This is a genomic window from Nonomuraea sp. NPDC051298, from assembly GCF_055586305.1.
Window position 1 is genome coordinate 113541 of sequence record NZ_JBVJIM010000007.1, and the last position, 57023, is coordinate 170563.

The 57023-nt window shown below is 71.9% G+C and carries 50 protein-coding genes (2 of these 50 cut by a window edge); 24 read left to right on the forward strand and 26 right to left on the reverse strand.

Annotation, left to right across the window (positions count from 1 at the left end):
* Positions 1 to 76, reverse strand: partial view of a CBS domain-containing protein gene (locus tag ACZ6S0_RS22045; protein WP_344895210.1) — the 5' portion only. The gene continues 359 nt to the left of window position 1, outside the view; the window shows 76 of its 435 coding nt (coding positions 1-76); it begins with the start codon at positions 74 to 76; its stop codon lies beyond the left edge, outside the window.
* Positions 77 to 473: 397 nt separating this feature from the next.
* Here ACZ6S0_RS22045 and ACZ6S0_RS22050 point away from each other — a divergent pair, with 397 nt between their 5' ends.
* The 8 genes from ACZ6S0_RS22050 (at position 474) to ACZ6S0_RS22085 (ending at position 8391) form a co-directional block, all read left to right on the forward strand.
* Positions 474 to 1478 carry a serine hydrolase domain-containing protein gene (locus ACZ6S0_RS22050; protein ID WP_465920597.1) on the forward strand — a complete coding sequence of 335 codons (1005 nt, stop codon included), beginning with the start codon at positions 474 to 476 and terminating at the stop codon, positions 1476 to 1478.
* A 167-nt stretch (positions 1479 to 1645) separates the two neighbouring features.
* Positions 1646 to 3775, forward strand: a complete 2130-nt coding sequence (locus ACZ6S0_RS22055; RefSeq protein ID WP_465920599.1) for a SpoIIE family protein phosphatase — start codon at positions 1646 to 1648, stop codon at positions 3773 to 3775.
* Positions 3776 to 3794: 19 nt separating this feature from the next.
* Entirely contained in the window at positions 3795 to 4157 is a 363-nt protein-coding gene (locus ACZ6S0_RS22060) for a DUF488 domain-containing protein (protein WP_465920602.1), read from the forward strand.
* A 211-nt stretch (positions 4158 to 4368) separates the two neighbouring features.
* Positions 4369 to 5172 (forward strand): putative protein N(5)-glutamine methyltransferase, encoded by an 804-nt coding sequence (locus ACZ6S0_RS22065; protein WP_465920604.1) that lies wholly within the window; start codon positions 4369 to 4371, stop codon positions 5170 to 5172.
* Positions 5173 to 5359: 187 nt separating this feature from the next.
* Positions 5360 to 5926 (forward strand): RNA polymerase sigma factor, encoded by a 567-nt coding sequence (locus tag ACZ6S0_RS22070; RefSeq protein WP_465920608.1) that lies wholly within the window; start codon positions 5360 to 5362, stop codon positions 5924 to 5926.
* A gap of 2 nt (positions 5927 to 5928) precedes the next feature.
* Positions 5929 to 6972, forward strand: coding sequence for a CU044_5270 family protein (locus ACZ6S0_RS22075; RefSeq protein WP_465920610.1), 1044 nt, complete (start codon positions 5929 to 5931; stop codon positions 6970 to 6972).
* A 56-nt stretch (positions 6973 to 7028) separates the two neighbouring features.
* Positions 7029 to 7340 (forward strand): hypothetical protein, encoded by a 312-nt coding sequence (locus ACZ6S0_RS22080; protein ID WP_465920611.1) that lies wholly within the window; start codon positions 7029 to 7031, stop codon positions 7338 to 7340.
* Between the two features lie 172 nt (positions 7341 to 7512).
* Positions 7513 to 8391 carry a glycosyltransferase family 2 protein gene (locus ACZ6S0_RS22085; protein ID WP_465920612.1) on the forward strand — a complete coding sequence of 293 codons (879 nt, stop codon included), beginning with the start codon at positions 7513 to 7515 and terminating at the stop codon, positions 8389 to 8391.
* Between the two features lie 29 nt (positions 8392 to 8420).
* On the opposite strand, the gene ACZ6S0_RS22090 is transcribed toward ACZ6S0_RS22085, so the two are convergent.
* Positions 8421 to 9632, reverse strand: coding sequence for an acyltransferase family protein (locus ACZ6S0_RS22090; RefSeq protein WP_465920615.1), 1212 nt, complete (start codon positions 9630 to 9632; stop codon positions 8421 to 8423).
* 220 nt (positions 9633 to 9852) lie between these two features.
* Here ACZ6S0_RS22090 and ACZ6S0_RS22095 point away from each other — a divergent pair, with 220 nt between their 5' ends.
* The 3 genes from ACZ6S0_RS22095 to ACZ6S0_RS22105 all read left to right on the forward strand — a co-directional run bounded on the left by ACZ6S0_RS22095 (position 9853) and on the right by ACZ6S0_RS22105 (position 11514).
* The gene (locus ACZ6S0_RS22095; protein WP_465920617.1) at positions 9853 to 10269 is read left to right on the forward strand and encodes a hypothetical protein; all 417 of its coding nucleotides are present in this window, start codon (positions 9853 to 9855) and stop codon (positions 10267 to 10269) included.
* 166 nt (positions 10270 to 10435) lie between these two features.
* Entirely contained in the window at positions 10436 to 11032 is a 597-nt protein-coding gene (locus tag ACZ6S0_RS22100; protein ID WP_465920620.1) for a TetR/AcrR family transcriptional regulator, read from the forward strand.
* Positions 11029 to 11514 carry a DUF6653 family protein gene (locus ACZ6S0_RS22105; protein WP_465920625.1) on the forward strand — a complete coding sequence of 162 codons (486 nt, stop codon included), beginning with the start codon at positions 11029 to 11031 and terminating at the stop codon, positions 11512 to 11514. Before ACZ6S0_RS22100 ends, ACZ6S0_RS22105 begins: the two co-directional genes overlap by 4 nt.
* Here the strand turns inward: ACZ6S0_RS22105 and ACZ6S0_RS22110 are convergent.
* Together ACZ6S0_RS22110 and ACZ6S0_RS22115 are read right to left on the reverse strand one after the other, a co-directional pair.
* Entirely contained in the window at positions 11511 to 12497 is a 987-nt protein-coding gene (locus ACZ6S0_RS22110; protein ID WP_465920627.1) for a CU044_5270 family protein, read from the reverse strand. The genes ACZ6S0_RS22105 and ACZ6S0_RS22110 overlap by 4 nt on opposite strands.
* Positions 12490 to 13080, reverse strand: coding sequence for an RNA polymerase sigma factor (locus ACZ6S0_RS22115; protein WP_465920629.1), 591 nt, complete (start codon positions 13078 to 13080; stop codon positions 12490 to 12492). Before ACZ6S0_RS22115 ends, ACZ6S0_RS22110 begins: the two co-directional genes overlap by 8 nt.
* A 441-nt stretch (positions 13081 to 13521) precedes the next feature.
* Here ACZ6S0_RS22115 and ACZ6S0_RS22120 point away from each other — a divergent pair, with 441 nt between their 5' ends.
* The gene (locus ACZ6S0_RS22120) at positions 13522 to 19824 is read left to right on the forward strand and encodes an RHS repeat-associated core domain-containing protein (protein WP_465920632.1); all 6303 of its coding nucleotides are present in this window, start codon (positions 13522 to 13524) and stop codon (positions 19822 to 19824) included.
* Between the two features lie 112 nt (positions 19825 to 19936).
* On the opposite strand, the gene cydC is transcribed toward ACZ6S0_RS22120, so the two are convergent.
* The 5 genes from cydC to ACZ6S0_RS22145 all read right to left on the reverse strand — a co-directional run bounded on the left by cydC (position 19937) and on the right by ACZ6S0_RS22145 (position 26339).
* Positions 19937 to 21697 (reverse strand): thiol reductant ABC exporter subunit CydC, encoded by a 1761-nt coding sequence (gene cydC, locus ACZ6S0_RS22125; protein WP_465920634.1) that lies wholly within the window; start codon positions 21695 to 21697, stop codon positions 19937 to 19939.
* A gap of 67 nt (positions 21698 to 21764) precedes the next feature.
* Positions 21765 to 23483: an ABC transporter ATP-binding protein gene (locus tag ACZ6S0_RS22130; protein WP_465920635.1), complete on the reverse strand. Its 1719-nt coding sequence runs from the start codon at positions 23481 to 23483 to the stop codon at positions 21765 to 21767.
* Positions 23480 to 24223, reverse strand: a complete 744-nt coding sequence (locus tag ACZ6S0_RS22135; RefSeq protein ID WP_465920639.1) for an ABC transporter ATP-binding protein — start codon at positions 24221 to 24223, stop codon at positions 23480 to 23482. The genes ACZ6S0_RS22130 and ACZ6S0_RS22135 overlap by 4 nt, the downstream gene beginning before the upstream one ends.
* The gene (locus ACZ6S0_RS22140) at positions 24220 to 25332 is read right to left on the reverse strand and encodes a FecCD family ABC transporter permease (protein ID WP_465920641.1); all 1113 of its coding nucleotides are present in this window, start codon (positions 25330 to 25332) and stop codon (positions 24220 to 24222) included. Before ACZ6S0_RS22140 ends, ACZ6S0_RS22135 begins: the two co-directional genes overlap by 4 nt.
* Positions 25329 to 26339: an ABC transporter substrate-binding protein gene (locus ACZ6S0_RS22145; RefSeq protein ID WP_465920643.1), complete on the reverse strand. Its 1011-nt coding sequence runs from the start codon at positions 26337 to 26339 to the stop codon at positions 25329 to 25331. Before ACZ6S0_RS22145 ends, ACZ6S0_RS22140 begins: the two co-directional genes overlap by 4 nt.
* Before the next feature lie 364 nt (positions 26340 to 26703).
* On the opposite strand from ACZ6S0_RS22145, the gene pstS (ACZ6S0_RS22150) reads away from it, so the two are divergent.
* Positions 26704 to 27804 (forward strand): phosphate ABC transporter substrate-binding protein PstS, encoded by a 1101-nt coding sequence (gene pstS, locus ACZ6S0_RS22150; RefSeq protein WP_465920644.1) that lies wholly within the window; start codon positions 26704 to 26706, stop codon positions 27802 to 27804.
* Between the two features lie 29 nt (positions 27805 to 27833).
* On the opposite strand, the gene ACZ6S0_RS22155 is transcribed toward pstS (ACZ6S0_RS22150), so the two are convergent.
* Together ACZ6S0_RS22155 and ACZ6S0_RS22160 are read right to left on the reverse strand one after the other, a co-directional pair.
* Entirely contained in the window at positions 27834 to 28451 is a 618-nt protein-coding gene (locus ACZ6S0_RS22155; RefSeq protein ID WP_465920647.1) for a LysE family translocator, read from the reverse strand.
* Positions 28451 to 29974 (reverse strand): B12-binding domain-containing radical SAM protein, encoded by a 1524-nt coding sequence (locus ACZ6S0_RS22160; protein ID WP_465920648.1) that lies wholly within the window; start codon positions 29972 to 29974, stop codon positions 28451 to 28453. Before ACZ6S0_RS22160 ends, ACZ6S0_RS22155 begins: the two co-directional genes overlap by 1 nt.
* A 293-nt stretch (positions 29975 to 30267) precedes the next feature.
* Between ACZ6S0_RS22160 and ACZ6S0_RS22165 the strand changes: the two genes are divergently transcribed.
* Positions 30268 to 30888: a TetR/AcrR family transcriptional regulator C-terminal domain-containing protein gene (locus ACZ6S0_RS22165; RefSeq protein WP_465920652.1), complete on the forward strand. Its 621-nt coding sequence runs from the start codon at positions 30268 to 30270 to the stop codon at positions 30886 to 30888.
* A gap of 102 nt (positions 30889 to 30990) precedes the next feature.
* Positions 30991 to 32139 (forward strand): esterase-like activity of phytase family protein, encoded by a 1149-nt coding sequence (locus tag ACZ6S0_RS22170; RefSeq protein ID WP_465920655.1) that lies wholly within the window; start codon positions 30991 to 30993, stop codon positions 32137 to 32139.
* A 40-nt stretch (positions 32140 to 32179) separates the two neighbouring features.
* On the opposite strand, the gene ACZ6S0_RS22175 is transcribed toward ACZ6S0_RS22170, so the two are convergent.
* Positions 32180 to 35137 (reverse strand): pyridoxamine 5'-phosphate oxidase family protein, encoded by a 2958-nt coding sequence (locus ACZ6S0_RS22175; RefSeq protein ID WP_465920658.1) that lies wholly within the window; start codon positions 35135 to 35137, stop codon positions 32180 to 32182.
* Positions 35134 to 35883, reverse strand: coding sequence for an HAD family hydrolase (locus ACZ6S0_RS22180; protein WP_465920660.1), 750 nt, complete (start codon positions 35881 to 35883; stop codon positions 35134 to 35136). The genes ACZ6S0_RS22175 and ACZ6S0_RS22180 overlap by 4 nt, the downstream gene beginning before the upstream one ends.
* A gap of 172 nt (positions 35884 to 36055) precedes the next feature.
* On the opposite strand from ACZ6S0_RS22180, the gene ACZ6S0_RS22185 reads away from it, so the two are divergent.
* From ACZ6S0_RS22185 to ACZ6S0_RS22195, 3 genes are all read left to right on the forward strand, one after another.
* Positions 36056 to 36913 carry a hypothetical protein gene (locus ACZ6S0_RS22185; protein WP_465920663.1) on the forward strand — a complete coding sequence of 286 codons (858 nt, stop codon included), beginning with the start codon at positions 36056 to 36058 and terminating at the stop codon, positions 36911 to 36913.
* Between the two features lie 148 nt (positions 36914 to 37061).
* Complete coding sequence (locus tag ACZ6S0_RS22190; protein ID WP_465920666.1) at positions 37062 to 37949, forward strand: ABC transporter permease; 888 nt, start codon at positions 37062 to 37064, stop codon at positions 37947 to 37949.
* A 123-nt stretch (positions 37950 to 38072) separates the two neighbouring features.
* The gene (locus tag ACZ6S0_RS22195; protein ID WP_465920669.1) at positions 38073 to 38555 is read left to right on the forward strand and encodes a VOC family protein; all 483 of its coding nucleotides are present in this window, start codon (positions 38073 to 38075) and stop codon (positions 38553 to 38555) included.
* Positions 38556 to 38629: 74 nt separating this feature from the next.
* Here ACZ6S0_RS22195 and ACZ6S0_RS22200 read toward each other — a convergent pair whose 3' ends face one another.
* The 4 genes from ACZ6S0_RS22200 to ACZ6S0_RS22215 form a co-directional block, all read right to left on the reverse strand.
* Positions 38630 to 39265 (reverse strand): Dps family protein, encoded by a 636-nt coding sequence (locus tag ACZ6S0_RS22200; protein ID WP_465920671.1) that lies wholly within the window; start codon positions 39263 to 39265, stop codon positions 38630 to 38632.
* Between the two features lie 396 nt (positions 39266 to 39661).
* Positions 39662 to 40522 (reverse strand): geranyl diphosphate 2-C-methyltransferase, encoded by an 861-nt coding sequence (locus ACZ6S0_RS22205; protein WP_465921171.1) that lies wholly within the window; start codon positions 40520 to 40522, stop codon positions 39662 to 39664.
* A gap of 49 nt (positions 40523 to 40571) precedes the next feature.
* A complete protein-coding gene (locus ACZ6S0_RS22210) occupies positions 40572 to 41780 on the reverse strand; it encodes a family 2 encapsulin nanocompartment cargo protein terpene cyclase (protein WP_465920672.1) in 1209 nt (402 codons plus the stop codon).
* A gap of 27 nt (positions 41781 to 41807) precedes the next feature.
* Positions 41808 to 43217, reverse strand: coding sequence for a family 2B encapsulin nanocompartment shell protein (locus tag ACZ6S0_RS22215; protein ID WP_465921173.1), 1410 nt, complete (start codon positions 43215 to 43217; stop codon positions 41808 to 41810).
* Between the two features lie 497 nt (positions 43218 to 43714).
* Here ACZ6S0_RS22215 and ACZ6S0_RS22220 point away from each other — a divergent pair, with 497 nt between their 5' ends.
* From ACZ6S0_RS22220 to ACZ6S0_RS22235, 4 genes are all read left to right on the forward strand, one after another.
* On the forward strand, positions 43715 to 44896 hold the full coding sequence (locus ACZ6S0_RS22220) for a cytochrome P450 family protein (RefSeq protein ID WP_465920673.1): 1182 nt from the start codon (positions 43715 to 43717) through the stop codon (positions 44894 to 44896).
* 93 nt (positions 44897 to 44989) lie between these two features.
* Positions 44990 to 45520, forward strand: coding sequence for a DUF4396 domain-containing protein (locus ACZ6S0_RS22225; protein ID WP_465920675.1), 531 nt, complete (start codon positions 44990 to 44992; stop codon positions 45518 to 45520).
* Between the two features lie 163 nt (positions 45521 to 45683).
* The gene (locus ACZ6S0_RS22230; protein WP_465920679.1) at positions 45684 to 46205 is read left to right on the forward strand and encodes a SigE family RNA polymerase sigma factor; all 522 of its coding nucleotides are present in this window, start codon (positions 45684 to 45686) and stop codon (positions 46203 to 46205) included.
* Positions 46202 to 47092: a hypothetical protein gene (locus tag ACZ6S0_RS22235; protein ID WP_465920681.1), complete on the forward strand. Its 891-nt coding sequence runs from the start codon at positions 46202 to 46204 to the stop codon at positions 47090 to 47092. Before ACZ6S0_RS22230 ends, ACZ6S0_RS22235 begins: the two co-directional genes overlap by 4 nt.
* A 75-nt stretch (positions 47093 to 47167) precedes the next feature.
* Here the strand turns inward: ACZ6S0_RS22235 and pstS (ACZ6S0_RS22240) are convergent, their stop codons facing one another.
* From pstS (ACZ6S0_RS22240) to ACZ6S0_RS22270, 7 genes are all read right to left on the reverse strand, one after another.
* Positions 47168 to 48241: a phosphate ABC transporter substrate-binding protein PstS gene (pstS, locus tag ACZ6S0_RS22240; protein WP_465920684.1), complete on the reverse strand. Its 1074-nt coding sequence runs from the start codon at positions 48239 to 48241 to the stop codon at positions 47168 to 47170.
* A gap of 338 nt (positions 48242 to 48579) precedes the next feature.
* Positions 48580 to 48876 carry a winged helix-turn-helix domain-containing protein gene (locus ACZ6S0_RS22245; RefSeq protein WP_465920687.1) on the reverse strand — a complete coding sequence of 99 codons (297 nt, stop codon included), beginning with the start codon at positions 48874 to 48876 and terminating at the stop codon, positions 48580 to 48582.
* The gene (locus ACZ6S0_RS22250; RefSeq protein ID WP_465920689.1) at positions 48873 to 49232 is read right to left on the reverse strand and encodes a hypothetical protein; all 360 of its coding nucleotides are present in this window, start codon (positions 49230 to 49232) and stop codon (positions 48873 to 48875) included. The genes ACZ6S0_RS22245 and ACZ6S0_RS22250 overlap by 4 nt, the downstream gene beginning before the upstream one ends.
* The gene (locus ACZ6S0_RS22255; RefSeq protein ID WP_465920692.1) at positions 49202 to 49627 is read right to left on the reverse strand and encodes an SMI1/KNR4 family protein; all 426 of its coding nucleotides are present in this window, start codon (positions 49625 to 49627) and stop codon (positions 49202 to 49204) included. Before ACZ6S0_RS22255 ends, ACZ6S0_RS22250 begins: the two co-directional genes overlap by 31 nt.
* A 40-nt stretch (positions 49628 to 49667) precedes the next feature.
* On the reverse strand, positions 49668 to 50159 hold the full coding sequence (locus ACZ6S0_RS22260) for a GerMN domain-containing protein (RefSeq protein ID WP_465920694.1): 492 nt from the start codon (positions 50157 to 50159) through the stop codon (positions 49668 to 49670).
* A complete protein-coding gene (locus ACZ6S0_RS22265) occupies positions 50156 to 51601 on the reverse strand; it encodes an ATP-binding protein (protein WP_465920696.1) in 1446 nt (481 codons plus the stop codon). Before ACZ6S0_RS22265 ends, ACZ6S0_RS22260 begins: the two co-directional genes overlap by 4 nt.
* 7 nt (positions 51602 to 51608) lie before the next feature.
* Positions 51609 to 52283 (reverse strand): response regulator, encoded by a 675-nt coding sequence (locus ACZ6S0_RS22270; RefSeq protein ID WP_465920700.1) that lies wholly within the window; start codon positions 52281 to 52283, stop codon positions 51609 to 51611.
* Positions 52284 to 52485: 202 nt separating this feature from the next.
* Between ACZ6S0_RS22270 and vanY-N the strand changes: the two genes are divergently transcribed.
* On the forward strand, positions 52486 to 53070 hold the full coding sequence (gene vanY-N, locus ACZ6S0_RS22275) for a D,D-peptidase/D,D-carboxypeptidase VanY-N (protein ID WP_465920703.1): 585 nt from the start codon (positions 52486 to 52488) through the stop codon (positions 53068 to 53070).
* Complete coding sequence (locus ACZ6S0_RS22280; RefSeq protein WP_465920706.1) at positions 53054 to 55117, forward strand: AAA family ATPase; 2064 nt, start codon at positions 53054 to 53056, stop codon at positions 55115 to 55117. The genes vanY-N and ACZ6S0_RS22280 overlap by 17 nt, the downstream gene beginning before the upstream one ends.
* Positions 55118 to 55139: 22 nt before the next feature.
* Here the strand turns inward: ACZ6S0_RS22280 and ACZ6S0_RS22285 are convergent, their stop codons facing one another.
* Together ACZ6S0_RS22285 and ACZ6S0_RS22290 are read right to left on the reverse strand one after the other, a co-directional pair.
* Positions 55140 to 55832, reverse strand: coding sequence for an aspartate/glutamate racemase family protein (locus tag ACZ6S0_RS22285; protein ID WP_465920709.1), 693 nt, complete (start codon positions 55830 to 55832; stop codon positions 55140 to 55142).
* A 29-nt stretch (positions 55833 to 55861) separates the two neighbouring features.
* Positions 55862 to 57023: the 3' portion of a UDP-N-acetylmuramoyl-tripeptide--D-alanyl-D-alanine ligase gene (locus tag ACZ6S0_RS22290; protein WP_465920713.1), read on the reverse strand. It continues 224 nt past the right edge of the window; the window shows 1162 of its 1386 coding nt (coding positions 225-1386); its start codon lies off the right edge, out of view; it ends in the stop codon at positions 55862 to 55864.

Here is a 57023-nt window from a genome sequence, read left to right on the forward strand (position 1 = left end):
TTTCGTGCTCGCCGATGCACTCGGCTCCCTGGTGCATGACGTCCTGGACGGTCTTGCCGGATCCTGAAGTGTCCATGGGATGCCTCCCAAGACGGTGGACGGCCATTCCTCCTCGCTCTCCTACCCAGCGGACGGGGCCTCACCCCGTGGCCACGGAAATCGCGCGGAGGCCCGCCACGCGGGGCGTGCGGGCCCGCTCGGGCGGGCGGTCGCCGGATTCCGGACGAAACAGCCCTGGGACCGGTGTGGACCGTGGTGTCCGAGGGAAGGAACAGGGAGGCGCCGCCCTCGCTCACGCACTGACCGGGGCGGCGCTGTCCTTTTCCCCCGTGATGCGCCCCGAAAAACGTGTGCCTTCCTCGCCTCTGCGCGCCCATACCAAGCAACTCGCGTTGACTAATTAGCGATTAGTCAACTAGTGTTGCTTGCGCAGCGCTTGGCTGCGGTTCCCCCTTTTGCCCGGGAGGCAAGACGTGTCCGTTCTCCATGCCCGTACAGACCTCCAGCGCGCCCTCGACCGGGCCGTGGCCGACGGCGGCGGTCCCGGCATCGTCGCCGAGTCGCGGGACGGGCGCGGCGAGCCCTGGTTCGGCACGGCGGGCGTGGCCGACCTGGGCACCGGCCGCGCCCGCCGGCCGGGCGAGCACTTCCGCATCGGCAGCTTCACCAAGGCGTTCGCCGCCACGCTGGTGCTGCGCCTGGCGGCCGACGGCGGGCTCACCCTGGACGACACGGTCGCCACCTGGCTGCCCGGCGTGGTGGAGGAGCACCTGGGCGCCGACGGCACCAGGATCACCATCAGGCACCTGCTCAACAACACCAGCGGCCTGCCCGACGCCCTTCCCGGGCAGCAGCCCCCCAACCCCGAGGAGCCGGGCAGGCGGTTCATCTACTCCAAGGTCAACTACAGCCTGGCCGGCATGATCGTCGAAGGGGTGACGGGTTCGACCCTGGCCGGTGAGATCGACCGGCGCATCGCCCGCCCCCTGGGCCTCACCGGCACGTACCTGCCCGGCGACGGCCACCCCCTGCGCGACCCGCACGCCCGCCACTACTCGAAGTCCGACGAGCTGGGTCGTCCCGCCGAGGTGCACGACGTGACCGGCGCGGACCTGAGCTGGGCCGGGGCGGCGGGCGGCATGGTCTCGACCACCTCCGACCTGCACCGGTTCCTGCGGGCCCTGCTGGGCGGCGGCCTGCTCCCGCCCGCGCTGCACGAGGAGATGTTCACCACCGTCCCCACGGAGGGCGCCGACTGGCTGCCGGACACCCGGTACGGCCTCGGCGTCTACTGCCAGCGGCTCCCCTCCGGGCGCACGCTCTGGGGCGGCGGCGGGTTCATCCAGGGCTCGATGACGTACGCCATGGGCGACCGCGACGGGGCCCGTACGCTGGTCGCCAACCTGAACGGCGACTGGAACGACTTCCTGGCCACCTTCACCGACCTCTACGAGACCGGTTTCCGCCCGTCACCCTGACACGCGACCGGGGCGGCGCCTTCGGGGATTTTCCACGGTCGTGCCAAGCGGCGATCAGGATCCGCCCATGGACGGTTTCCCTTCGCCCGAAGACGCCTATCGTGGGCGATATGACTGGTTCATCGGTAGGGCTGTCCACCTCGCCGCGGAGCGGAGCCTGCTGAGCCATGTCAGGCCAGGACGACTGGACCGCTCAACGGTGTGTCTCCGAGCTGGACGACGTGTTCGACACGGCCGTTCGGGCGGCGGGAGCCATCTCCAGCGCCTTGTACCTGATGGCGGACGCCGGTCAGGTGCTGCTCCTGGACGTCGTGACCGGGCTGCCGCGACGGCTCGTCGACCCCTGGCTCAGGCTCAGGCTGGACGCCGCCGCCCCGGCCCCCGCCTCCGTCCGCGATGGCGAGCTGGTCTGGGTGCCGAACCGGGAGGAGATGGTCTCCAGCTTCCCCGCGACAGCGCTCGCGCTGCCGTACCGCTTCGCCACGGCCTCGGTCCCCATCCGGAGCGGGGCCCACGTGTGGGGTTCCTGGGTGCTGCTCTGGCCGCCGACGCACCCCGCCGAACTCGGCGCGGACGAGCGGGACGTCATCTCCCAGGGCTGCGAGAGGATCGCCGGCGTGCTGGCCCGCGCGGACGAGGCGGGGCACCCGTTCCGGCCCTCGGGCGAGCCGCGCGTCCTCGTCCGGCGACGGCGGGAGGAGCCGGATCCCGCGTACGCGGCCGACGCCTTCGACTACGTCGACCGCCTCGATGAGGGCTGCCTCGCCTTCGACCTGGAGGGCCGCATCACCTTCGTCAACGAGGCGGCGGCCGGACTGCTCGGCGGCGACGTGGCCGGCCTGCTGGGCACCTCGCTGTGGGAGGCCGCCGACTGGCTGCACGACCCGATGTTCGAGGACCGCTGCAGGAACGCGCTGGTCAGCCAGGAGATCGTGTCCTGCACGGCGCACTGGGCCGACGGCCGCGACCTGGAGGCCCAGCTCTACCCGGACGACCACGGGCTCAGCCTGCGGATGAACCTCGTCCCGCTGGACCGGGCGCTGCAGGCGCACCCGCAGGCGCGCACCCGCGGCCTGTCGAAAGGCGAGGTCTTCTATGACTTCATCCCGTTCGCGGCGGCGCTGACCCGGGCGCTCAAGGTACGGGAGATCATCGACCTGTTCGCCGACCACGTCATGCCCGCCTTCGAGGTGCAGGCGATGGCGGTGGTGGTCGCCGAGGGCGGCAAGCTGAAGATCGTCGGCTCCCGTGGGTACGACCGCGAGGTGCTCGACCGGTTCGACGGCGTGCCCCTGACCCTGTCCACCCCCTCCGAGCACGTCCTGCGCACCGGGGAGCCCGCGTACTTCGCCAACCGCGGCGAGATGCACGAGCTGTATCCGTACGCCGCCAAGCACGACCAGATGTCCGCCTGGGCCTTCCTGCCCCTCGGCGGCTCGGAGGGCCGGGTCGGGGCGTGCGTGCTCGCCTTCGACAAACCCCGCTCGCTCACCGGCGAGGAGCGCGCCAGCCTGGTCACCCTGACCGGCCTGATCGCCCAGGCCCTCGACCGCGCCCTGCTCTACGACGCCAAGGAACGGCTCGCGCACAGCCTCCAGGAGACGCTGCTCCCGCGCAGGCTCCCCGACCTCCCCGGTCTGGCGGCGGCGGCCCGCTACCTGCCCGCGACCCGGGGCGTGGGCGTCGGCGGCGACTTCTACGACCTTATCCGCCTCAGCGACACCCTGGCCATGGCGGTCATCGGCGACGTCCAGGGGCACAACATCACCGCCGCCGCCCTCATGGGCCAGGTCCGTACGGCCATCCGCGCCCACGCCGCCGCCGGCTCCGGCCCCGGCGAGGTGCTCACGTACACCAACCGGCTGCTCATCGAGACCGAGACCGACCTGTTCACCAGTTGCCTGCTCGTCCATGTCGACCTGCGGCTGCGTACGCTGAGCGCGGCCAGCGCCGGGCACCCGCCGCCGCTGCTGCGCCCGCCCGGCGGCCGGGGCGAGATCATCGACGTGCCCGCCGGGCTGCCTCTGGGTGTGGAGACCGACGCCGAGTACCAGACGCTCGAAGTCCCGTTCCCGCCAGGCGCCCTGTTGACCCTGTACACGGACGGACTCGTGGAAACACCCGAAGCCGACCTCGACCAGGCCATCGCCGAACTGGCCGAGCACCTCACCGCCGCGGCCGGCCAGGCGCCGCCCCAGCTCGTCGACACCCTGCTCAGCCACGCGCCGCACACCACGCAGCGCGCCGATGACATCGCCCTGCTCGTGCTGGAACATCGGGTCAACCACCCCGGCTGAGGAACGAGGAGGACCACGGATGGCAGGCACGCACGGAATCCGGGTGCGCCGGGTGTACGAGGAGCGGGACCCGGACGGCGGCGCCAGGGTGCTGGTGGACCGGCTGTGGCCCCGGGGGATGAGCAAGTCCGCGCTGCACCTGGACGAATGGTGCAAGCAGGTCGCTCCCTCCACGGAGCTGCGTACCTGGTACCAGCACGACCCCGGCCGCTTCCCCGAGTTCGCCCGCCGCTACCGGGGCGAGCTGGCGGACCCCGAACACGCCGAGGCCGTGGCGCACCTGCGCGAGCTGGCCGGATCCGGGAGGCTGACCCTGCTCACCGCCACCAAGGACACCGAGATCAGCGCCGCCGCGGTGCTCGCCGACCTCCTGCGAACCTGAACGGCCGGCGGTGAGCGAGGGAAAGGCGAGGTGGGGCGAGGGATGTGAGAATCGCTCTGATACTGTGACGGTCTCGGAAGTGATCGTCCTCGGGAGGTGAGACCCATTACCGCTCTGTCAGGCCGGGTGCTCTCCTCTCACGGCCGCGCGGCCCGCCGGGTCTAGGCGACCGCGGGGGAGCGCCCGTTCGGTCTCCCCGAAAGGCTGCTCAATGCCGGTTTTCCCATCACCCGTTCAGACCTCGTCCATCGTCACCCGCCTGCGCACCGCCGGGTGCGTCTTCGCCGAGGACGAGGCCGCGCTGCTCGTCTCCAGCGCCGCCACGCCCGGCGACCTGGACCTCATGGTGGCGCGCCGCGCCGCGGGGGAGCCTCTGGAACACGTCCTGGGCTGGGCCGAGTTCTGCGGGCTGCGGGTGTCCGTGGAGCCGGGGGTGTTCGTGCCCCGCCCCCGTACGGAGTTCCTCATCGACCAGGCGATCGCCCTGGCCCGCGAGGTCGGGGGCACGCCGGTGGTCCTGGACATGTGCTGCGGCACGGGCGCGATGGGCGCGGCCGTCGCGGCCGGGCTCGAGCGGATCGAGCTGCACGCCGCCGACCTCGCCCCCGCCGCCGTACGCTGCGCCCGGCGCAACCTGCCCGGCGCCCGCGTGTACGAGGGCGACCTGTACGAGCCCCTGCCCCGCGCCCTGCGCCACCGGGTGGACATCCTGATCGCCAGCCCGCCGTACGTGCCGTCGGAGTCGGTCCCGCTGCTCCCCGCCGAGGCGCGGCTGCACGAGCCGCTGATGGCCCTGGACGGCGGCCACGACGGGCTCGACGTCGTCCGCCGCCTGATCGCCGGGGCGCCCGGCTGGCTGACCCCCGGCGGGCGCCTGCTGGTGGAGACGAGCGAACGCCAGGCGACGGCGACGGCGGACGCGGTGTCCGCCGCCGGTCTGACCGTCCGGGTGGCCACCTGCGACGAACTGGACGCCACCGCCGTCATCGGCACCGCCCCCGCCCCGGCCCGCTGACGATCGCCGGTGCGGTCGTAACGGCTCACCACTCTCCTCGCGGGTGACCGAGCGGGTCGTCCCGCGATTGTCGAACGGGCAGGCGCGAACACTCTCACGGCGATCGGAGAACAAAGGGCGACGACTCGTACGAGGAGAGGCGGCCGATGACACCCAGAACGACGGCGAGAGCCGTGGCATGACCCAGATGACGCAAGAGACGACCGACGCCGAGCTGATCGAGCACTCCTTACACCAGCCGGAGAGCTTCGCCGCGCTGTTCCACCGCCACTTCCCGGCGATCCACGGCTACGCCGAGCGGCGGCTGTCGCGGCCGCTGGCCGATGACATCGCCGCCGAGACGTTCCTGATCGCGTTCGACCGGCGCGACACCTACGACCTGTCCCGCTCGGACGCCCGGCCCTGGCTCTACGGGATCGCCTCCAACCTGATCTCCCGCCACCACAGGACCGAGATCCGCCAGTACCGGGCGCTGGCCAGGACGGCCGCGAACGAGGTCGGCGAGGACCACGCCGGGCGGGTCGCGGACGCGCTCGACGCCCTGGCCGCGCGCGGCCCGCTGGCGGCGGCGCTGGCCGGGTTGCCGGCGGGGGACCGGGACGTGCTGCTGCTGGTCGCCTGGGCCGAGCTGACCTCCGACGAGGTCGGCAGGGCGCTCGGCGTCCCGGCGGGCACGGTCCGCTCGCGGCTGCACCGGGCCCGTACGAAGATCCGCGCCGTGCTGGCCACGGCGCCCGTTAGGAAGGAGCGTTGATCATGGGTGACCACTCGCAGGCCGACCTGGAGGCGCTGCGCCAGGCGTGGCCACAGCCCGCCCCGCCGTCGTCCGATGCCTACACCGCCGCCAGGGACGCGCTCCTCCGCCGCGCCGACACGACGGCACCCCGGCGGCCCGGTCGTTTCCGTCTGTCCGGAGCGGGCCGGCGGGTCGTCGCCGTCGGCGTGCTCGCCGCCGCGATCTCGGGGGTCGCGTTGGTGGTCGGCCCGATGGGGGATGAGGCACCGCGTTCGGTGGTGCCCGTCCTGGCGCTGCCGGCCGCCAACGCGCAGGCGTTGCTCGGCCGGGCCGCCGAGGTCGCGGGGAGCCGCGCGTTCACCGCTCCCCGGCCTGACCAGTGGGTCTACATCGAGACGCGCGTGCAGGGCGTGCCGAACGCCGCCCAGGGTGAGGTGCAGACGCCGGAAACGCCGCTGGAGAGCCGCGTGGCCCGGTCGTGGACCCGGGCGGACGGCAAGGAGGTGGCCGTGTTCGAGGACGGCGAACTGGTGCGCTCGCCCACCGGCGGCGCCATGCCTCCCCAGGACTACGCCACGGTGGCGGCGCTCCCCACGGACTCCGGCGCGCTGCTGGCCTGGATGTACGAGAACCTCGGCGACATTCCCGGCTCCGACGAGGACCGGCACAACTCGGCCTACCGCCTGCTCGGCTCGTTGCTCGCCCAGAACCTCGTGCCCCCGGCGCAGGAGGCGGCCGTCTACCGGGCTCTGGCCAAGATCCCCGGGGTGACGGTGAACCCGGACGCGGTCGACGTCGGCGGGCGTCCGGCGGTGGCGGTGTCCAGGACCGAAGACGGCTGGGTGAGCCATGAGCTGCTGCTCGACCGCTCCACCTACACCTACCTGGGCGAGCGTTCGATCGCCGGTGCCGACCACACCGCTCCGGGACCCGGCGCCCGCGTGGAGGAGGGCCGGAAGATCGTCAACCTGGGGCCCGCCTACACGATCAGGAAGGGAACGATCATGACGCTCACCGTCCGCCTGGACATCGGGGTCACCGATCGCCCCGGGGTCGAGCCCTGAGCGGTGGGCGCCGGTGGGCGTCGCTGCTGCTGCTGGCCCTTCCCACGGTCGCCAACGTGGCCGGTGGGTTCGGCTGGATCTGGACGCCGGGGCTCCCGCCGCCGCTGCTCGACCTGCTGGCGCGGACCGCACTGCTCGACGCGTGGCTGCTGGCGGATCTCCTCGCCGCCTCGGGCGTCCTCGGGGCGGCCGGGGTGGCGGCGCAGGCCGCGCGGGAGCCGGTCGTCGGCGCGCTGCTGCTCGCCGTGGTCTCGGCGGTCAGCCTCGCCGTCGCCGTGATCGGCGGCGGCTGGCTGCCCGCATGGTACGGCGTGACGTACGCCGCGGCGCTGACCCTGCTGCGAGCCTCGAGATCGCCGGACGCCTGACACGAAGGGGATCGGCCTGGCAAAGGCGCTGCCAAGCCGGTCTCCGCCGATCACCGCCGACCGTTAAGGTGGGGCATCCGTAGCGTGACCGCAGGATGGCGGCACGGTGAGCGGGGCACGACGCGCAGGCGTCATCGGGCCCGGCCCGCCCTGAGGCAGCAAAGGACGAACGGTGAGCACTGGCACCCCGCGCCCCACGGTCGGCGCCGTGGTCCTGACCATGAACGACCGCCCCGCGGAGTTCGCCGCCGCCATGCGCTCCCTGCTGGCACAGCGGGGCGTCGACCTGGACGTGGTGGTCGTCGGCAACGGCTGCGTACCCGACCAGGTGCCCGGCGGCGTACGGACCGTCGAGCTGCCGAGAAATCTGGGCATCCCCGAGGGCCGCAACGTCGGCGCCGCCAACGTCGAAGGTGATCTGATCTTCTTCTTCGACGACGACGCCGTGCTCCCCGACCCCGACGCCCTGTCCCGCCTCGCCGCGGAGCTGGCCGGCGACCCGCGAAGGGCGTTCGTCCAGCCGCGGATCGCCGACCCGGTCACCGGCCGCACCCTGCGGCGCTGGGTGCCGCGCCTGCGGGTCTCGCACCCCGGACGGGCCGGCACCGTGACCGTCATGGCCGAGGGCGTCGTCATGGTCCGGCGCGAGGCGTTCGAGGCCGTCGGCGGGTGGCCGGGCCACTTCTTCCTCTTCCACGAGGGGGTCGACCTGGCCTGGCGGCTGTGGGATCGCGGGCTCATCGGCCACTACGCGCCCGACGTCATCGTCCATCATCCCGCCACCAACCCGGCCCGCCACGCGGACTTCTACCGGCTCAACGCCCGCAACCGGGTCTGGCTGGCCCTGCGTAACCTGCCCGCCCCGCTGGTCCCGCTCAACCTGGCCACCTGGGCCCTGGTGGCGCTGTGGCGCTTTCGCGAACCCGCGGCGCTGCGCGCCTGCCTGGCCGGGCTCGCGGAGGGGCTCGGCGGGGGATACGGCGCCCGGACCCCGATGCGCTGGTCGACGGTGGCCCGCCTGGTTCTGGCGGGGCGGCCGCCCATCTGCTGAGCCGCGCAGGAGGGCCTGCCCGGGGTCGTTCACGGGGAGCGGGAGACGGTACGCGCCGAGCTGAGCCGCCTGCCCAGCCGCTGCGCGGGAGCCTCCACGAACCGCCAGGTCAGCGCGCTCAGGCCGAGCAGCAGCCCGATCACGCCGGTCAGCGCCACGAGTCGCAGGCCCAGCGGCACGGCCAGCGGCTCGGGCCAGAACCTTTCGACTCCTTCGAGTATCAGCGGGTGCAAGAGGTAGATCGAGTAGCTGATCACCCCTAGCCAGGCCAGCACCCGGGGCACTTCGCGATCCTGTGCCGCCATGCCGACGGCGAACGCGACCCAGGCGACGACGATCGCCGCCTGCAGGCCCGGCTGGTCGCGCGCCACCCAGATCCCCGCGATCGGCACCAGCACCACCCAGCCGGCCCGTCTCCAGGAGATCTCGCCCTGCCGGGCCCGGTACAGCGCGGTGCCGGCGAACATCGTGGCCAGGATGAGCAGCCCCTGCTCCGGCACGGGATAGCTCTGGTTGAGCGCCAGCAGCCCCAGCACGGTCACCCCGATGACGAGCGCACCGGCCCGCCTGACCGCCGTCCCGCCGCTGAGCACGGCGAGCAGGCCCGCCGCGAGCAGCACGGTCACGGCCACCACCACCGTCAGCATGCGGCCGGATCCACCGGTGGAGAGCAGCGCGGCGGGCAGCGCGCCCGCGCCCAGCAGGGCGGCCGTGGCCAGGCCGAGAGCGGTGGCCGTGCTGCCCCGGTGCAGGCCGAGCGTGAACAGCGCGGTCACCAGCAGATAGAAGGCCATCTCGTACGACAGCGTCCACAGCACGTTGACGAGGTTCGGCACGTGCAGCAGGTTCTGCAGCATCGTCGCATGGCCGACCACCATGGAGACCGGACGATCGCTCCACCAGACGTGCAAGCCGTCCCAGCCCGCCAGCATGAGCAGCCCCACACCCGCCGCGCACACGCCGAGCAGCGGGTAGAGCCGGAAGACGCGGGAGATCCAGAAGGCTCGCACGCTCCCGCGCCGCTCCAGCGAGGCGGGCACGATATAGCCGCTGACCAGGAAGAACACCATCACCCCGCACCAGCCGGGTTCGAACACCGCCTTGACCGGCAGCCGGGCCTCGGGTAACAGGAACTTGAAGGCGTGTTCGAGCACCACCAGCATGGCGGCGAGGCCGCGCAGAGCGTCCAGCCAGGCCGCACGCCTGCTGGGAGGCGGACACGGCACGGGGGCGCTGAGCATCCGGCAATTCTAGCGATCAACGCGAAGTCACCATTTTCGTGAGGTAACCGCTGGTAACCGCGCCATCCCCGGGCGGTGAGTCACATCTCCCCATTCGGCTAGACCCTTAGTCAAATTTCGGGCATCCTGGTCGAGATCTTCAGTCAAACCGAAGGGGCATCTCGTGCGAGTTCCTCGCAAAACCATCTTCGTCGCGACGGCACTGTGCCTGAGTGGCGTCTTGGCGACTCCGGCGAACGCCGCCGCCCAGAGCCCGGAGAGCATCTGCGGGTCCGGGTTCGGGCGCGTCTCCGGCGGGACGAAGGCCGTCTCGACGACCAGCGGCCGCCGGTACGGCACGGTCTACCTGCTCTACAGCCGCAAGACCCAGGAGAACTGCGTCGTCACCATCAAGTCGAGCTTCGTCGGTACGAAGACGCCGGTGAGCGCCCAGCTCACCGTCCAGCCCAAGGCCATCAAGGACAACCCGCAGGACCCGATCTATCGCCACAACACCGGCAATTTCAAGTACTACGCCGGTCCGGTGAAGTACTGGGCCAAGGACCTGTGCGTGAAGTTCTGGGGCACGATCAAGCAGCTCGGCCACGACCCGGCCGTCGCGCGGGGCGGTCGCCAGTCCTGGGAGAACTGCGGCTGACCCAGCGCCAGCCCGCGACCCTCGCGCGAACACGTGCACGCGCCCCCCGACGGGGCGCGTTCGTACGTCTGAACACCCGTCGCCCCCCGGTCCGGCCGGGAGGGCGACGGGTTCGGCGGTGGGGCAGTAGGCTTAGCTATGACCAAATGACCAAAGGAGTCATAGCATGGCAGTCGCGTTCACGGCCGAGGAGAGGGCGCGCATCGCTCGCGAACTGCTCGACGCCGGTGAGGAGCTGTTCACCACGCAGGGTCTGAAGAAGACCTCGCTGGAGGAACTCGTCGCCCCTGCGGGCATCGCCAAGGGCAGCTTCTACGCGTTCTTCGACTCCAAGGAGTCGCTCTACCTGGAGGTCATGCTCGGCCGCGCCCCGCGCGTGGCCGCCCGCGTCACGGCGGCCCTGGCCGATCCGCCCGGGGAGGAGAGCCTGGTCGCCGTCATGCACGCCATCACCGCCGTGCTCACCGGTGACCCCCTCTACCGGCGGCTGCTCACCCGGCCGGACGAGCTGGAGGCCGTGACCAGGCGCGTCGGCCCCGACCAGATCGCTCGCGTCACCCCGCTGATCGTCACGCCGCTGCTCGACCACCTGGCCGCCGGACAGCGCGCCGGGGTGCTGGTCGCGGACATCCCGCCGGAGACCCTCGTCGGGGTGATCCGCGCGGCGGGCCTCGTCGTCGTCGCCCGCGACCGCTTCGGCCCCGCCTACGAGCAGGTGCTCGAGGCCACCATCAGGACGTTGGCCAGGGGGATGCTCGCATGAGCGTTCTGGACAGGTACGCGCGGATGGCCGGGATGAGCGAGGAGGCGTGGCAGCGGCACGCCAACCCGTGGAGCGTCTGGACCCGGTTCGCCGCCATCCCGGTCGCCATCCTGGCGATCTGGAGCCGCGCGTGGATCGGCTGGTGGGCGCTGGTGCCGCTGGCGGCGGTCGTCCTGTGGCTGTGGGCCAACCCGCACGCCTTCCCGCCCGTCGACAGGCCGGCCGCCTGGTCCTCCCGGGGCATCTACGGCGAACGCCTGTGGTTGAAGGACCGCTCGCGCATGCCCGCCGGGTTCGAGGTCGTCCAGCGGATCTGGATCCTCGGCGCGCTGGCCGGGGCCGCCCTGCTGACGTGGGGGCTGATCGCCCTGGCGGTCTGGCCGGCCGTGTTCGGCGCGACCCTCATCGTGTACGGCCAGCTCTGGCGGATCGACCGCCTGGGCGTCTTCTACGACCAGGTCACCTCCGAACCCCGGCGCTAGCTCGGAGGCTCTCCCGGCCGATCGACGACGCCACTCGCCAGTTCGGCGGAGAGGTAGTCGGCTCCTCTGGGGATGGCTACCTCCCCGTCAACCATGTGGTCCTGAAATTGCACGACATGTCTGCCCAGGTACGCGTAGGTCGTGGGATCGAGGACGATATAGGAACGCTCGACCAGCAGGCCGCGCCCGTTGTAGCAGCGTGGACAGGCGGCGGGGCCGGGCTCGTAGGCGATGCCGAGACCTGTCCTGCCCGCCGCGTCACGCACGCCCGCGTCCACGCGCACGCCCGGGATCTCGGCCATCGCGCGGAAGATCGCCGCATGCAGCTCGGGCGGCAGGGGGACCTCCTGGTCCAGGTAGACAGACAGCACACGGAAGGCCCGCTCGTTCGCGGGCTCGGCCGGTGGGTCTTCCGGCTCGGCCGCCCAGAACCGGTCGGCCTTCACCTGGGCCAGGAGCTTGCGCGGGTCGGTGGGCAGGGCCGCCAGCTTGGCCGCGAACTCCCGCGGGGTCAGGTCGTCGTCCGTGGGATCCGGCGTGTGCGTGACCGTCTCGATCGGCCCTTGCCCCTGCCGGTGGGCCTGCCGGAGGCCGTCGTAACGGGTCCAGTACTCCTCCACCTTGTCGCTGCCGCCGGGCTGCCGTACGACGCGCTTGCGGTAGATCCACTGCTCCGGGCGGGGTGCGGCAGTCGGCCGGCGGCGCTGGACCACCCAGGCGGCCTGCTGGAGGACGGTCTGCGCGCTCACCGACTTCGTCCTCGGGGTCGCGGCCGGCCCGGCCGGCGGGGATCCCGCTCCGGTCAGGGCCACCGCCCCCACGAGCACCGCCGCCGCCGTGACCGTCGCGGCCGTCAGCAGGAACGGGACGCCGCGCAGGCGAGCCCGGCGCGGCAACGCGCGGGCGCGCACGACGCGCAGCCGTTCCGCGCTGGGTGCGGGAACGTCCGCCCGCAGCTCACGCAGCACTTCCAGGTCATCCACGAGCGGCCTCCTCTTCGACGGCGGACGGGTCGCTTCCGCCCAGGGCTTCCCGGGTCTTCTTCCGGGCACGATGCAGCCGTGATCGCACGGTGCCGATGGGTATGCCGAGGGCCCGCGACACCTCCTCGTAGCTGAGGTCCGCCCAGGCGATCATCAACAGCACCTCTCGGTCCTCGGGTGACAGCACCGCGAGCGCTCCCGCCAGCTCACGGTGTGCGGACGAGGCCGACACCCGGGCCTCCACCCGGTCGGTGTGGCTCTCCGCCACCTCGTCCGTCCCGATCCTGGACAACGCCAGGTATGCCCTGACCTCGGTACGCCGGTGCTTGCCGATGAGGTTGGCGGCGATGCCGTAGAGCCACGGGCGGGCGTCGCGGTGGGTGGTGTCGTAGCGTTTCAGCCTGCGAAAGGCCGCCATGAACGTCTCGGCCACGACATCGTCGGCCAGGGAGTCGCCCAGTCGCCGCGCGACGTAGCGGTGAAGCGCGGAGGCGTGCCGATCGAACAGCGCGGAGAACGCGGAGGGGTCGCGAAGGGCACGGTCGATCACCTCCGCGTCATCCGGCTCGTTGTCTGTGATCAAGCTTGGGCTCCGTTCGGCTGGGTCTGATCACCCTCTTTCACCCGATACCGGGAATCGAGTTCTCGGGGCCGAGACCCGCACCGGGCGTCCGGCACGGCGGGCAGAAAGTTTCAGAGGTGTACATGCGCCTGAAAGAAACTTTGAGCAGAAGGCGCAAAAGTCTGGACCAACGGCGTCCAGGAGGTGACGATCCGATCATCGATCGATGACCGCGGATACGCCCGGGTGCCCGTCGTCCCGGGCGTGACCCCTGTCCAGGATGGCCAATCGGCGGATCGACACCGGACGTCGTTCGCTTCGCGGCGGCGGAGAACTACCGGTCGCACTGTCGAGATCGTCTCCTCGAACTGCGAGACCCGCCGGGTCTTCGCGCCTCCGATGGAGGCTGAGCACCGCACAGCTCGTTCAGCCAGTCGCCCCATGAGCCCCTGGAGGAGCTTAATGGACCTGCCGAGTGAGTTAGACCTGCCCAACTCCCGATGGAACGGCCTTCAACGAACCCCACAAGGGCCGGACAACCCGGACACGTCGTGGAATCGTTTCGCGACGGAAAGAGCCAAGCCGGAGTCGCGCTGGCCACGCAGGCTGGCCCCGGTTCTCTCGATCGTCCTCGTGGTGGAGATGGCGTACGCCATGCCCGCCTACGCGGCCCCGCGCCCGGCTCCGGCCGTGCGGAACGAAACGCCGGTGACGGGCGGGAAGGTGCCCGTCAAGCCGCCGCTGGCGGATCCCGCCGCGGCCAAGGCGTGGACGGCGCCCCCCAGCGTGACCTGGCCCAAGCCGCAGAAGGCGGAGCTGGGCGGCTCCGTCTCCACCCTGGCGGCCGGTTTCCCGGTGAAGCTGGCTCCAGAGCCGGCCAAGTCGGACACGGCCAAGTCGGGCACAGCAAAGGCCGAAACGGCCAAGTCGGACACCGCCGAGGCGGCGACCCCGATCAGTGTCGAACTGCTCGACTCCGATCTGCTCGGCCTGGCGATGCGCGTGTCGCCGGGGCAGGGCGTCGCGGCGGCCAAGGCCGAGAAGAAGACCCGGCTGGAGATCGACTACTCCGGCTTCCGGTACGCCTCCGGCGGCGACTACGGCTCACGTCTGCGCCTGGTGAAGCTGGAGGAGTGCGCGCTCACCGGCGCGACCGGCTGTGCCCAGCCCGAGCCGGTGAAGAGCGACAACAACCTGACGAAGGGCACGGTGACCGCCGAGGTCGAGACGAGCGGCCTGTACGCGTTGACCGCGGCGGCCTCCGGCCCCTCGGGCGACCACGCGGCCACCTCGCTGGCGGCCTCGTCCGACTGGAGTGTGGGTACTCAGTCGGGCGACTTCACCTGGGGCTACGAGCTGCGCACGCCTCCGGCGCTGGGCGGTGAGGAGCCGGGCCTGTCGCTGGGTTACTCCTCGCAGAGCGTGGACGGGCGCACCGCCTCCACCAACAACCAGGCGTCCTGGGCCGGTGAGGGCTTCGAGCTGAACCCGGGCGGCTACATCGAGCGCAAGTACAAATCGTGCATGATCGACGGTAAGAAGACCGGCGACCTGTGCTGGGACCAGGACAACGCCGTCATGTCCCTGGGCGACTCGTCGGTCGAGCTGGTCAAGGACGCCACCACGAAGCAGTGGCGGCCCAAGCGCGACGACGGCACCAGGATCGAGGCGCTGACCGGCGCGACGAACGGCGACAACAACGGCGAGTACTGGCGGGTCACCACGCCCGACGGCTCCCAGTACACCTTCGGCCTGAACCGGCTGCCCGGCTGGGCGACCGGCAAGGCGGAGACCAAGTCCGTGCAGACGGTGCCGGTGTTCGGCAACAACAGCGGTGAACCCTGCTACAACAGCACCCCGGCCAACGCCTGGTGCCAGCAGGGCTACCGGTGGAACCTCGACTACGCCGTCGACACCCACGGCAACGCCACCACCTACTGGTACACGCAGGAGACCAACTACTACGGCCGCAACATGAAGCCGGAGCTGGGCACGCAGTACGTGCGCGGTGCGTACCTCTCCCGGATCGACTACGGCTACCTGAAGAACGAGCTGTTCACCAGGTCGCCCGCGGCCCGGGTGGTGTTCGACGTGGCCGAGCGGTGCCTGCCCAGCGGCACCGTGACCTGCGCGGCCGCCGAGCTGAAGAAGGAGACCGCCAGCCACTGGCCGGACGTGCCGTTCGACCAGATCTGCGACTCGGGCGTCAAGTGCACCGACCGGCTGGCGCCGACCTTCTTCACCCGCAAGCGGCTGACCAAGGTCACCACCCAGATCCTCAACACCGACCCCGCCAAGTGCGCGGCCGCGCAGTACTGTGCGGTGGACTCGTGGGCGCTGACGCACCAGTTCCCCGCCTCGGGCGACGGGATGAGCCCGGCCCTGTGGCTGGCCTCGATCCAGCAGACCGGTCACGTCGGCGGCACGCTCACGCTGCCCGCGGTGAAGTTCACCGGAGTGCAGCTCCCGAACCGGGTGGACGCGCTCGAGGGCCGCGCTCCGCTGGTCAAGTGGCGGGTGCAGGCGATCGGCAACGAGTCGGGCGGCGAGCTGCGGATCGCGTACTCGGCGGCCGACTGCAAGCCGGGCGACGTTCCCACGGTGGACAAGAACACCAGGCGCTGCTTCCCGCAGCGCTGGGCCCCACCGGACGAGGCCGAGGTCACCGACTGGTTCCACAAGTACCTGGTCACCCAGACCGTCGAGGTGGACCGCGTCGCGGGCTCGCCCAACGTGGTCACCGACTACGAGTACCTGGACGGCGCCGCCTGGCACTACGCCGAGAACATCCTGGTCAAGCCCGAGCACCGCACGTGGTCGGACTACCGGGGATTCGGCCGGGTACGCGTCCGCGAGGGCGACGGGCAGGACGGCAAGCGCACGCTGACGGAGTTCCGGTTCTTCCGCGGCATGCACGGCGACAAGCTGGCCGACGGCTCCAAGCGCAGCGTGCAGGTGGCCGACTCCGAGGGCGTCAAGCTGGACGACCTCGACCAGCTCGCGGGGTTCGAGCGGGAGGAGGTCCTCTACGACGGTGACGGCGGGGCGCTCCTGACCGCGACCGCGCAGACACCGTGGTCGGTCAAGACGGCCGAGTCCACGCAGGGCGGCGTCACCAAGGCCGCGCACGTGGTCGAGGAGAAGTCGATGGTGACCCGCACCGCCCTGGCGGGCGGCACGTGGCGGCGCACCGGAGAGGAGCGCGCGTTCGACGCCAAGGGCCTGCTCCTCCAGGTCCACGAGCAGGGCGACCTGGCCAGCGCCGACGACGACGAGTGCACCCGCTACACCTACGCCCGCAACGACACGTCGTGGATGCTCGACTACCCCAGCAGGGTCCAGACGGTCTCCGCGGGCTGCGGCACCGCGGTCGCCGCGCTGGCCGCCGACGAGACGATCTCGGACGAGAAGATCCAGTACGACGGGCAGGCGAACGGCCAGCCGCCCACCACGGGCAACGTCACCTCGGTCCAGGAGCTGGTCTCGGCCGACGGCCAGACGATCACCGGCAGCTCCCACACCTACGACGTCTACGGCCGGGAGACCAGCGAGACCGACCCGCTCGGCACCAAGTCCGTCACCACCTACAGCCCGACCGCGGGCGCCCCGGCGACGGAGACCACCGAGACCAACCAGCTCGGCCACGCCGAGCGCACCCAGCTCGAACCGGCCTGGGGCGAGCCGGTCGCCGAGATCGACGCCAACAACCGCCGCGTCGACCTGGAGTACGACGCGCTCGGCCGGGTGACCAAGGTCTGGCAGGCCGACCGCAGCAAGGCGGACGGGCAGTCGCCCAGCACCGAGTACTCCTACACGGTGCGCACCGACGGCCCCAGCGTCGTCACCACCAAGACGCTCAACGCCGACGGCACCTACACCAGCAGCCACGAACTGTTCGACGGCCTGATGCGTGAACGCCAGACCCAGGAACCCGCGCCCAGGGACGACCAGACGACGGATCCCGCGCTGCGTGACGGCCGAACGATCACCGACACCTTCCACAACTCGCTGGGCGAGGAGTACAAGGCCAACACCGGCTACTTCGCCACCGGCACGCCGTCCACCAGCTTGCTCGCGGTGGCCGACGCCGACGTGCCCAACCAGGTCGTCACGTTGTACGACGGCACGGGTGAGGTCAGCGCCGAGGTGCTCAAGGCGAAGGGCGTGGAGAAGTACCGGGTGTCGGCCAAGGAGGAGGGCGACCGGCTCCACGTCACACAGCCGCAGGGCGGCACCGCGACGACCAGGATCGCCGACGCGCAGGACCGGCTGATCGAGCTGCGCCAGTACAAGGGCTCGACCCCGACCGGCGAGTACGACTCCACCAAGTACGCCTACGACGAGGCCGGACGCCTGTCCACGGTGACCGACCCCGCGGGGAACGTGTGGCGCCACCACTACGACCTGCGCGGCCGGGAGGTCAGGACCGAGGACCCGGACAAGGGCGTCACCACGACGACGTACAACGACGCCGACGAGGTGGTCACGACCACCGACTCGCGCGGCAAGACGTTGTGGTACGGCTACGACCAGCTCGGCCGCAAGACGGAGCTGCGCGAGGGCTCGTCCACCGGGCCGCTGCTGGCCGAGTGGAAGTACGACGCCCTGGCCAAGGGCGAGCTGAACGCCAGCATCCGGTACATCGGCGGGCAGGCGTACAAGGCCGAGATCAACGCGATCGACGCCGAGTACCGCGCGCTGCGCCAGACGGTCACCATCCCGGAGCGGGAGGGCAAGCTGGCCGGCTCCTACCAGCTCAACACCCGCTACACGCTCGACGACCAGGTCCAGTCGGTCAGCTTCCCCGCCGCCGGCGGGCTGGCCGAGGAGCAGGTCGTCTACACCTACGACGGGCTCAGCCAGCCGACCAAGGTCACCGGCCTGTCGGCGTACGTGAGCGCGGCCCGCTACTCCAAGATGGGCGAGACCCTCCAGTACGAGCTGGGCGAGGGCACCAAGAAGACCTGGCTCACCTACACCCACGACGAGGGCACCCGCAGGCTGACCAGCATGCGGCTGGACCGGGCCGGTGCCGCGGCCAGCGATCTGGACCTCAACTACACCTACGACGCGGTCGGCAACATCACCAAGGTCGCCGACAAGGCGAGCGGCCAGGACACGCAGTGCTTCACGTACGACTATCTGCGCCGCCTGACCTCGGCCTGGACCGCGACCGACGACTGCGCCGCGACCACTCCGCAGTCGGGCAAGATCGGCGGCGTGGCCCCGTACGCGGTCAGCTACGCCTACGACAAGACGGGCAACCGGACCAAGGAGACCAAGCACGCCTTCGGCAGCGCGGGCGAGCAGGTCCGCGACTACACCTACCCGGCGCAGGGCGGCAAGCAGCCGCACGCCCTGCAGAGTGTCGGCGCCGACCTGTTCGAGTACGACGCCGCCGGCAACACCACCAGGCGCAAGGTCGGCACCTCCGACCAGAGCCTCGTCTGGGACGCCGAAGGCAACCTGGAGTCGGTCACCGAGGCGGGCAAGACGACCTCCTACGTCTACGACGCCGACGGCGACCGCCTCATCCGCAAGACTCCCGCCGACACCACCCTCTACATCGACGACATGGAGCTGCGCCTCGACCACGCCAAGAACGTCGTCGAGCAGACCCGCTACTACACCATCGGCGGCGAGGCCATCGCGGTCCGCACGCCGGACAACCAGGTCTCCTTCATGGCCAACGACCACCAGGGCACCGCACAGGCCATGGTGAACGCCGCCACCGGGGACCTGGCCATCCGCAGGCAGACCCCGTTCGGAGAGGATCGCGGGGCACCACCGTCCTGGTGGCCGGGAGAACGCGGGTTCGTCGGCGGCACCGAGGACGCGAGCACCGCGCTCGTCCACCTGGGCGCCCGCGAGTACGACCCCAAGCTCGGCCGCTTCCTCTCGGTGGACCCGATCATCGACGAGGGCGATCCGCAGCAGCTCAACGCCTACGCCTACGCCAACAACAGCCCCGTCACCATGAGCGACCCCGACGGGCAGATCTTCTGGGTGGTCGTCGGCATCGCGGCCAGGATCGCGGCCCGCCAGATCGCCAAGAAACTGGCCCAGGCCGCTGCCAGGCGGGCGGCGGCGCGGGCCGCCGCCAGGCGCGCGGCGCTCGCCGCCGCCAGGCGCAGGGCAGCGGAAGCGGCCAGAAAGCGGGCGCTGGAGGCGGCCAGGCGCAGGGCCGCCGCGGAGGCCAAGAGGAAGGCCGCGGAAGCGGCGAGGAAGAGGGCCGCGGAGGCGGCCAGGAAGAGGGCGGCGCAAGAAGCGAGGAGGAAGGCCGCGCTGGCCAGGCAGCGGGCGGCCGCCGCGGCGGCCAGGCGACGAGCGGCGGCGGCGGCACGGCGAGCGGCGGCGGCCAGAAACCGGGCCGCGGCCGCGCGCAGGGCGGTGACCAGGCGTGCGAGCAGGCCCAAGGCCACGGTCAGGCATCGGCCCGCCGCCCGTCCGACCAGTCGCAAGGCGGTCCAGCGGCAGTCACCGCCCAAGGCTCAGCGAAACCCGCCGAACACCGGCCAGACTCAGTCGCGCGGGCTGACCGACGCGCAGAGACGCTCGATCGACGAGCAGTTGGGGAGGGTGCAGCCCACCAGCGCCCACCAAGGGACCAGTCGGAGCGAAGCTGCGCGCATGGCTGACCAGGGCACCGGGCACGGCCCAGCCTCCAAGCCGTACGCGTCGGACTTCCCGGCCAGCAAGAGGAAGGGATGGACGATCGTCTGGCGCGTCTGGCAGATCTTCAGACCGCCGACCGGCCCCAGCTAGGAGCGATGCCGTGGTCAAGCGTGACACGGCGTAGCCGAGGTTAGTCGAAGAAGGAACGGAGCCCCCGTCCGAACGGCGTCGATCGAGATCGCCGTTCGGTGCGGGGGCTCCGTCAGCCGTTGAGCTGGGCGGAGAGGAGGCGGGCGTAGGCGCCGCCGGTGCCGAGCAGTTCGGCGTGCGTGCCGGCCTCGGCGATCCGGCCCTGGTCCAGGACGATGACGCGGTCGGCGGTGCGGATGGTGGACAGGCGGTGGGCGATGACCAGGGTGGTACGGTCGCGCCGGGCCGCGGTCATGGCGGCGGCGACCTCCTGCTCGCTTTCGGCGTCGAGGTTGGAGACGGCCTCGTCCATGATGAGGATGGGGGAGTCCTTGAGCAGGGCGCGGGCGATGGCGATGCGCTGGCGCTGGCCGCCGGACAGGCGGGCGCCGAGTTCGCCGGGCAGGGTGTCGTAGCCGTCGGGCAGCCCGGTGACGAACTCGTGGGCGTGCGCGGCGCGGGCGGCGGCCTCCACCTCGTCGCCGGTGGCGTCGGGGCGGCCGAGGCGGATGTTGTCGCGCAGCGAGACGTTGAACAGGTAGACGTCCTGGGGGACGAGCGTGATCAGGCGGCGCAGGTCCTCCTGGGGGAAGTCGCGCAGGTCGTGACCGCCGATGGTGATGGCGCCCGAGGTGACGTCCCACATGCGCATGAGGAGGCTGGCGCAGGTGGACTTGCCCGCGCCGGAGTGGCCGACCAGCGCCACCGTCTCGCCGGGGGCGAGGTCGAGGGTGAGGCCGGTGAGCGCTTCCTGCAGGTCGGGGCCGTAGCGGAAGCGGACCTGCTCGAAGCGGACGCGCGGCTCGACGGGGCCGGGCGGCGGGGCGCTGACGCGGTCGGTGACCGGGGCGGGGGTGGTGAGGATGGTCATGATGCGGTCGCCGGCGGCGACGACGAGGTTGAGGTCGCGGGCCACGTCGGTGACGGCGATGACGGGCGCGAACGTGGTGGCGGCCAGGACGACCGACACCGGGAACAGGGCGGGTTGCAGGCTGCCCGCCGAGGTCAGCAGGGCGGCGGTGACGAGGACGGCGAGCAGTCCGAGCGTGGTGGCGGCGTTGGTGACGGCGTGTTCGAGCCCGGAACGGCGGCCGTGGGCGAGCTTGGCCTCCAGGAGGCGCCGGTCGTGCTCGGCCAGTTGGTCGAGCTGGCGGGGCCCGGCGCCGGAGGTGAGGAGTTCGCGCAGGCCCTGGAGGGTGTCGACGGCTTCGGCGTTCAGTTCGCCGAGCTGGGCGCGCAGCCGCACGCCCTGGGCGGCGGCGCGCTTGCGCAGCCAGGCGGGAAGGAGGGCGAGCAGGATCAGGGCGGGCGCGAGGGCCGCGGCGAGGGCGGGGTGGAAGACGGCCAGCGCGGTCAGCGCGGCGACGGGCACGGTGACGGCGCTGATGAGCGGGCTCAGGGTGTGGGCGAACCACAGCTCCAGTTGCTCGACGTCCGAGATGGCGGTGGAGCCGAGGTCGCCGGAGCGGCGCTGGAGCAGGTAGCCGGGGGCGAGGCGGTCGAAGGCGGTGTACACGCGCCCCCGTACGTCGGCCAGCACCCGGAAGGCGGCCACGTGGGCGAGGTACGACTCCAGCCACGGAGTGAGGGCCAGGAACGGAAGCAGGAGACCCAGGACGATCAGGCCGCCACGCAGGTCCTCCGGGCCGGCTCCGGTGATGGCCCGGCTGACGACCCAGGCGCCGACGGCCGCGGAGGCGAGCACGACCAGGTGGTGGGCGATGCCGCTGGCGATGGCGGTCAGCAGCAGCGGCCGATGGGGGCCGAGCAGCGCCAGGATCGGACGGAAGCGCGACCCGCCGGGACCGGCGAGCGCGACGGCGGCGGCGGTCATCGGGCGCCTCCAAAGCGTCGGGGGAGGGCGGTCATCGGGCGGTTCCCCAGGCTTCGGGGGAGGGCGGTCATCGGGCGGTTCCGTTCTGGGCGGCGACCAGGCGGGCGTAGGCGCCCTGTCCGGCCAGGAGCTCGCCGGGCGGTCCTGCCTCCTGGATGCGGCCGTCGGCCATGACGATGACCCGGTCGGCGGACTGGACGGTGGAGAGCCGGTGCGCGATCATCAGCGTGGTCCGGCCGCCGGACAGGGTGTCGAGGGCGTGCTGGATCGCCGACTCGTTGGCGGCGTCCACGGCCGAGGTGGCCTCGTCGAGCACGAGGATGGGAGCGTCCTTGAGCAGGGCGCGGGCGATGGCGATGCGCTGGCGTTCGCCGCCGGAGAGCTTGAGTCCGCGCTCGCCGACCACGGTGTCGTACCCGTCGGGCAGGGCGGTGATGAAGTCGTGGGCGCGGGCGGCGCGGGCGGCGGCTTCGAGTCGGTCGCCGCTCGCGTCAGGACGGGCGAGTGCGAGGTTGCGGCGGACGGTGCCGTGGAAGAGGTAGGTGTCCTGGGAGACGACGGCGACCAGGGCGCGCAGCCGCTCGAGGGGCAGGTCGCGGACGTCGACGCCGTTCACGGCGATGCGCCCGCCGGAGGCGTCGAAGAAGCGCAGCAGCAGCGCGGCGACGGTGGTCTTGCCCGCGCCCGAGCGGCCGACGAGCGCGACCCGTTCGCCCGGCGCGATGTCGAGGGAGAACCGGTCGAGGGCCGGGCGCTCACGCCCCGGGTAGCCGAACGTGACGTCGTCGAAGGTCAGCGAGGGCGGCCCGGTCAGGCCGAGCGGGGTGGCGCCCTGCTCGGGCTCGGGGGCGTCGAGGATCTCGAAGACGGCCTTGAGCGACGGGACGGCGTTGTAGCTGGCGTGGTAGGCGGCCTCCAGCTCCTTCAGCGGCCGGAAGCTCTCGGCCGTGAGCAGCAGGATGATCAGCAGCTCGGTGACGGTCAGCTCCCCGGCGGCCAGCCGCAGCGCGCCCGTGCCGAGGGCGACGGCGGTGCCCAGGCCGATGATGAGCGCCACGCCGCCGACGTAGCCGGTGACGATGGCCATGAGCCGGATCGAGTCGCGGGAGAACCGCTCGGCCAGCCGGCCCAGCTCGGCGCCGCGCCGGCCGCTGGCGTTGAACGCCTTGAGCGTGGCCATGCCCTGCAGCGCGTCGAGGTTCTCGGCGTACAGGCCCTTGTAGCCGCGGAACCAGGCGGCGTTGCGGTCGCGCAGCACGCGGTCGGACAGCAGGGGCAGCACGGGCAGGAGCAGGGCGCAGGCCAGCACGACGGCCCCGACCAGGGGATCCAGCGTGAACAGGTACGCGGTGACCGCGATCGCGCCGATGACCGCGGCGATCACCTGGGGCAGGAACCTGCCGAGATACGCGTCGGCGGTCTCGATGCCGTCCACGAGCGTGGTCTGCGCGGAGCCGGTACGCCCGCGCTGGGCGTGGGCGGGGCCGAGCCGCAGCAGCTTGGCGGTCAGGCGGCGGCGCAGCTCGGCCTTGACCGCGCCCGAGGCCCGCAACGCGGCCGGCTCGCGCACGGTCAGCGCGACGCTGCGGACGAGTTGCAGGACCACGACCCCGGCGACGAGCCAGACGATCGAGCCCGCGCCCCGGCCCGCGAAGATGCGCGACAGCGCCTGGGCGACGAGCACGCCCTGGCCGACGTAGGTGGCCGTGATGGACAACAGCAGCAGGACGAGCCCGGCCAGCCGCCACCGGATCCGGGGCGACAGTGCCGGCAGTCGCGAGATCACCGCTCCTCCTTGAGGCGTTCGAAGACGAGCTGGGTGCGGTGGACGGCGCGCACGCCGTACACCTCGGAGATCAGGTCGGGGGTGAGGATCCGGCCGGGCGGCCCGCCGGCCACGATGCGGCCGGCGCTCATGACGTAGAGGCGGTCGCAGAACGCGGCGGCCTGGTTGAGGTCGTGCAGCACGGCCAGGGTGGCGATGCCCAGTTCGCGCACCAGGTGGAGGAGCTCCAACTGGTGCCGGATGTCGAGGTGGGAGGTGGGCTCGTCGAGCAGGAGCAGGCGGGTCCGCTGGGCCAGGGCGCGGGCGAGCAGGACCCGCTGCTTCTCACCGCCGGACAGGGTGGCGAAGACGCGGCCGGCGGCACCGGCCAGACCGACGCGCTCCAGCGCCCGCGCGCACAGCTCCTCGTCCGTACGAGCGTCCGCCCGGTACGGGGTACGCCCCATGGAGACGATCTCGGCCACCGTGAAGTCCAGGTCGGCCGGTGTCTCCTGGGCGACCACGGCGATGCGCCGGGCGGCCTGGCGGGCGGGCATGCGGTGCACGTCGTCGCCGTCCACGGTGATGAGCCCGGCCGAGGGCCGCAGCGCCCGGTAGATCGAGCGCAGCAGCGTGGACTTGCCGCAGCCGTTCGGTCCCACCAGGGCCACGAACTCGCCGTCGTCCACCAGCAGGTCGGCCTCGTGCACGATGGCGGCGCCGTCGACGCCGACGGACACGCCGCGCAGGTCGAGCCTCACAGGACGCTCACCGCCCGGTCCGCGGAGCGGCGGCGCAGCAGCCACAGGAAGAACGGCACCCCGAACAGCGCGGTGACGATGCTGAGCGCCAGCTCCTGCGGCGCGTTGACGGTACGCGCGGCGATGTCCACGAGCTGCAGGAACACCGCGCCGAGCAGCGCCGTCACCGGGAGGACCCGGCGGTGGTCGGCGCCGACGAGCAGCCGGGCGGCGTGCGGCACGATCAGCCCGACGAACGCGATCGCCCCGCTGGTGGCCACCAGCACGCCCACCAGCAGCGAGGTCAGCACGAACAGGCCCAGACGGAAGCGGTTGACGTTCACGCCGAGCGAGACGGCCGTCTCCTCCCCGGCGGCCAGCGCGTTCAGCGGACGGTGCTGCAGCAGCAGGTACGTCACCCCGGCGACCAGGACGACGGCCGGCAGCGGCAGCAGGTGCCAGCGGGCCCCGCCCAGGCTGCCCATCAGCCAGAACAGCACCTGCTGGGCGGCCCGCCCGCTCTGCGCCAGTTGCAGGACGAAGCTGTAGGCGGCCTGGAACAGGTACGCCAGCGCCACCCCCGCCAGCACCAGCCGCGACGGGGTGATCCGCCCCGACCGCTGGGCCAGCACGTACACCAGGCCCAGGGCCAGCAGCGACCCGGCGAAGGCGGCGGCCGACAGCGACACCCCGCCCAGCGCCGAGGCGCCCAGGATCAGCACGAGCACCGCCCCGAACGAGGCCCCCGAGGAGACGCCGAGCAGGAACGGGTCGGCCAGCGGGTTGCGCACCAGGGCCTGCAGCACCGCTCCGACCACCGCCAGCCCGGCCCCGACCAGGAGCGCGAGCAGCGCGCGCGGCAGCCGGAACTCCCACACGATCTGCTCCTGCACGGACGTCCACGTACGCGGCACCGCGCCGGGGACGACGCGGTCGGCGACGATGCCCCACGCCTCGGGCAGGGCGACGTGCACCGCGCCGATGCTCACCGCCAGCCAGGTCGAGGCGACCACGGCCACGGCCAGCGAGACGACGAGCACCACGAACCGGCCGCCGCGCCGGCGGCGCGGCGGGGTCGCGGCGCTGACCGGCGGAGCCGAGGCCAGGCCCTCCCGGGTCTCGCCGGTCATCCGGCGAACGCGTCGGGGTGCAGGAAGCGGGCGATGTCGGCGACGGCCAGGAGGTTGCGGTAGCCGGGGTGCTGGGCGGCCACGGGAAGCGCGAGGTAGCGCTGCTCCTTGGCGGCCGGGCTGTTCCTGGCGATGGCGAACGCCTCGGCGGCCTTGGCGGGGGAGCTGGGCGTGTCCTCGCCGCGCAGCGTGGCGTAGTCGCTGACCAGCAGGGCCTCGGGCTGGGCGGCGCTGATCTCCTCGGCGCTGACCTCGGTGTAGTCGCCCTTGACGCCGGCCAGCACGTTCACGCCGCCCGCCAGGGTGATCATCTGGTTGGTGATGCCGCTGCCGCCGTACGCGTTGACCGGGCCCTTGCCGCCGTCGGTGGCCAGCACCTTGACCGGGGTACGGCCCTCGACGCGCTTCTTGACGTCGTCGAGCCCGCCCCGCAGCTCGGCGACCAGCGCCTCGGCCCGGTCGGAGACGCCGAAGATCTTGCCGAGGTTGCGCAGGTCGGTGTAGGTGTCGTCGATGGTGAACCGGAGCACCTCCTCGGGGCTGCACCAGCCGCCCAGGATGTACACGGGGGTCCCGGCGGTGTTCAGCTCGTCCACGCCGGCGTAGCCGCCGGCGGCGTCGAAGCTGGCCATGGCGTTGTCCAGGACGAAGTCCGCGCCCTGGGCGAGCATGACCTCCTTCTGCGGCAGCATGATCGTGTCGGAGATCTCCGGGATCCGGTCGTACTGCTCCCGCTGGCCCGGCAGGAACGGACTCTCGGAGAAGTTCGTCCGGCCGGCGATCCGGTCGGCCAGGCCGAGGGCGAGCAGGGTCTCCAGGGCCGGGTGGTAACCGGTGACGACCTTGGCGGGTGGCCGGTCGAAGGTGAGCTTGCGCCCGCAGTTCTCGATCGTGACGGGGAAGCCGGTCGGCGGGGCCGCCTGTCCGCCGGGCCGGGCGGCTTCCTGGGTGGCGGGCGCGCAGGCGGCCAGCGACAGCGCGGCCACCAGGACGAGCAACTTTCTCATGATCCGGCTACCGCCTTGAGCAGCGCGCTGTCGCGAACGGTCGGGATGGCTGGGGCAGGGCGGGACGGGCGGCTCATGCGATGAGTCTCCGGAGGTGAAAGGCCAGATGATCGTGTAGCGAGAAGCACCTCATTCTGCACATATGTCGCAATTGCTAGCAAGTCGCATCTGTCTGCCCGCCGGACGGCGGCGGCGGCGGTCTCGTACGCCGGGCTGGGGATCCCCTTGGCCACATGGTGCCCATACGTCGCAGGAGTCAAGGTTCTCCCGCTTTGACGGAAAATGAAGGTCCGCCGACGCAGGCTTGACGCACGATTAACCCCCAGGCCGGGACCGCTTCGTAGCATTGCGCTCAATGGCACAAATGCTCAAGCGATTCGGCGGGCAGGCACTGGTGGCCGCCCTGGTTGTGTGCGCCTGTGCCGCCGGGGTGAGCGGGGCGGCCGTGCTCAGCCGCGACGACGACCCGCCGAAGCCGCCGATCGCCGAGTCGATCTCCGGATCCGGTTCGAGCGCGCAGGAAGGCGCGATGGAAGCCTGGCGCGCGGAGTTCCACCGCATCCATCCCGGCCTGGAGGTGCAGTACAGGTCCAGCGGGTCGGGCGCCGGGATCGACGACTTCATCAGCGGCAGAACCGCGCTCGCCGGGTCGGACGTCGCGATGCGCCCCGACGAGCAGGTACGGGCGAACCGGCGCTGCGGCCGCCGCGCCGTCCACCTGCCCATGGTCGTGGGCCGCATCGCGCTCGCCTACAACCTGCCGTCAGTGCCCCACCTCCGGCTCTCCCCGGCCACCGTCGCGGACATCTTCGGCGGCCGGATCGCCAGGTGGGACGACCCGCGGGTCGCCGCCGAGAACCCCGGCGCCCAGCTCCCGCGCACGCGCATCCGCCTCTTCCACCGCTCGGACGACTCGGGCACCACCCACAACTTCACCGCCTACCTCAAGGCGGCGGGCCGCTGGCCGCACGAGCCGTCCAGGAAGTGGACCGGTAAAGGGAAGGGCGTCGCGAGGTCCTCCGGGGTGATCGACGCCGTCCGGGACACCAAGAACTCCATCGGATACGTCGAGTACGGCCTCGCCACCAACGCCGGCCTGTCCACCGCCCAGGTGCGCAACGCGGGCGGCGAGTTCGTCCAGCTCACGCCGGAGAGCGCCGCCACGGCCCTGGAGAACGCTCGGGTCGTCGGCGAGGACGGCGACCTGGTGGTCCAGCTCGACTACCTGACCAGGGCCAGGGGCGCGTACCCGATCGTCCTGGTGACGTACGCGATCACGTGCCAGCCCAACCGGGACCCGCTGGTGCGGGCGTTCCTGCTCTACGCCGCCGGCGACGCGGGCCAGTCCAGCCTCGCCCTGTACGGCTACGCGCCGCTCCCGCGTGACCTGCTCACCAGGGTCCGCGCCCAGCTCGACGCCATGGACGAGCACACCACGACGAGCAGCGCGCCTGCGGAGGAGTAGCAGATCCGCCGGACGGGTCCCATGAAGGGTCAGAGTGGCAGGAACCGGGTCAAGGACCAGGCGGCGAACCCGAAGAAGGTCACGGCGACGACCCGGCTGACCGCAGGGGCCGCCCTCCGGTACGTGTCGCGTACGAGCTCCAGACCCGACAGCCACGCCAGCAGCGTCCCCGAGACGAGGCTGCCGAGGAGGGCCGCGGCGAGGAAGAGGGGGATCGTGGCGGGCGTCAGCACCTCGACCCGGTCACCGAGCACCGCCGTGAAGATCGCGAGGGTGACCGGGTAGCTCTTGGGATTGGTCACGCCGAAGGCCGCGCCCCGCAGGACCGCGCGCCGGCCACCGAGCGGCGCGACCGCCTGCGGGGCGCGGGCGGACGCGAGCGCCCGCCCGCCCAGGTAGATCAGGTACAGCGCGCCGGCCACCGTCAGCACGGCGAAGAACACCGGCGAGACGAGCCGCACCCACCGCAACGCCACCAGCGCCAGCGCGGCCCACACGAGGTCGCCCGCCAGGTGCCCGAGGACGAAGCCGAAGCTGGAGCGGCGGCCGCCACTGGCTCCCAGGTGCAGCACCATCAACACCCCAGGCCCGGGTGTCAGGACCACCAGGGCGCAGGACAGCACGGTGGCGACCAGGAGTGGGAGCACTACGACGATCCGAGCACGGACTGCGTCATGCGGCCCGACCCGGTGACGGTGCCGGACCTGTCGGCGTAGGAGCGGATCGTGTGGGTGGCGTCGATCAGCTCGTCCCAGGGGACGCGGCTGAAGATCTTGCACCAGTCCTTGGAGACCTCGTCGAAGTCGACCTGGTCGATCGAGCCGTACTTGACCGGCATGAGGTCGAGCAGCGCCTCGTCGAGGATCTCGAAGCCCCGCTCCGCGGCCTCCCGCCTGGCGAGGTCGGGATTCATCAGCCACTTGCCGGTCAGCGCGCCGAAGTCGGGGTAGAGCGGCTGGGCCTCCAGGGAGGCCATCATCTCGTTGTCGATCAGCCATCGGGCGAACCGGACCGTGTTGTCCAGGCTTTCCGCGGTCTCACCTGGGCCGCCCAGGACGAGCGAGCCGTGGATCAGGATGCCGGCCTCCTTGAACAGGCCGCACGCCCGCCGGTTGTTCTCCAGACTGTCACGAGGCCCCTTGAGCACCTGGAGCATCCGGGTGTCCCCGGCCTCCAGGCCCATGTTCACCCGGAAGACGCCGAGCCGTTCGTACAGCTCGACCAGGCGGGGCGTGGTCTCCGCGGCCTGCGTGTAGACGAAGAACTTCGGGTCGCCGATGTCGTCGGGCTTCGCCTCGACCACCGCCTTCACCCAGCGCGGCGAGCTGCTCATGCTGTCGAACGCCTCGTAGAAGATCGAGGCCGAGATCTGCTCCTGCGCGGCGCGCACGTCGTGCCAGAACATCTCGGGGGAGGAGAAGCGCAGGCTCAGGTCCATGATGCCGCAGAAATGGCAGGGCGACTTCACCCGCGCGCAGCCGCGCGCGCGGTTCATCGTGGTGACGCCCGTGATGGTGTCGCCCTCGTGCAACTCGCCGTAGCGCTCGAGGTAGTTGTCCAGGTAGCGGCTCCAGTTGAGGTCGGGCATCAACGTCCGGTCGGGCACGGGGATCGCGTCCAGGACCATGGTGCGGAACGCGCCCCCGCCGCCCTTGACCTCTTCGGGGGGAATTTCCGGCAGGCGGTTGTGGGCGATCCCGTCGGGCGTGCGGTGCAATAGCTCCGGCACGCTGTCGATCGGGCGCTCCCCGTCCAGGGCGCTCACCAGGGCCGACAGCGAGAACTCGCCGACGTCGGCGGCGCACACGTAGTCGACGGCCTCGCGGTGCCGCAGGATCTGCTCGCCCATGGCGGTCGCCTGGTCGTTGCCGAAGACCGTGACCGCGCCGGTCTCCTTGCCCAGTTCGGCCAGGCGGAGCGCGTTGCCGTACGACGTGGCCAGGACGCCCACGCCGAGGACGTCGGGGTCGAAGTCCGCGATCAGCCGTTCGATCTCCGCCATCGGGGTGATCTGCCCGTCGACGGCGATCACGTCCAGGTCCGGATGGTCCCGCCGGAGCACGGTCGCGAGCGAGACGACCCCCAGGGCGGGGAAGGTGCCGTCGTTGGCGACCGAGACGATATCCGCATCACTGCCGGCGTTCACGAGCAGGACATTGCGCACTTTCATGGATCGAGTTCCTCTCTGAAAGGATGAACCGTTTCCCGGCCGGTCCACGGACATTCGCCCCGGCCGTTAGTGCATGAAGATCCGTGAAGATCTCCGTCTCACTCTCACCCACCCGCGCGGACAGGCTCAATCCCCCAGACTCAGGGGATTGACTATCGTCATATGTCATTGACATTCGTGTGATTCACGGTGTAACCGGATCCGCCGGGACGCGCACGCGAGGTCGGGAGGTCTGCCGCGCGCGGAAACCGCGCAGGCCGGGGCGCCGCTTAGCGGTGTTAAGGTGTTCGGCGATGGCACAGAAGGGACTGGCGCGCGACACCGTCGTCCGCGCCGCGCTGGAGCTGCTCGACGAGGTCGGCCTGGAGGGCCTGTCCGTGCGCCGCCTGGCCGCCCGCCTGGGTGTCCAGAACCCCGCGCTCTACTGGCACTTCCGCGACAAGCAGGAGCTGCTCGACGAGATGGCCCGCGAGTTGCTCGCCCCCGACCTGGGCGGGCCCGGTGAGGGCGAGTCGTGGCGCGAGTGGCTGACCCGTCGCGCCCACCGCTACCGGCGTACGCTGCTGAGCCACCGCGACGGCGCCCGCCTGATCGCGATCGGCAATCCGGGGCCCGACGTCGCCCGGGGCTTCGAGCAGGAGCTGGCGATCCTGACCGGGCTCGGCTTCACCCCCGCGCGGGGCCTGCACGCGATCGCCGCCATCAGCCACTACACCCTCGGCTTCGTGCTGAACGAGCAGGCGGTGCGGGCGCGGCAGGACGCCGGAGCGGGCCTCGACCTCGCCGCGTACGCCGCCGAGTTCCCGCTGACCGTCGCGGGTGTCAGGGAGGGCGGGGCGCCGACGAGCGACGAGGCGTTCGCCCACGGCCTGCGGCTCATTCTGGACGGCGTGGCCGCCGCATATTCGGCCTGACTTTGCCCCTTTATGTAGTGCGGCATGCCGTTGTTTGGTCGTGGACTTCACCGGTCATCCGCGCTTTCATTTCCTCCGTCGATTTTCAGGACGGAGGAACACATGGCACATTCGCGAAAGATAACCGGAATCGCCCTGTCATTCGCGCTGGTGGTGGCCGCCGCTCCAGCCTCGGCGGCGGCGCAGCGGCAGGAGCCGGTCCGCATCACGCGCTTCCTCGGGGAGCAGCGCATCGCCCACCTGACCACGTACGAAGGCACCACGGTGGGCGGACTGTCCGGGCTCGACCGCGACCCGGGCACCGGCACCTGGTATCTCATCTCCGACGACCGCTGGCGCTACAACCCCGCCCGCTTCTACACCGGCCGCCTCGACATCAACCGGGAGACGGGCGAGTTCACCGGCGTACGGCTGACCGGGGTCACCACGCTGACCAGGGCCGACGGCACCCCCTACCCGGCGTACGGGAAAGCGGGGTCGGCCGACCCCGAGTCGATCAGGCTCGACCCGTGGAGCGGGCGGCTGCTGTGGGGCGACGAGGGCGACCGGCCCGACCCCCGCAATCCGAACATCCCGATCTCGCAGTCCGCGGTGCACACGGCCGACCTCGAAGGGCGGAGTACCGGGGAGCTGCCCGTACCGGCCAATCTGCGACTGACGGACGCCGAGCGCGGGCCGCGGCGCAACTTCGGATTCGAGGGCCTGGCCGTCACCGAGCGGACCGTCACGGCCGTCACCGAGGGGCCGCGCTTCGAGGACGGGCCGGTGCCGACGGCCGAGCGCGGCTCACCGGCCAGGCTGACCGTGTGGAACCGCCGGGGCCAGGTCCGCGCCCAGTACGCCTACCCGCTCGACCGGCTGCCGACGCCCCCGAAGCCCGCCACCGGTGACGCCGACAGCGGCGTGTCGGAGATCCTGCCCATCGACGAACACCGCTACCTGGCCCTGGAACGATCCTGGATCCAGGGCGTCGGCTACCGGGTCAAGCTGTACGAGATCGACGTGCGCGGCGCCACCAACGTCCTGGGCCGCGACTCCCTGACCGGCGACCGGTACTGGCCGGTGTCCAAGCGCCTGGTCCACAACCTCGGCGACTTCCGTCCCCCGGTGCAGAACCTGGAGAGCATGTCGTGGGGGCCGCGGCTGGCGAGCGGCGAGTGCACGCTGGTGATCGGCTCCGACGACAACTTCGACGGGAGCGAGGCCACGCTGTTCATGGCGTTCGCCGCCACGGGCTGCAGGCGAGGCTGACACCCCAGACGTCCCCATGCGTCCCCCACGGGCGGGCCGGTCAGATGCCGTGGATGCGGCGGCCGGTGATGTGCTGGGGGACGATGCGGATGTAGAGCTGCCGCTCGCCGCCCGCCCACGGGGTGACCCCTGAACCGACCGCGTCCGCGATCTCCTCCGGCGGCACGTGGTGCGCGGGCCCCTGCACCAGCACGCTCCACCCCTCCCGGTTCACCTCGTCGATCCTGTCGATCTGGAAGGCGATCATGATGTCGACGCCTTCCAGCCCCGTGCGCAGGTCCTGGTCCATGGCCCCGCCGGCGGCGGTGCGGAAGACGATGGCGCCGTGGTGCAGCCGATAGTTGACGGGCAGCACGGTCGGCCCGTGCGAGCCGCTGAACGCCACCCGCCCGATCCCGCCCGGCTCGATCAGCCGCCGGCACACCGCCTCGTCCAGCGTCTCCAGGCTGGCATGGGCCATGGCGGGGCCGCGCCCCGGCGGCCGGTCCTGCCCGCCGCCGAGCAGGTCCTCCGCCGTCGTGCCCAGCGCGTGGGCGAGCCGGTAGAGCGCCCCGGTGTCGGGGGTGTCGGCGTGCTCCTCCAGATACTCCAGGTAGCCAGGTGACATGTCCGCGCGCTCGGCGACCTGCTCGCGGGTGAGGCCGAGACGCTCGCGGTGGTGGATGATACGGCGGCCGAGATCGCCGGTGCCTGTCATGGTCACGTCTCCTCGGAAGTCGGACAGCGGATCGAACGGCAGGTCGGGGGGCGGTTCACAGGTACGGCGCGCGATGCCGTTCACGCGTGCCTCCCGATGGTCGGCGTCGACGAACAGCCGGCGTCCCCGGTAGCGGATCGGCATCGACACCGGCCCGAGCCGGCCGGGCAGCAGCGGATCCAGCCGCAGCCCGTCACGCCGCAGCTCCAGCCCCAGGTAGCAGCGCTGGATCAGGTCGAGCGTGCCGCCCATGGCCCCCAGGTGGACGCCCTCCGCGGTGGTGCCGCCCTGCACGTCCTCGAGGTCGCTGTGGAGGGCCTCGGTGAAGAACCGCCACGACTGCGTCTGGCTGGAGCGGGTCCGGTTGGAGCGGGCCAGCACCCAGGCGTGCACGACCGCGCTGAGGGTCGAGCCGTGGCTGGTGCGCCGCAGGTAGTAGGCGACCGTACGCGGGACGAGGTCCGGGCCGGCCCGGTAGCCGAGCCGCTCCAGGAGGGCGGCCAGCTCCTCGCCGGTCAGCAGGTAGCAGAGCATGAGCGTGTCGGCCTGCTTGGACGCCTTGTACCGGTTGACGTCGTCGCCGTCCGCCTCCAGCGCCCGGTCCAGCCGGCGCACCCCGCGGTAGCGGTCCCAGTCGAGCTCCAGCAGGTCGCCGTACCCGGTGAACTGGCTGATCACGCCCTCGTGGAAGTCGACCCGCAGGCGGCGGCCGACGTCGTCCCAGTGGGCCAGCTCGTGCGCGCCGGGGGCCGCCTCGGGCACGAGGGCGGCGGTGTCGCGGGCGCGCGCCATCAGCCAGGCGGCCATGACGTTGGTGTAGGCGTTGTTGTCCACGCCGGGGGTGGCGGCGCCAGGGTAGGCGTCGTGGTACTCGTCGGGGCCCATGACCCCGCGGATCTCGTACCTGTCGCCCGCGGGGACGGCCAGCGAGGCGAAGAACCTGGCGATGTCCAGCAGCAGCTCGGCGCACCACGGCGGCATGGAGCCGGTGGCCAGGTAGTGGTGCCACACGTTGTGGGCGACGGCCAGGCCGACGTGCCGCTGCAACCGCGAGTGGTCGGGCAGCCAGCGGCCCGAAGCCGGGTTGAGGTGCAGGGTCTGGGTCTCCTCGCGACCGTCGCTGCCGCTCTGCCAGGGGAACATCGCGCCGTCGTGACCGGCCTCCCTGGCGGCGTCCCTGGCCTCGGGCAGCCGCCGCCAGCGGTAGCGCAGCAGCCCGCGCGAGATCTCCGGGAAGCGCAGGTCGAGCCACGGCTGCACGAACAGCTCGTCCCAGAACACGTGCCCCCGGTACGCCTCCCCGTGCAGCCCGCGCGCGGGCACCCCGACGTCGAGCCAGGCGGTGTGCGGGGAGAGCGTCTGGAGCAGGTGGAAGATGTGCAGGTGGACGATCCGCGACAGCTCCGCGCCGTCCACGTCGAGCCGGGCCCGCCGCCACAGCCGCTCCCAGGCGGCCTCGTGGCGGGCCAGCAGCTCGCCGAAGCACGGCGCCCTGCGCACGTGCCGCAGCGCCGACGAGCGCGGGTCGTGGGAGGCCGGATCGCGCGAGGAGGTCAGCGCGACAATCTTCGTGAACGTGCGCGGCTCGCCCTCCGGCAGGTCCAGCACGTGCTCGGAGGTGAGGCGGCCGGGGCCCAGCGACGGGCGTACGGCGGGGGCGTCGGCGTCGATCCGGGCGGCCAGCGCCACCACCACGTGGGACGAGCGGGTGGCGGCCGTCAGCCAGCCCAGGTCGTCCTCGGTGCCGGTGGCGTGCCCGGTCAGGTGGTCGCCGCGCAGGTCGCGGTAGCGGGCCACGCCCCGGTTGGCCACCCGGCCCTCCAGCCCGGCGCGTACCCGCAGCGGGCCCGCCCAGTTCTCGGCGGTGAACGTGGTCTCCAGCGCCGCCACGTACGGGTCGGCCATCGACACCAGGCGGCGCTGGCGTACCCGGGTGACGCGGCCCGCGCCGTCGCGCCAGCGCAGGTCGCGCACCAGCACGCCGCGCCGCAGGTCCAGCTCGTGCCGGTAGAGCGGCAGGTCGGCCCGCTGCGGACGGAACCAGCCGGAGCCCGGCGTGGCGAACGTCAGCGGCAACCAGTCGGGCAGGTTGACGAGGTCCTCGTTGGTCACCGTGTGCCCGGCCACCACCGAGTCGAGCCGGTCGTAGCAGCCCGCCAGGTACGTGCCCGGCGTACGCGGCTCCCCGTCGGGGGTGGCGCCCCGGGTGGCGAACCGGCCGTTGCCCAGCGTGCACAGCGCCTCGCGCGTCCCCTCACCTTCCGGGTCGAAGCCGTCGTACACCAGGGTCCAGGCGCTCATCGCCGCCCCACGGGCACCCGTCCCGCGACGTCGGTCTCGGCCAGGTCGGACACGACCACGTCGGCCCCCGAGGCCCGCATCGCGGCGGCCCGTCCACCGCTCCGGTCCACCGCGACCACGAGCCAGAACCCGCCCCTGCGGCCCGCCCGTACGCCCGCCGGGGCGTCGTCCACGATCGCCACCTGCTCGGGCGGCAGCTCCAGCCGCCGCGCGGCCTCCAGGAACAGCGCCGGGTCCGGCTTGCCCGGCAACCCCAGCCGGGCCGCGTCGTCACCGTCCACCAGCACGTCGAACAGGTGCAGCAGCCCCGCCGACGACACCACCGCGCGGCAGTGCCGGCTGGCCGAGACCACCCCGGTACGGCAGCCGCGCCGACGCAGCTCGTGCAGCAGGACGACCGTGGAGGGGAAGGCGGCCACGCCGTGCCGCGCGATCTGCTCGGCGAACAGCGCGTCCTTGGCCAGCCCCAGGCCGTGCACGGTCGGCGCGCCCGGCTCGTCGTCCGGGCCGCCCTCGGGCAGTGAGATGCCGCGCGAGGCCAGGAACGTGCGCACGCCGTCCAGCCGGGGACGGCCGTCGACGTGGGCCAGGTAGTCGGCACGGACGTCGAACGGCTCGGAACGGCCCCGCAGGAACGCGTCGAACACGTGCTTCCACGCGGCGGCGTGCACCCGGGCCGTGTCGGTGACCACGCCGTCGGTGTCGAAGACGACGGCGCGCACGCTGGTCAGGTCGAAGGTGGCCATGCCTGGACGCCTACCCGCGCAGGCCGCCCCCAGCCCTGCGACCTCGGCCCGCGTCACGCCGCCCCCTCGCACCCCTGGCCCGCCCGGCGAGAAGAGCGGCGGGAGGGGCGCACGCGAGCGGCCGAGTGGGTACGTCTTTCCTCATCAGGCCGCCCCTGGCAGGAGGTTCCGCATGATCGTCGTACGAGCCTTGCCGCTGCTGGCCGCGCTCGCCGTCGCCGGTGTGGCGGGCTGCGGAGGGCCGGCCGGGCCACCGGGCACCGGGACGCCCGCCGCGACGTCCACGGCCGACCCATCATCCCCCGCCCCCGACACCGCCGACACGCCCGACGCCGCCGAAACCCCTGACACCGCCGACACCCCCGGCCCCGGCACCCCGGCCCCCGACTCGCCCTATCCCACCGAGACGCTGATCGCCGGTCACTACCAGCCGCTGTGGCCGTTTTCCGGCCCCGACGACGTCGCCGCCTGGCAGCGCGCCCACCAGAAGGACGGCCGCGACGCCTGGCACCTCGACCCCGCCCGCACCGCGATCGCCTTCACCCGCGACTACCTCGGATTCGAGGGGATCGACCGGGCCGTCAAGACCGTCCGCACGGGCGACCACGCCCGGGTCCACGTCGGCTACCGCAGCCCAGAGGGCTCCGAACGGTCGGTGGCGGCCGTCGTGCACCTCATGCGGTACGGCACGGGCGTACGCGCCCCCTGGGAGGTGGTCGGCACCGACGACACCACGCTCTCCCTCACCAGACCCGCGTACGGGGCCGCCGTCGGCTCCCCGCTGACCGTCGGCGGACGCATCACCGGCGTGGACGAGAGCATCAGGATCCAGGTGCTGCGCCCCGGCTCGTCCGGCCCGCTGGGGGAGCGCTGCTGCCTGAGCGCGGGAGGGGAGGACGCGGCCTGGTCGGCGCGCGTCACGTTCACCGCCCGTCCGGGCCGGACGCTGACCGTCGTCGCCTCCACCGGCGGGCACGTCGCGGAGGTCGAACGCTTCGCGGTGACGGGCGTGCGCGTGCCCGCCTCGTGAACCGCCTCGCGCGCTGAAATCCTCGACTCGGCAACGCTCCGGCCCCGACACTGGACCGATGCCCCCGGTGGCGGGGGATGATCGTCCATGGGACCCGCCCTTCGGCCACCGGACGGCCGCTCGGTGACCGCGACGCTTCGAGGTGCTCATGAGCCACGTGCAAGACCCCGCGCCCGCCTCGCTGGCGGAGCTGGCCCGCAGGCACGGGCTGCGCCCCGCCATCGCGCGGCCGCGGTTCGCCGCCTACGTCCGCCAGCTCTGGGAGCGTCGGCACTTCGTGCTGACGTACGCGACCTCGCGCAACGTCTCGCGCTACTCCGGCTCGGCGCTCGGGCAGCTCTGGCAGGTCATCACCCCGCTGCTGAACGCCGCCATCTACTACGTGATGTTCGGCCTCATCCTGGGCGGCAGCCACGGCATCGACAACTATCCGGCGTTCTTGCTGACCGGGATGTTCGTCTTCACCTACACGCAGCGCACGGTCACCGCGGGCGCGAAGTCGATCTCCGGCAACCTCTCGCTGATCCGCGCCCTGCACTTCCCGCGCGCCTCGCTGCCGCTGGCGTACACGATCCAGGAGCTGCAGCAACTGGTCGTCTCGATGGGTGTGCTGCTGGTGATCGTGGTGATCACCGATGAGCTGCCGAACTGGTTCTGGCTGATGATCCCGATCGTGCTGCTGCTGCAGACGATGTTCAACATCGGGGCCGGGCTGATCCTGGCCCGGCTGGGCTCCTCGCTGCGCGACCTCAACCAGTTGCTGCCGTTCATCATGCGGACCTGGCTGTACGCCTCCGGCGTGTTCTTCGCCATCCACGACAAGGTGGTCGACAGCGCCGGGCTGCCGGAGTGGGTGGCCACGGTGATGTACCTGAACCCGGCGGCCTCGTACATCGAGTGGATGCGCGACATCCTCATCGGCGACCACACGCCGCCGGGGATGGTGTGGGTCTCGTGCCTGGTGTGGGCGGTCCTCGCGCTGGTCGGCGGGTTCTGGTACTTCTGGCGGGCCGAGGACCGCTACGGGCGGGGCTGAGCCGCGGCCTCGCACGGGGACGACCGGCCGGGATGAAGCGCCGCCGCCGGGGAGTTGCACGAGGTGAGGCGTCCCGGACTCGTCTGTTCGCGGATGCCGTCACGGCGAAGGAGAGCCCATCACATGACCACGAACCCCGACTCCCCGGAGTCCGCCGCCCCCGTGCGCCAGCTCAGGCTGGTGGTCGAGGCGGACGACTACGAGGCCGCCCTGGCCTTCTACCGGGACGTCCTCGGCCTGCCGGAACAGGCCGCGTTCTCCAGCGGCGACGGCGCGCGGGTGGCCATCCTGGACGCCGGCCGGGCCACGCTGGAGATCGCCAACCCGGCCCAGAAGGTGATGATCGACGAAGTCGAGGTGGGCCGGCAGGTGGCGCCGAGGATCCGGGTCGCGTTCGAGGTCGACGACGCGCGGGCCACCGCCGACCGGCTGGTGTCGGCGGGTGCGACCGAGGTCGCGCCGCCCACGCGCACGCCCTGGGAGTCGCTCAACGCTCGCCTCGACGCCCCCGCGGGCCTGCACATCACGGTCTTCCAGGAGCTACGCACGCTGACGGAACGCGAGTCGCTCGACGGCTTCGGCAAGGACCACCCCTCGGGCTCCTGAAATCCCCTGCCGGGCGCACGCGTCCCCGGATCCGCCGGTTCCCCGTCCGCTGACGAGGAGTCGGCGGTGCGGCGTCACTTCGAGCGTGCGCCCCGGCGCGACGGGCGGTGCCCGTTGTGCGGCGTCTCGACGAGCGGGGTGTCGACGAGGTGCTCGACCAGGAACCAGATCTGCAGCTCCCCGGTCCGGATGACGTCGGAGACCAGCAGGTCGTTCGTGCCGTCGTCACCCATCTCGGCGGCGCGGGCGGCCGCGTCGTGGGCGGCGAGCAGGATCGTCTCGTGCGCCTCGATCAGGCGCGAGAGCATCGCCGGCACCTCCTCGGCGCCGTTCGGCGGCCGCGGCACCACGGTGATCTCCGCGACGTGCCTGGGGTCGCCCACCGCGATGCCGCCGAGCGTCTGCACCCGTTCGGCGATCAGGTCGACGAGCTTCTCCTGCTCCTCCGCGTGCTTGTCGAGCAGCAGGTGGAGCTGGTAGAAGGTGGGGCCGCGCATCAGCCAGTGGTGCTTCTTGTAGAGGGCGTAGAGGATCTGCGTGTCGGCGAGGATCTGGTTCAGCCGTTCGCAGGAGTAGCTGCGGGCCTCCTCCGACAGGGCCAGCGGCCACGTGCGGACCGTGCCGAACTCCTGGATCTCGGTGCCGTCCACGTGCAGCCACGGCTGGCTGCTCGATTTCTTCGACGCTTTGGTGCTGCCTTTGGCGCGCACGATCATCTCCTGGTGGGGTGAGTTTGAGCGGATCCGACCTCGAACCTTCCCGTACGTCCGCCAACGGAGCCCCAGATACCGCCAGGGCATGGCAAAAGTTGCATAACCCGCCCAAGCGGCGCCTCGCCCCGGATAACTCGTTTGCCCCGCCAGGGGGCGCGTTGACAGGATCTCCGTCATTCCTGCCTTCCCCAGCCGGAGCCGCCGTCCGAGATGTTCTTCCCCCCGAGACCGGCGTGCGTCCGACCATCCGCCGTTCCCGGGGCTGGGGCCTGATCGGGCGGCACGGCGACGCCTTCGCCTGGAGACCGCTCGGGTTGGGGGTACGGCGATGGCGCGGGGCCGTCCCCTTGGGGAGGGGACGGCCGGGCGAGGACGGGGCAGGCCGCGAGCGCGTCAGACGCGGTCGGCGGCGATCAGCAGGTACTGGAAGCTGCCGCTCCGGTACGCCTCGAGGAAGGCGTCCTCGATGCCGGTCACCAGATGCGTCCTGGCCCGCAGCTCCCAGTAGGGGATGGTGGCGGCGGTGAGGTCCACCACGCTGACCGGGACGAGCCGGTTGGCCGCCATCTCCCTGAAGTACGTGCTGCGGGCGTGGATGTCGCAGATGTAGTGGGCGTTGATCTGGCTGATGGCCCGGGAGGGCAGGCCGTAGGCGTCGTTGTAGCAGCCGGTGATGCACACGTAGCGGCCACCGCGGCGCAGCAGCCTGGAGTGCTCGGCGAACAGCAGCGACAGCTCGACGTACATCGTGCTCTCGTTGTTCCAGATGGCCTGGAAGGCGCCCGTGGGGAAGCCGGTGTCGAGCATGTTGCGGAAGTGGAAGCGCACCTTGTCCGCCACGCCGCGTTCCTTGGCCTGCTGGTTGGCGAAGGCCACCTGCGACTCGGAGATGGACACGCCGTCGACCTGGCAGCCGAAGCGCACGTTGGCCAGGAGGCTGGAGCCGCCCCTGCCCGACCCGGCGTCCATGACGCGGTGCTCGGGACGCAGCGGGCCGAGGTGCGCGAGCAGCAGCTCGGCCTGCGCGGTCTCCAGCCGGTGCAACTCGTCGACCACCCGTCTCTCCCTGGTCTCGGCGGGGCCGTCGAGGACCGACCAGTCCACCTCGCCGATGCCGTAGTGGTGGTGGTAGAGGCCGTCCACCTCGCCGAGGCGCAGGTTGACCGGGTTCTCCTCGGTGTTCCAGTAGTCGGCCACGGATTGCTGGTAGAGGCTGCTCAGCACGGGAGCGGCATTGGGGGTCACGGGGGTCATGGTCACCGCGTACTCCTTAGTCGTCGGTTGTCGATGGTGGGAAACGGGGTCAAGACTGATAGCGGGTGGTGCTGCCGTGCCATTCGAGGCATCCGGCCATCCACCCCTGCGCGCCGCGCAGGAACCGCTTCAGCTCGGGGAAGGGCAGGGCCGACAGCTCGCGGCGGCTCCGCTCGAAGCCGCGTACGAAGTGGTTGTGCAGGCGGACCGCGCGCTCGGTGGCCTCGCGGATGGAGCAGCCCTCCTCGGCCGCGATCAGCAGGATCACGTTGGAGTCCGGCAGCTCGTCGGCCGCCTCCCTTTCCACCGAGTGCAGGTCGTTGACCAGGACGCTGGCCGTGCCCGCCTGCATGAGGGCGGTGTGGAAGCGCTGTTCGCCGAACAGGTCGGCGGGCAGCTCGTAGCCGCCGACGATGTCGATGAGCGTCATGGAGGTGTAGAAGCTGTCGTGCTGGCGGGCGGCGAGGTAGCGCCACACCGGCGGGGGCGTCTCCAGGTAGCGCCAGGCGGCGTAGGCGGCCCAGCTCACGTACATCTGGCTGGTGATGTTGCGGATCCGCATGACCTGGCCCGGGCTGGAGTGGCGGGCCACGTGGCTGGTGGCCGAGCGCAGCGCGACCAGGACGGGATCGCCGCGGACGGCCTCCTCCAACTGGACGGTGTACTCGCCGGCGTCCGGCGGCGGGTCCATGGCCGAGGTGACCAGGGCCAGGCGCGGCGGCAGCTCGGTCGGGGCCGCGCCCAGCTCGGTCTCGTCGGCGTAGTAGTCGTCGGCCGCCCACCACGCCGCGTTCATCTGGGCCGCGATCAGCACCATGTCGGGGTCGTCGGAGTCGGGGTGGGCGAGCATCGCCAGCCGCCCGAACCCGGTGGCCGCGAACTCCTCCATCCGCCCCTCGTGGATGCCGGTCCGCTCCGCCCACGCCACCAGCCGCCGGTTGACCTCCTCGCCGAGGTCGTCGTCGACCCGGACGGTCTCGGGGCAGTAGAGCGGCGGGTACGTGCCGTCGCCCCACTCCCGCTCCCGGTAGGCCAGCGGCGCCAGGCTGTGGCGCCGCTCGCCCCCGGAGACCGACGGCAGCGAGACGCTCCAGGCGGGCGGGCCGCCGTCCTCGTGCCCGTCCCCGTCCTCGAACCCCTCGAAGCGCGGCCGGTACGGCTGCAGCGCGGCCCGCAGGCTCAGCGTGTACGCCCCCAGCCCGGTCGGCCCGGCCGGCACCGGAGCGGCGGAGGCGTCGAAGGGTGAGAAGTTCGACATAGGGCACCTCTTCCTTGGGTCGGCCGGTCAGGAGCGAGGGGCGGCGACGTCGACGTCCTCCAGGATCCCGATCGCGTCGGGCACCAGCACCGCCACCGAGAAGTAGGCACTGACCAGGTACGACATCACCGCCTGCGAGTCGATGCCCATGAAGCGCACGTTGAGCCCCGGCTCGTACTCCTCGGGGATGCCGGTCTGGTGCAGGCCGACCACGCCCTGGTCGTCCTCGCCCGTACGCAGGGCCAGGATCGAGGTGGTGCGCGCGCCCGAGATCGGGATCTTGCCGCACGGGAAGATCGGGATGCCGCGCCAGGCGGGCACCTCGTGCCCGTCGACGTCGGCGCTGCCCACGACCAGCCCGCGCTTGTTGCATTCGCGGAAGAACGCGGCGATGGCCTTGGGGTGGGCCAGCAGCAGGCGGGTCTTGCGGCGCATGCTGATCAGGTCGTCGAGGTCGTCGGGCGTCGGCGGGCCCGACCAGGTGTAGATGCGCTGGTCGTAGTCGGTGTTGTGGAGCAGCCCGAACTCGCGGTTGTTGAGCAGCTCCCACTCCTCGCGCTCGCGCAGCTCGTGGATGGTCAGGCGGAGTTGCTGCTCGATCTGGTTCATCGGGTCGTTGTAGAGGTCGGCCACGCGGGTGTGCACGCGCAGGACGGTCTGGGCGACTCCCAGTTCGTACTCGCGGGGGTACAGGTCGTAGTCGACGAACGTGCCGTCGATCACCGGCTCGCCGGTGTGGCCGGCCGCGACCCGCACCGCCGCCTCGCCGCGCCGGTTGACCGGCCGGCGGAGGCTTTCGAGGTGGCGGGCGAGGTGCTCGCGCAGCGCGGGGGAGCGGTCGGCGACGCGGCGCAGCTCCCAGCCCGGCGCGACCAGCAGCGTGCAGGCGGTCGCGGCCCTGTACGTGCACGGCCAGCGCGGGTCGTCCGCGGTCAGCACCTCGTCGCCGAACTGGTCGCCGTCGGCGATGATCCCCAGGAACTGGGGGCCGTCGTAGGGGCCGGTGGCCAGGCGTTCGAGGCGGCCGTGCGCGATGACGAAGGTCTGCGTCACCGGGCGGCCCGCCTCGGCGACGATCTCGCCGGGGCCGAACTCCCGCGCGGTGAACGTCGAGGCGATCTCCGCCAGTACGTCGGCGTCGCCGAAGCCGCGCAGCGCGGGGATCTCGGGCAGCGTCTCCGGGACGACGCGTACGTCGTCGGCCCCGCTCTGCGTCACCCCGACGCGCCCTCGGCCCGCCCGATGCGTCAGCCGCCGGTTGACCCGGTAGGTGCCGCCGCGCACGTCGACCCAGGGCAGCATGCGCAGCAGCCAGCGGGAGCTGATGGCCTGCATCTGCGGGCGGGTCTTGGTGGTGGTGGCCAGATTCCTGGCGGCGCTGGTGTCGAGGCTCAGCCGCGTTTCCGTCGGCTCCGTGGGCATTTTTCCTCCGGAGATCGGCAGGCAGTCGCTACTAAAGGTAGTGAAACGGATACTGAGCGTAGAGTCCCTGGGTGGACAGGAATCCTGGCGGCCGAGGAAGATCGATGTGCCCGCGCCGCCACTGGCCTACCGGGGCGATGACCATGCCTGTTCGGGGCCGTCGGCCGGTGGTGCGGTGGCGGTTTGAGGGTGTCTGTTGCCCGGTGCGTGCGGGTTCCCGGTCGCTCCGTGGTGGGTGGCCCGGGAGCTTGGCGGGGGCGACGTCCAGTCCGAGCCTGCGGACGGGAAGGGCCGTCCGCGGCGTCAGCCGGCTGCCCAGTCGCACCACGGCCGCCCGGTGGGCGGCGAGCGGCGGGGCGCCGGCGTGAACGTCGCCCCTTGCTTGGACAGCGCGGCCAGGCCCAACGGTTCCATCGGGATGTGAAACCGGTCTCGCGTTGTCGCATGCTCCCGGATCGGGATACTCTCATCATCCAGATGATGAAAACATTTCAAATCGGGAGACCGGCCTGATGATCGACGTGCCTGAGATCGACCTGACCGACCCCGCGGTGCTGCTGGACCTGCCCGCCGCGTACGCTCCGGCCAGGGAGAAGTCCCCGGTGGTCCGCCTGCTGGCGCCCGGCTTCGGCCCGTTCTGGGCCGTGACGCGGCACGCGGAGGCGCGGGCGGTGCTGTCCGATCCGCGCCTGGAGATCAACTCCGGCAGCTTCATGCGCCCCGACGTGCCCGAGCACTGCCGGCCGTACATGCGGACCATGTCCGAGATGAACGGCTCCGAGCACACCCGCCTGCGCAGGCTGGTCGCGCCCGCGTTCACGCCGCGCAAGGCGGCCGAGTTCGGGCCGCGCATCGAGGCCGTCGTCGAGCGCCTGCTCGGCGCGCTGCCCGAGCGAACCCCCGCCGACCTGCTCGCGAGCTTCTCCCGGCCGCTGCCGATGGAGGTGATCTGCGAGCTGGTCGGCATCCCCGACGCCGACCGCCCGAACTGGCACGAGTACGGCGTCGCCGTCGCGGCGGGCCACGGCGAGGCGTTCGGTGCGGCCATCCCGGCGATCATCGAGGGCGCCAGGGCGGCCATCGCCGCGGCCAGGGCAGAGCCCGCCGGCAACCTGGTCTCCGACCTCGCCCGCGTCGCGGAGGAGGACGGCGACCGCCTCTCCGACGACGAGCTGGTCACCATGGTCTGGCTGCTGGTCCTGGCCGGTCAGACCCCGGCGAACCTCATCGCCAACGCCGTGGCCACCCTGCTGGCCCACCCCGGCCAGCTCGCCGCGCTGCGCGACGACCCCGGCCTCATGCCGCGCGCCGTGGAGGAGCTGGCCCGCTGGTGCGCCCCGCAGATCATGACCGTCCCGCGCTTCCCCAGGGAGGACGTCGAGATCGGCGGGGTGACCGTGCCGAAGGGGGAGCCCGTGACGGTCTCGGTCGTCTCGGCCAACCGCGACCCGCGCGTGTTCGTCGAGCCCGACCGGCTCGACCTCACCCGTGAGCCCGCGCCGCACCTCGGCTTCGGTCACGGGGCGCACTTCTGCGTGGGCGCGTCGCTGGCTCGCGTGCAGACCGGCGTCGCGCTGGGCGTGCTGCTGCGCCGCTACCCGGGGATGGAGGCGGCCGGGGCGGCGGCGTACCTGCCGGACCCGGGGACGCTGCGGCTGGCGTCCCTGCCCGTGACCTTGCGGCCGGCGGGCTGAGGCGCCGCTGTCGATCTGGACATTTGGTGATATACGGGGGCAGGGTATAGCTTAACCGGCGTTGAGCTACGACGGAACGACCTCGAGGGCACCATGTCTGACCCCACGCACGCCGGACACTCCCACCATCACTCTCAGGAGCCTTCTCAAGAGCCCTCTCAAGGGCAGGGCCACGGGCACGCGCCCAAGGCGACCTGGGGTGTGGCCGTGTCGGCGACGCTGCACTGCCTGACCGGCTGCGCCATCGGAGAGGTGCTCGGCCTGGCGATCGCCACCGCGCTGGGCTGGCACGACCTGCCCAGCATCCTCCTGGCCGTCGCGCTGGCCTTCGTCTTCGGCTACGCGCTCACGCTGCTCGGCCTCCGCCGGGCGGGCGTCGGCTGGCGTGCCGGGCTGCGGCTCGCGCTGGCCGCCGACACCGTGTCCATCCTCGTCATGGAGATCGTCGACAACGGCGTCATGCTCGCCGTCCCCGGCGCGATGGACTCCGGTCTGGCCTCCCTGCTGTTCTGGGGCGCGCTGGCGTTCTCGCTGCTGGTCGCGTTCCTCGTCACCACCCCGATCAACAAGTGGATCATCGGTCGCGGCAAGGGACACGCGGTGATCCACGCCTACCACCACTGACGGTCACGCGGGCTGTCCGCCGCGACGCGGCGGCCGGCCCGCTTGACGACCCCGCTCTCAGGGTGCACTAACGGCGTGGCCGCATTTTTCCGGATTTCCGGTCATCGTGCGGCGACGCTCGAAGCGTGTCAGGGGTGAGTTCCACCGACGAGAGGAGAGCGGGGTGGACGCGGACTTCGCGGACTTCGTCCGGCACCGGGGTGACCACCACCTGAAGACGGCGGTCCTGCTGACCGGTGACTGGCACGCGGCCGAGGACCTCGTGCAGTCCTGCCTGGGCAAGCTCTATCACGTCTGGCACCGGCTGGACACCACCAGCGAGCCCGACGCATACCTGCGCCGGATCCTGGTCAACACCCACCGCTCGTGGTGGCGCGCCCGATGGCGCCGTGAGATCCCGCGGGCCGAGCTGCCCGACCTGCCCGGCCCCGGTGACCCGGGGGAGGGCGGGGCCGTGGCCGAGGACGTCCGCAAGGCCCTGGCCAGGCTGCCGGTCAGGCAGCGTACGGCCCTGGTGCTGCGGTTCTTCGCCGACCTGTCCGAGACAGAGGTCGCCGACCTGATGGGCTGCTCGGTGGGCACGGTCAAGACCCACACGCGTCGCGGCCTGGAGGCCATGCGGCGGCTGCTCCCGCGGGAGTCGGTGGCCGGCCGTGCCGAGGAGGAAGGGAGCGGGATCCGGTGAGACAGCGACAGGACGAGCCGTACCGGCAGGAGGAGCCTTACATGGAGGAGCGAGAAATGCGCGCCCTGCTCATCAAGGGGACCGAGGACCGGCCGCCGGGCATCCAGCTCGTCGCCGCGCCGCCCGTCCGCCGCCGGGGCCGGATCCTGGTCCCGTTCGGCACTGTGACCGGCACTGTGGCCGCCGCGGCGGTGGCGGTGGCGGCCGTGGTCGCGGCGGTCACGGTGGTCGTGCCCGGGAGCGGGTCCTCGGCACAGGCGCAGGCCAGGGTGGTCGCCGCGGTCGAGAACACCGGTCAGGAGAGCTACCGCATCCACACCGAGTCGGGGGACAAGACGTTCGAGGGCGCGTTCGACCCGGTGCGGCAGGTGGGCGTCATCACCCGGCAGGACGGGACCGAGACCCGCTTCGTCGGCGACACGGTCTACGTGAAGGAGAGCGGGAGCGCGACCTGGACGGCCGCGCCGCGCGACCTGGCGGAGCTGGAGAGCGCGCCGCCAGCCGTGTCCCTGGTCAAGCTGACCCCGCTGGACCCGCAGGCGGCGCTGCAGCGGCTGCGGTCGGCCACCGACGTACGCGAGCAGGGCCCGGCCTCCGGGGACGGCTGGAGCGGCGACCGGTTTGCGTTCACCCTCGAGGACGCGCCGGACCACAAGGCGGTCGGGATCACCGGCACGGTGGACGTGGACGACCAGGGACGGGTCCGCCACCTGGAGGTCCTTTACGGCAAGACCGGCCACAAGGTCGTCATGACCGTCGGGGACTTCGGCGCCCCCGTGTCGGCCGAGGCCCCGCCCGCCTCCGAGGTACGGCAGGAGCCCCCGCCCAAGCTGGGCACGGAGAAGCCGGTCAAGGAGGGTGTGGAGCCGGCCGTCCGGCCCACCTGACCGCCCTACCTGACTGCCCCGCCTGACCGGCCCGCCCCGCTCGCCGCAGCTCTGGCGGGCGGGCGGTGTGGGCGGTCAGTCCGTGACGCCGAGCTGGGTGCGGACCTGGGCGAGCAGGTCGCGCGGGAGCGGCGCGTAGCCGTACAGGGCGAGGCTGGACTGGCCCGCGTCCCCGGCCATGTAGCGCAGGAACGCCTGCACCAGCGGGTCGGAGTTGCGCGAGCAGGTGATCTCGTACGTGACCAGGACGATCGGGTAGGCGCCCTTGGTCCTGGTCAGGTAGTCGAACTGGAGCACCAGGTCGCCGTGCCCGCCGACGATCCTGGCGCTCTCCAGGGCAGTGGTGGCGCTCTGCGGCGACAGCGGGACGAACTCGCCGGAGGCGTTGCGCACGTGGGCGGTACGCAGGCCGGCGTTGCTGGCGAAGTCGTACTCGACGTACCCGATGGAGTCCGTGGTGTCCTGGACGGCCTCGGTGACGCCGGTGGAGCCCGTGACGCCCTCCCCGGTGCCGGTCCACCTCCTGGACGGCTGGTACGGCCAGCGGCCCGCCGCCTTGAGGTAGGTGGTGAAGTTGTGGGTGGTGCCGGACTCGTCCGAGCGGTGGAAGACGCGGATGCCGGTGTGCGGCAGGCTGGCGCCGCGGTTCTCGGCGGCGATCTCCGGGGCGTCCCACCTGGTGATGCGCCCGCTGAAGATGCCGCTCATGGTGGCCGGCGAGAGCCGGAGGTTCGGCACCGACTGCAGGTTGTGGGCCAGCGCGATGGGACCCACGACCATGGGCAGGTGGATGGCGCGGCTGTCGCAGCGGCGGTCGGCGCGTACCTGCTCGTCGGGACGCATGGCGACGTCGGATCCGGCGAACGAGGTCTTGCCGGTGATGAAGTCGCGGATCCCGGCAACCGAGCCGTTGGGCTCGTACTGCACCTCGAGGTCGGGATGAATGCGGTGGAAGTCGGCACGCCAGGCGTCCATCGCGCCCTGCTGCGCGCTCGACCCAGAGCCGGAGATCGACTCGACGACCGGCGGGTTCTGGGGCATGTCCTCGCGGCTGAGCACCACCGCTCCGCTCAGCCCGGCGATGCTGGCGACCAGAAGCAGAACAGCAAGCAGTGCCGGACCCGCGATCCATGTCAGCTTTTTAGACATTGAGGATGAGTGTATGAAGTGCTCATGTCTCCGGGGTTAACGCTGCGTCAAGCCCGGGGCGGCAAACCTTCATTTTCCCGTCAAATGGGATAAGTCGCCCTGGCTGGCGAAAGGTCACGGCACCGCGCCCTCGCAGGCTCTTCCGCACAACTTACACCTGATCGGCACAGAACGTGCGCCGCACTCTTCTTCCCGCGATTCTTTACGCAATTCTTTACCTGACGAACCGGTGTGACCGCTGCACCTGATAATGGGCACCCGGCCGCGAGAAAATCGGTGTGCCGGGAGATATATAAAGCGCGAGGGCCACGTCGCCCGCTGGTTCTGACGCCTTGTGGTCAGGCGCCCTCGGTGATCTGCCGGAGAATGGCGGTGTAGCGCTGGAAGGCTTCGCGCCCCTCGTCGGTCAGCGCCAGCCAGGTCCGGGGGCGCTTGCCGACGAAGCCCTTCTTCGCTCGCACGTAGCCCGCCTTCTCCAGCGTGGTGATGTGCTTGGACAGCAGCGAGTCGCTGACCTCGATCGTGTCCCTGAGGTAGCTGAACTCGATTGTCTCCGCCGCCGCGAGCATGGCCATGATCGACAGTCGTACCGGCGCGTGGATGATCTCGTCGAGCGCGTGCTGGGGGTGGCTCACCGGTCATCCTCGGAGCGGAGCACGCGCACCGCGCCGTAGAGCAGGGGGGCGGCCGCGACCAGCGCGACCAGGACATCGGCCGCCACCCACTCCGTCCCGGGCTCCCGCGGGCGCAGGAACATGTTGTAGAGCGACGCGAGCACGGTCGTCCCCACGAATGCCCAGGTGACGGGGTGGGCGATCCGGGATATCAGCCGGCTGTGGACGCGCTCGCGGAAGGCGAGGAAGGCGCCGAGCACCAGACCGACGATGAGGAGCAGCCGCAGGCCGTTGGATTCCTGGACCTCTTCGGGGCCGAGCAGCGCGGCGAGTTCCGATGCGGGCGCTAGAGCTTGATCCGGCCGGTCAGCCACCATTCGAGGTACTCGGCCAGGCCGGGAGCGACCCAGGTGCGGCTGTCGTTCATGTGGTTCCAGGCGAACACGTCGGTACGGCCGGTGTGGGGGACGAGCGCGAACTGGTCGCCGTTGCCGGCGTCGGCGAAGAAGAGCAGCGGGTCGAACGGCATGTAGAGCGATGCGTATCCGTTGTTCCGGCGGAAGGCCAGGTTGTCGGCGGCGACGCGTTCGGCCGGCCAGATCAGCCCGAGGCCGTACGCGCCTTCGACACCGTCGCTCTCGCGCAGCAGCGCGGCGAGTTGGTCAGGCAGCCGATGGCCGAGGAGCCGCTCACACTCCTGGATCGCCGATTCGGGTGCGGGCGGGCGAAAGGTCGTCTCGTCCGGCAGGGCGGAGATCAACGCGGTCCACATGGTTCGATCATGCCCGACGAACCCCTTTGCGGGCCGCCGATCAGCTCTTCGGGCAGTCCCGGGGGCCGACGCTCTGCCCTGCGCCGACGACGGTGACCTGGGCGCCCCCCGGTACCGTGGCGGTGGCCGTGCACACGATCTGCCCGACGGCGAGTGCGGACAGTTCGCCGGCCGGAGTGGACAGGGTCACCATCAGATGGCCGGCCGGGCCGGCGTTCACCGAGAGCGGGGCGGCTTCGGGCGGGACGTCGGTGGTCAGCCCGCGTGCCTGTTCCACCGCGGTGGGCCCGGCTGCCAGCAGCGCGAGCGTGTCCTCGATGAACAGGGGACGACCACGGGGCCCGTCCCGCGTCACGGCGCTGAGCCGGCCGTCCTTCACGAGGTAGAGGTTGATCGTCGCGGGCAGTGCGACGGGACCGCTCGGCGGGGGGCCGACGCGGATGACGTCGCTGGGCCGCACGCCGCAGCCGGTCACCGCGACGAGTGCGATGAGGCCCGCGGCGAGCACGCGGCGGGCGGGCCAGGTCCTCACGCGGGGCCTCCCGTGTCGGTCTGCGCGTCCGGATCGTGTTCCCGGCGTGGCAGGCGCAGCGTGAAGACGGCGCCGCCGTCCGGGGCGTTGGCGACGGTGAGATCGCCTCGGTGCAGGCGCGCGTTCTCCCGCGCGATGGCCAGGCCGAGGCCGCTGCCCTCGGACCTGGCCCTGGCCGCGTTGGCCTTGTAGAACCGGTCGAACACGTGCGGCAGCACCGCTTCGTCCAGCCCCGGTCCGTGGTCGCGGACCTCAAGAGCGATCCAGTGCGGGTCGGCGGAGAGCTTGACCGACACCGGCGGCTCGCCGTGCCGCAGGGCGTTGCCGACCAGGTTCGCGAGGATGACGTCCACCCGGCGCGGGTCCAGCCGGGCCGTCACCGCGGGTGGCAGCTCGGTGCGCACCGGCTCCGACCAGCCCCGGGTACGCAGGGTCGCGCGCACCAGCTCGGCCACGTCGACCTCGTTCAGCGCGAGGGCCGCGACGCCGGAGTCGAACCTGCTGATCTCGATGAGGTCGTTCACCAGCCCGGTGAGGTTGAGCGTCTCCTGGCTGACCAGCCTGGCGGCCCGGCCGGCGGGCTCGGGCAGCCCGGCCGCCTCCTCGTCGAGGACGTCGGCGACCGCGGCGAGCGCGGCCAGCGGGGTGCGCAGCTCGTGGGACACGTCGGCCACGAACCGGCGGGCGTCGGCCTCCATCTCGCGGAGCTGTCTGACGTGCCGTTCCAGCTCCGCGGCGGTGTTGTTGAACGTGCGTGCCAGGTCGGCCAGCTCGTCGGAGCCGCGGACCGCGATCCTGGTCCGCAACTCGCCCTCGCCCAGCAGGCGCGCCGCCCGGCCCAGCTCGCGCACCGGGCGCAGCACCCCACGGGTGGCCAGCAACGCGAGGACGACCGCGAACACCAGGACCGCCCCGCCGATGAGCCAGGCTTTGGCGGCGAGCAGGTCGATGCTGCGCTGTTCGGGATGCAGGCTGTGCGCGACGTAGACCTCGATGCCGGACGCCCGCGTCGGCCGGTCCCCCTCGGCGATCAGCACCGGCGCGCCGATGATCAGGAAGGGCCTGCCCCGCCACGTCACACGCTGCCACGCGATGACGCCGTCGGCCACCGCCTGCCGCAGCGGCCGCGGGATCACCCCGGGATCCAGGTCCGACGGCGAATGCGCCGCGCCGTAGACGGCGATCGCGGGGGCGTTCCCGTCGGCGACGGTGCGGGCGATCTGGCCCAGCTCGGCCGCGTCCGGCGTCGGACTCCGCAACGGGAAGAGCGCCTCCAGGCGGCTCCTCATCACCTGGAGCGCGGGATCCTGGGCCCGCTGCAGGATGTCGTTGCGGGCCTGGGCGTACATCCCGCCGGCCACCGCCGCCGCGGTGACCACGCACAGCAGCGCGAACGCGGACAACAGCCGGGCACGCAGCCCCAGACTCGGCCGAGGTGCCATCGGCGGCTCACACCGGCCCGAACCGGTACCCGAACCCACGCACCGTCTGCACGTAGACGGGCGCCGCCGAGTCGTCCTCGATCTTCGCGCGCAACCGCTGCACGCACGCGTCCACCAGACGCGAATCGCCGAAGTACCCGTGCTCCCACACCGACTCCAGCAACTGCTGGCGGGTGTGCACGCGGCCCGGCGTGCCGGAGAGCTCGAGCAGCAGGCGCAGCTCGGTGGGGGCGAGGCTGACCGGCACGCCGCGGTGGGCGACCACCAGCCCGGCCCGGTCGATGGTCAGGTCTCCGTAGCGCTCCAGCTCCGCCTGGTCCCGGCCGACCCGCCGGAGCACCGCGCGGATGCGTGCCTCCAGCACCCTGGGCTGCACCGGTTTGACCACGTAGTCGTCGGCGCCCGCCTCCAACCCGGCCACCACGTCCATGTCGTCGCCGCGCGCGGTCAGCATGATGATCGGCACCTCCCCGGCGGCCCGGATGCGGCGGCAGACCTCGAACCCGTCCATGCCGGGCAGCATCAGATCGAGCACGACGACGTCGGGCAGGTCCGCACGCAGCCGGTCGAGCCCCTGCTCGCCGGACTCCGCCGCGCGCACCCGGTGCCCGTGCCGGGTCAGGGCCAGCTCAAGGCCCTCCCGTACGGCCGGGTCATCCTCGATCAACAACACTCGCGACACGCTGCCGAGCATCTCAGCACGCTCCGTAACTCGCCCGCCGGTCAACACCATCCACTGTCGGCCGGCCGTGTCCTCGCCGCGTCCGCGCCATGTCATGGTTGTGTCACGGCCGAGCCGACGATCGCGCGGACGGTCGCGCCGTCGACGAACGGTGACATGCGGCGGACGACGCGCGCACATTCGGCACCAATCGTAGTTCGTCATGAACGAACCACGGACCATCCCACCTCGGCCCCGAGATCGGCTGTTCGCCGCGGTCACGCTGGTGCTCGCCGTTCTCCTGCTGCCCGCGGCGTTCGTCCGCCGTCCCGGCCGCGCCCGCGAACTGGCCTGCCGATGGGCATTACGGATGCGATTCCCCGCCGAGGACCTCACCGGGCTCACCGACGGCACCATGGCGGCGTTCACCGCGGCGCGCACCACGGCGCTCTGGCGTCACGGCCAGCTCATCGGCCTCACCTCGGGCTACCGCGATCCCCTCGTCCAGCAACGGATGTTCGACGAGGAGGTGCGCCGCTCCGGCTCCCCGGCCTCGGCACGCATGCTCGTCCTGCCCCCGGCGGAGTCCAACCACGTCAAGGGCATCGCGCTGGACGTACGCCCCCACGAAGGCGCGCGCTGGCTCGAGGAGCACGGCGCCCGCTACGACCTCTACCGCCTGTACGACAACGAGTGGTGGCACTTCGAGTACCGCCCGGACACCGGCGGCACCCCGCCACCCCGGCGCCCCCACCCCGGCCTCGGCCACGTCAGCGAGAGAGGACAGGGGTTTGCCGGCGGGGAGTGACCACGCGTCCGGATCGCTGGGACGGCGTCTGCGAGCGGCGCGCGAGACGGCGTTCGCCGGGCGGGAGGAAGAGCTGGCGGCTTTCCACGCGGCGTTGTACGGCGGCGGCCGCAGCGTCCTGTACGTGCACGGTCCCGGGGGCATCGGGAAGTCGGCCTTGTTGCGGCGGTTCGCCCGCGAGGCCGCGCTGGCGGGGCGGCCGGTGTCCATGGTGGACGGGCGCATGTTGGAGAGCGCGGTGGAGTCGGCGGCGGCGTTCGAGGCCGAGGCCGGGCCGGCGCTTCGCGACGGGGACGCGGTGCTGCTGGTCGACGACTTCGAACGAATCCAGGGCCTGGAGGGATGGCTGCGCGAGCGGTTCCTGCCACGGCTGTCCATGGGGGCGCTGGTGGTGATCGCGGGGCGGTACCCGCCGGACCTGCGGTGGCAGGCGGATCCAGGATGGGCGGGCGCGCTGGAGGTGCTGCCGCTGCGCGGCCTGCTGCCCGGAGACGCACGGGCCCTGCTGGACTCCTCCGGGACGCCGGCCGAGTCGCGCGAGCCGCTGCTGGCCTTCGCCGATGGTCATCCGCTGGCGCTGCTGCTGGGGGCGGCCGTGGCGGTGAAGGACGGCGGGGCGGGCCGGCGGTGGACGCCGGATCAGGGCGTGGTGGCCACGCTGCTGGATCACCTGGTCGGCGAGCCGCCCTCGGCGGCGCATCGGCGTGCTCTGGAGATCTGCGCGCACGCGTACACGACGACGGAGGACCTGCTGCGGGCGGTCCTGCCGCAGGACGCCGGGACGTTGTTCCGGTGGTTGCGGCGGCTGCCGTTCGTGGAGTCGGGCAGCCTCGGGCTGTCCCCGCACGGCGTGGTGCGGGAGGCGCTGGAGGCGGACCTGCGCTGGCGGGATCCCGAGGGGTACGCGGTGATGCACGACCGCGTTCATGCGCATCTGGCGGACAGGGTGCGCACGGCGAGCGAGGCGGACGTGCCCGGCGCGGTGGCGGCGCTGCTCCACCTGCATCGCGACGGCGGGACGCCGGCCGGTGTGCCCGGCCGCCACGACGAGGGCGAGTTCCTGGAGGAGGTGCCGGGGGAGGAGGACGTCGGCACGTTGCTCCGGGTGGCGACGGCGGCGGAGGGCCCGGCGTCGGCGGCCCGCGCCGCCTTCTGGGCGGAACGTCGGCCGGCGGCGTTCCGGCTGTATCGGCGGGCCGGGACCGGCGAGCCCGTGGCCGTCTCCGCGTGGTTGCGGCTGGCGGAGCCCGATGAGGAGGAGCTGGCGGCAGACCCCCTCGTGGCCAGGGCGTGGGCGCACGCACGTGCCACCACGCCGGTGCGGGCCGGTGAACACGTGGCGGTCGGCCGGCAATGGGTGCTGCCGTCCTGTCGCGGGAACTCGCCGGTGACGGATCTGGTCCTGTGGCGAGTGATCGGCAATTGTCTGCGGTCCGAGCGGATGGCCTGGTCGTACGTCGAGCTGCGGCATCCGGACCCGGCGTGGGCGGAGCGTCTGCGGCGGCGTTACGGGATGCGTGACATCTCCGGGCGGCCGGGGCCGGGGGATGACGGATACGCCCTGTTCGCTCATGACTGGCGGGCCGTGCCGGTGCGGGCGTGGCTGGAGCGGATGAGTCGGCCGCTCGTCGCGGGGCCCGCCGGCGGCCAGAGCGCCGCGACGGCGGAGCTGGCGGTGCTGTCGCGGGCGGAGTTCGCCGAGGCGGTGCGCAAGGCGCTGCGCCAGGTGTCGCGGCCGGACGCGCTGGCCGCCTCCCCGCTGACGCGTACCAGGCTGATCGCCGAGGTGGCCGGGCAGGACCCGGCCAGCGCACTGGGTGACCTGCTCCGCCAGGCGATCGACGGCCTGCGGGAGGATCCGCGGGCGGTCAAGTTCCACCGGGCGCTGTCCGCCACGTTCCTCCACGGCGCGCCCACCCAGGAGCTGGCCGCGGAACGGCTCGGCCTCCCCTTCACCACCTACCGCCGCCATCTGACGGTCGGCCTCGAACGCGTCTGCGCCGACCTGTGGCACCGGGAGCTGTACGGCATCGGCGGACCGGCCTGACCCGTGAGCGGCGTAGGGCCCGTCAGCGGGCGAGTGCGAAGCGGGCCGCCGCCTCGGCGTGCAGTCGAGCGCTCGGCAGTACCGGGATGGCGCTGTCCTTCTCGCTGATCAGCAGTTCGATCTCGGTGCAGCCGAGGATGACGCCTTCGGCGCCGTCGTCCGCGAGGTCATCGATGATCTGGGTGTAGGCGTCTCTGGAGGATTCCCGGAGCACTCCGCGCACCAGTTCGTTGAAGATCACGTGATGGACCTGTTCCCGCTGCTGGCGTGGTGGGATGAGCACGTCGAAGCCGTGGGCGGTCAGCCGGTCTCGGTAGAAGGGCTGCTCCATGGTGAACTGGGTGCCCAGCAGGCCGACCTTGCGCATGCCTCTGGCGCGGATCTCGGCGCCCACGGTGTCGGCGATGTGCAGCACGGGCACGCTCACGGCCCGTTCGACGTCGTCGCTCACCCGGCTGAAGGTGTTGCTGCAGATGAGCAGGAGGTCGGCGCCGAGATCCGCCAGGTTCCTGCCTGCGCCGGTGAGGAGCGTGCTCACTTCGTCCCAGCGGTCGGCGAAGATGAGGTCTTCGACGGTCGTGTAGTCGATCGACCAGATGAGGCTGTTGGCGGAATGGCTGCCGCCGAGCCGCTCGCGTACCTGCTGGTTGATGATCTGGTAGTAGATCGCCGTCGATTCCCAGCTCAACCCGCCGATGAGACCGATGGTGCGCATGGAACTCCGTTCATTGAGCAATGGAGCGGTCAACGGGTCGGCGCTGCCAGCGCGCGGGCGAGGGCGTCGAGGCCGATCTCGCTGGAGGCCTTGACGAACACCACGTCGCCCGGTTCGAGCAGTGCGGTGGCCAGGTTGAGGGCTGCGGCCGCGTCCTGGGCGGTGTGGACGGTCACGCCGTGGTTCGAGGACTGTGCTGCCTGTGCCATCGCGAGTGGGTCTCCTGTTCCGACCGTGATCAGTACGTCGAAGCGGAGGTCGGCGACGAGCCTGCCCATCTCTTCGTGCCGGGTGCGGGAGGCGTCGGCCTGTTGTCCCATCGCGCCGAGCACGGCGACGGTACGGCGGGTGCCGGCCAGGGCCTTCGCCGCCCTCAGTCCGGCCCGCATGGATTCGGGGTTGGCGTTGTAGGCGTCGTTGACGATGGTGATGCCGTCGGGTCGTTCGACGATCTCCAGTCGCCCGGCGGAGCGCCGTCGTGCGGCGTTCAGGCCGTCGGCGATCTCGGTGGCGCCCAGGCCGAGTGCGGTGGCGACGGCGGCGGCGGCCAGGGCGTTGCTCACCTGGTGTTCGCCGATGAGGTTGAGCTCGACCGGGGCGCGGCCGGAGGGTGTCACCAGCTCGAACGCGGTTCGCGCGCGGCCGGCCGTCCGCACGTCTTCGGCTCGCACCTGGGCCTGCGCCGACTTGCCGTACCACAGGATCGGGGCTCTGGTGCGGCCGGCCATGCCTTTGACGTAGGGGTCGTCGGTGTTGAGCAGGGCGAGCCCGTCCGCCGGTAGTGCTTCGACCAGTTCGCCTTTGGCTTCGGCCACGTCGGCGGGCCCGCCTCCCATGCGCTCCGCGTGTGCGGTGCCGACGTTGAGTACGAGTCCGATCTGGGGTGGTGCGAGCCCGGTCAGGTAGGTCAGGTCGCCCTTGCGGCTCGCGCCCATTTCCAGCACCAGGTATCGGGTGGCGGCGTCGGCGCGCAGCACGGTGAGCGGCAGCCCGAGCTCGTTGTTGAACGATCTGTCGGTGGCGATCGTCGCGGCGTGTCGTTCGAGGACCTGGGCCAGCAGGTCCTTGGTCGTGGTCTTGCCCACGGAGCCGGTCAGGCCGATCACGGTCGGGCTGATGTGGTCGAGCAGGTGCCTGGCCAGCAGGCCGATGGCGAGCTGGACGTCCTCGACCACGAGGGCGGGCACGCCG

Coding starts and splice junctions, on each gene's coding strand:
- ACZ6S0_RS22055 (WP_465920599.1), top strand. CDS start 1,646: ATGTCAGGCCAGGACGACTGGACCGCTCAACGGTGTGTCTCCGAGCTG.
- ACZ6S0_RS22100 (WP_465920620.1), top strand. CDS start 10,436: ATGGCAGTCGCGTTCACGGCCGAGGAGAGGGCGCGCATCGCTCGCGAA.
- pstS (WP_465920684.1), bottom strand. CDS start 48,241: ATGTCTAAAAAGCTGACATGGATCGCGGGTCCGGCACTGCTTGCTGTT.
- ACZ6S0_RS22065 (WP_465920604.1), top strand. CDS start 4,369: ATGCCGGTTTTCCCATCACCCGTTCAGACCTCGTCCATCGTCACCCGC.
- ACZ6S0_RS22265 (WP_465920696.1), bottom strand. CDS start 51,601: ATGGCACCTCGGCCGAGTCTGGGGCTGCGTGCCCGGCTGTTGTCCGCG.
- ACZ6S0_RS22180 (WP_465920660.1), bottom strand. CDS start 35,883: ATGGCCACCTTCGACCTGACCAGCGTGCGCGCCGTCGTCTTCGACACC.
- ACZ6S0_RS22120 (WP_465920632.1), top strand. CDS start 13,522: ATGGACCTGCCGAGTGAGTTAGACCTGCCCAACTCCCGATGGAACGGC.
- ACZ6S0_RS22220 (WP_465920673.1), top strand. CDS start 43,715: ATGATCGACGTGCCTGAGATCGACCTGACCGACCCCGCGGTGCTGCTG.
- vanY-N (WP_465920703.1), top strand. CDS start 52,486: ATGAACGAACCACGGACCATCCCACCTCGGCCCCGAGATCGGCTGTTC.
- ACZ6S0_RS22075 (WP_465920610.1), top strand. CDS start 5,929: ATGGGTGACCACTCGCAGGCCGACCTGGAGGCGCTGCGCCAGGCGTGG.
- ACZ6S0_RS22210 (WP_465920672.1), bottom strand. CDS start 41,780: ATGTCGAACTTCTCACCCTTCGACGCCTCCGCCGCTCCGGTGCCGGCC.
- ACZ6S0_RS22205 (WP_465921171.1), bottom strand. CDS start 40,522: ATGACCCCCGTGACCCCCAATGCCGCTCCCGTGCTGAGCAGCCTCTAC.
- ACZ6S0_RS22105 (WP_465920625.1), top strand. CDS start 11,029: ATGAGCGTTCTGGACAGGTACGCGCGGATGGCCGGGATGAGCGAGGAG.
- ACZ6S0_RS22195 (WP_465920669.1), top strand. CDS start 38,073: ATGACCACGAACCCCGACTCCCCGGAGTCCGCCGCCCCCGTGCGCCAG.
- pstS (WP_465920644.1), top strand. CDS start 26,704: ATGCTCAAGCGATTCGGCGGGCAGGCACTGGTGGCCGCCCTGGTTGTG.
- ACZ6S0_RS22090 (WP_465920615.1), bottom strand. CDS start 9,632: ATGCTCAGCGCCCCCGTGCCGTGTCCGCCTCCCAGCAGGCGTGCGGCC.
- ACZ6S0_RS22175 (WP_465920658.1), bottom strand. CDS start 35,137: ATGAGCGCCTGGACCCTGGTGTACGACGGCTTCGACCCGGAAGGTGAG.
- ACZ6S0_RS22225 (WP_465920675.1), top strand. CDS start 44,990: ATGTCTGACCCCACGCACGCCGGACACTCCCACCATCACTCTCAGGAG.
- ACZ6S0_RS22140 (WP_465920641.1), bottom strand. CDS start 25,332: ATGACCGGCGAGACCCGGGAGGGCCTGGCCTCGGCTCCGCCGGTCAGC.
- ACZ6S0_RS22160 (WP_465920648.1), bottom strand. CDS start 29,974: ATGAAAGTGCGCAATGTCCTGCTCGTGAACGCCGGCAGTGATGCGGAT.
- ACZ6S0_RS22255 (WP_465920692.1), bottom strand. CDS start 49,627: ATGTGGACCGCGTTGATCTCCGCCCTGCCGGACGAGACGACCTTTCGC.
- ACZ6S0_RS22070 (WP_465920608.1), top strand. CDS start 5,360: ATGACGCAAGAGACGACCGACGCCGAGCTGATCGAGCACTCCTTACAC.
- ACZ6S0_RS22165 (WP_465920652.1), top strand. CDS start 30,268: ATGGCACAGAAGGGACTGGCGCGCGACACCGTCGTCCGCGCCGCGCTG.
- ACZ6S0_RS22250 (WP_465920689.1), bottom strand. CDS start 49,232: ATGGTGGCTGACCGGCCGGATCAAGCTCTAGCGCCCGCATCGGAACTC.
- ACZ6S0_RS22060 (WP_465920602.1), top strand. CDS start 3,795: ATGGCAGGCACGCACGGAATCCGGGTGCGCCGGGTGTACGAGGAGCGG.
- ACZ6S0_RS22190 (WP_465920666.1), top strand. CDS start 37,062: ATGAGCCACGTGCAAGACCCCGCGCCCGCCTCGCTGGCGGAGCTGGCC.
- ACZ6S0_RS22185 (WP_465920663.1), top strand. CDS start 36,056: ATGATCGTCGTACGAGCCTTGCCGCTGCTGGCCGCGCTCGCCGTCGCC.
- cydC (WP_465920634.1), bottom strand. CDS start 21,697: ATGACCGCCGCCGCCGTCGCGCTCGCCGGTCCCGGCGGGTCGCGCTTC.
- ACZ6S0_RS22285 (WP_465920709.1), bottom strand. CDS start 55,832: ATGCGCACCATCGGTCTCATCGGCGGGTTGAGCTGGGAATCGACGGCG.
- ACZ6S0_RS22170 (WP_465920655.1), top strand. CDS start 30,991: ATGGCACATTCGCGAAAGATAACCGGAATCGCCCTGTCATTCGCGCTG.
- ACZ6S0_RS22145 (WP_465920643.1), bottom strand. CDS start 26,339: ATGAGAAAGTTGCTCGTCCTGGTGGCCGCGCTGTCGCTGGCCGCCTGC.